The following is a 56,387-nucleotide window of genomic DNA, read 5'->3' as shown; positions in this document are numbered from 1 at the left end:
CACTGGCTGGCGACGCGGATCAGCGGCACACCCGGCTGCAGGGTGAAATCGTGCGCAACTTCAACGAAACGCTTGCCCGGCGCGGCCTTGTCCATCTCGCGCCACAGGTCGTCGGTGACCGCGTTGCCGTAGGCATGCGCGCGCACGTAGCTGCGCACGCCCTCGCGCCAGGCATCGGCGCCCACATAGTCCTCAAACATGGCGATCACCGCCGCGCCCTTGCCGTAGGTGATGCCGTCGAACGCCTGGCTGGCCTGCTCCACCGTCGCCACGTGCTGCACGATCGGGTGGGTGGTGGCATAGGCATCGCGCCCCATCGCGCCGCGGCTGGTCATCGCCGCGCCGACATCGTTGACGTCCCATTCCGGGTGCAGCTTGCGCGTGGTGCGCTCTTCCATCCAGCTGGCGAAACCTTCGTTCAGCCACAGGTCGTCCCACCACGCCATCGTCACCAGGTTGCCGAACCACTGGTGCGCGATCTCGTGCGCAGCGACAGAGAACACGCGCTGCTTGTCCGACACGCCGGACACCGCCGGGTCGAGCAGCAGGGTGTGCTCGAAGGTGAAGATCGCGCCCCAGTTCTCCATCGCGCTGAAGAACTGGCTGCTGCCCGGCGCGGCCACGTTGTCCAGCTTGGGCAGCGGGTACGGCACGCCGAAGTAATCGTTGTACTCGCGCAGCACATCGCGGCTGCCTTCCATCGCGAAGCGCGCCTGCTCCACCTTGCCCTTCTGCGTGATCACGCCGATCTCGGTGCCGTTGTCGTCCTTCATCGCGGCGCGCTCGAAGTCGCCGGCAGCCACGAACAACAGGTAGGTCGACATCTTCGGTGTGGTCTGGAACACCACCTGCTTCAGCCCGTTGCCCAGCGCCCTGCTGCTGGCCACCGGCATGTTGCTCACCGCCATGTCCGCCTCGGGCACGGTGATGGCCAAGTCGAAGGTGGCCTTGAAGCCCGGCTCGTCCCACGAGGGGATGAAGCGCCGCGCGTCGGAATTCTCGAACTGGGTGAACAGCGCGCGGCGGCTGCCGGCCTCGGTCGGGTAGTCCAGCGCGAACAGGCCGTTGGCCTGGGTGTTGATGACGCCGCTGTAGTCGGTGGTCAGCGTGTAGCGCCCGGGCGACAGCGGCTTGTCGAAGCTGAAGCTCGCGGTCTGGTTCTCGGCATCGACACTTACCTTCGCCGGCATCGGCTTGCCGCCGGCGGCAACCAGCATGCTGTTGGCGAAACGCAGGTCCGCGGCCTGCAGCACGATGCTCGAGGTCTGCTCCAGCACCTCCAGATCGATGCTGATCCTGCCGTCGAACGCCATCTTCTCAGCGTGCGGCGTGACCTCGACACGGTAATGGCTGGGCCGTGCGGTACGCGGCAACTGCGTCGTCACCGCCTGCGACTGCGCTGCCGGCGCGGCAGGCGCCTGTCCCTGTGCGAATGCCGGAACGCCCGTGCCGGCCAATGCCAGCGTGACCGCGGTTGCCAGAATACGGCGCATGCATGCTCTCCCTGATTGTCGATGGAATCTCCAGCCATCCATCGTCTGCGTGCAGGCGCCGGCCCGACAGCGCCGGAAGTCATGGTCCGTTCAGCTTTCCGGCGCCCGGCCTTCCTGCCGCGCCGCAATCATCGCCCGGTACTGCCGCGGCGCCATGCCCACTTCGGCCTTGAACTTGCGGGTGAACGCGCTCTGATCGGTGAAGCCACAGGCCTGGCCGATGCTGGCCACGCTGTCCTGCCCGTGCAACAGGTGCAGGGCGATCTGGATGCGCAGGCGCGTGAGCACCTGCTGCGGGGTCATCTGGAACACCTTGCGGAAACTGCGCTCCAGCTTGGACAGCGAGAACCCGGTGATGTCCAGCAGGGTCTGCATGCGCACGTTCTCGGCGTAATGCGTGTTGAGGTACTCCAGCGCCAGCCGCAGCGGCTCGTACTGCGATTCCAGCCCGCCGCGCTGGCCCAGGTCGCGCGAGATGCCGATCAGCCCCACCACCCGGCCGTTCTCCACGATGGGCCGCTTGCAGGTCAGGCACCAGCCCGGCTGGCGGTTGGCGAACAGCTGCAGCTCCATCACATTCTCGATCACCTCGCCGCCCAGCACCCGCGCGTCCTGGGCGACATAGGCCTCGCTCATGCCGGCCGGGTACAGCTCGTCGGCGCGCCGGCCGATCACCTCGCCGCGCGAGCGCACGCCCAGGCGCTGCATCATCGTCATGTTGACGTGGGTGTAGCGGCCATCCACGTCCTTGGCGAAGAACAGCACGCTGGGAATGGCGTCGAACAGGGCTTCGATCTCGGCGGGGTCTATACGCATCAAGCAAGGGTCCGGCAGCGGTGCAGTGGCCGCATTCTAGCCAAGCCCTCCTCCAGCACCGGGCGTGGACAGTCATAACGCGTCGCCAACGGCTGTTTCACCTTCTCCACGCACCGCCCGGCCTATACCTGCAACTCCCACACCCCAAGGGAGCACCGCCATGACCCAGGGCGACAAATCCAGCTACACCGACAAGCAGAAGCGCCAGGCCGAGCACATCGAAAAGAGCGAAAAGGCGCGCGGCGCCAGCACCAGGACCGCCGAGCGCATCGCCTGGGCCACCGTCAACAAGCAGGACGGCGGCGGCAAGAAATCCGGCAGCGGCCGCAAATCGCACGACACCAAACACTGAACGCGCGCATCCGACCGGATTGCGCAACGTCAGGCCGGTTGCGGGCAGGCATCATCGGCGGTCCACCCACCGGACCATGACGATGAGCCAGCCGCCTGTACCCACCGACTACGCCGCCGGCCAGCTGTGGCGCTGCAACGGCCGCGAGCCCGGCGAGAAGCCCACGCTGCTGATCAACCTGGTTGAAACGCACCCGCTGGGTGGGCGCATCTTCCACGTCACCCTGGACGGCCTGCGCGTGCGCCACCCCGGCCTGCCCGGCGGCGTGATGACCCGGCTGGCGCATGCACCGGTGATCGAGCAGACCTTCGAGCGCAGCGGCATGGTGTACGTGGGCCCGCAGGCGCCGGCCGCCGACTACCGCAAGGGCTACGACGAATGGCGGCAGGCCTTCGACGCCGGCCGCGCCGGTTCCTTCGGCGTGAGCGTGCCGACCATCCTGGAAATCGTCGAGCGCCAGCTCAACGGCATTCCGCTGGACCAGCCCTGAGCCATCTACCGCGCAGTGGGTGAAGCCGTGGGCGCCGGTTGCGGCGCCTTGGCGTTCCGGGCGGATTTCCGCAGGCCCTGCACCTGCCTTACCGACGTGATTGGCACTGCCTCGGCGCGTTGCTGCGCCGGCCACCACAGGTAGACGAAGGCGCTGCTGGTGCCCAGCAGCCGTGCCTCGCCGGGTAGCGGTGCGGCATCGCCCAACATGTGCACCCGTACCGGCGTGCCGCGGCCTTTCTCGCGCACCAGTTCACCCTTGGTCTGCACGTAGACCGCCGAGCCCAGCAGCATGAAGCTCGCCACCACCATGCTGACGCCGGTGATGGGATGTATGCCGATGCCATCCCAGGTCATGATCCGCGCCTGCGGGAACGCCATGCGCGCCCACCAGCGGCGGCGGCGCAGGTCGGCGACATACTCCGGATACCGGCGGCGCAGCGCCTCCGGCCAGCTCACCAGCGCCGCCAGCAGCACGCCGATGGCGAAAATCAGCGCATACGCCGGGTCGCGCAGGCCCGCCACCAGGTAATCGCTGGCCTGCAGATAATCGGCGATGCTGATGCCGAACCCATGGTAAAACCACGCGCTCGACCACAACCCCAGGAACGCCACCAGCACATAGGCGGCGGAGAACATCAGCGCCGGCTCGCGGCAGCCGCGCCGCCACAAATTGAGCACCCACGATTCATCGCCCGCGCCCACATCGGGAATCGGCGACCAGTTGATCGGCTCGGCGGGCAGCGCACTGCCCTGCGCATCCCGGTTGTCGTCCTGCTTCCCGTGCGTCATCGCTTCCCCCCCTTTCGCTGCGGCAGCATCGCCGATTGCCTTGCCCGTGGGAAGCGACGTGGGTGGTGGCCACTATGTGACATGGGCCTTCCGTGCCCATGCGGTTACGGGCATGCCGATAGCCCGGCCACCCGCAGCTGCACCGCCCTGCGCCGTGCGTGGCTTCTACCCTCAATGCAGGTAGTCGCCATACGAGAGTTCCGCCACTACCTGCGCCTGATCTTTGGACAACCGCGCCGGCACCGCATATACCGCCCGCGCCTCGTCCACCCGGAAGCGCGCATCGGCGCCTGCCGTCAGCCGCTGCGTTTCCACTTCATCCAGCACCCCGCGCACGGCCACTGCCGCATCGAACACTGCGCGGCCAATGGACGGCAACGTACCGCCCGCCAATCCGCCCGCATCGCTACCCGCCAGCACATCACCATGCGCGGCGAGCGTGCGCACCAGTCCATCCAGCGTGTCGATCTGCGCCAGCGTGACACCGAAGGTGTAGCCCTGTGCCTCGCCCGCAGCATCACGCGCGGGCACGCCCGTCTGCGTCACCCGCCGCGCCGGCCACGACACCTCGTCCAGAACCAGGTCCACCTGGTCGCCCAGCAGTTCCAGGCAGAACGCCACCTCGGCCATGCGCACCTCGCGCGCCGGCTCGCCCACTGCATCCGCCAGCGGCTGCATCAACCGCAGCAGGAACCGGATGTGGTCGCTCAGCCGCACCAGCCGCTGCTGGCTGTCCCCGGGCAGGTAATAGCCCGGCCGCTCATCGTCCAACATGTGCATCGCCATCGTCGCCGCCTCCTTCCATGAAGTGGCCGCCCGCCGCGAACGGCGGACGGGAAGTCGGGAGGCTAGAAACCGCGTGTAGCCGGCGGGCTTATTCCCCTTGCGGGTGTTGTATTCGCCGCCCTCCCGACGCAGGCATCACGTCGGCTTGCACCTGCGAAACATGCAGGCACAAAAAACCCACCGGTTTGTCGGAGGTGGGTACCGCTACACGTGGAGTTTCTAGGCTCCGTAGGGCGAGGATGCTACCGAAGCCCATCGGCGTCAATCGGGTATTACCATGTTCAGAAATTTCTGACAGCAACTCGATGCCATGTCCGACGCACTCCATGAACTCCAGTCCGCCATGCGCCAGTTCGCGCAGGAGCGCGACTGGGAGCAGTTCCGGAGCCCCTCCCCCGGAATCTCGCTACGGCAACCAGTGTCGCGAGCTGATTGGAAACTACAGCCGCACCCCAAGGGCATCGAGCGTCGGCGTGGTCATGGTGCCGGTTGCGCCGATTCCATGCGCCAACTGGAACATGCGAAGCGCGGACCGGGTCTCCGGCGTCAGCGTGCCGTCGATGGCCCCCGGATCGTACCCCTTTGAATACAGAGCAGCCTGGACGCGCATGATGAGCATCTTCAGTTCATCAGCGTCACGGCGTTCGTTGGGCAATGCGGCAGAAGAACTTGGCTGCAGAGAGAGATTGTTGCTTGCAGGGGTTGTCGTCCGTGTTGCTGGCTGGAGGCTCTGGCCGTATGCCGTGCCTCCATTGCTTCTGCTGCCTGGACTGGAAGCTGGCGTGTAGGTCGTGGATGGCGGGGTATAGGTTGCAGGTGGTGGAGTATAAGACCTGTAAGAACTGCCGGACCCGGAAGAGTGTGATCGATGCGAACTGTGCGACCGATGGGAACTGTGGCTGCGATGCCCCGCATAGAGATTGTGCCGACCGGCATTGAGCGGCGTACTTAGGACAGTCGCGTACTTGCCATCGATTTCATAAAGCTTGGAGAGAGCATCCTGCCCCTTCGGAGGTTCGGTACCTAGCGACCCAAGGGTGGCGGCACCGACGATCATGAGTGCATTGGACATGATTAGGCCTCGATAACCGGGGATACGGCGCGACTGGTCCATGCCGGCGTAACCCAAGAGAAGAATCCGCCACAGCGGTTCCTGACGGAGCAACCACTGCATTCGGGAAGATAATCGTTCTTCCATGGAGAGATGCTCTGAGCCGCGTAGGGCCAGAGCGAGCGATCAATCGCGCAGAGCGGCAAGTTGTAAAGAGAAACAGGAATACCGCCGACGGAAAGTGTATCGACAGCTTCTGCCAACGTGTCGGCATAGTCGGTCGGGTCTGCCCACAGTTCCTGATGGTGAGCCTTTGCAAAACCAATCGGTTCGATCCCCATCAGAGCCACATGCTCCACGAATGGCAGATTGCGCCAAATGAATCGGGCAAGTTGCACCAAGCGCTCAAAGGTCGGCCGGACCAGCACCACTCGGATTTCAACGCGCTGCTTGGCAGCCTCCAGTGCATAGAGCCCGCGTAGCGTCTGGGCGAACGCGCCCTCGCTCTGCACGATGTAGTCATGGAGAGCATAGTGATCCCCGTAGAGAGGAATGCCCCAACTCAGGTTGGGGTGTATGCCCGCAAACCTGGCATGCAAGGCGGGATCACGGAGGCGTCCGTTGGAAAGAATGTGTATATGCGTATTTGGCAGCACCTGCGCGCATTTTCTGGCGATCTCCACCAAGCCATTTCCCAGCAGCGTCGGCTCGCCGCCACTGATGGCGAGCGAAGGCTCGCCGATATCAATGAGATCGACCAGGTCCAAGAGATGCCTGATCCGCCAGTCATCTTGAATCTCTCGAGGCGGTTGAGAACACATCAGGCAGTAGCTGTTGCACCGCTCCGTGGCAAACAGGACATTTCCGGTATCCCCCCGCCTGTAGCGAACGGCGACCTTGTTGCGGAAAGGATTGAGTTCAATCACATCCCCGGTCTTGCAAATATCTGGTGGCCCTTCCAGTCGAACAAGAGGGAGGTCATTAGACCAAGCTGCGTCAGCAGGAGGGATCACCGCACCCCATGGCAGCGCCAACAAAGGTTCATCCCCCATTCGAGCCGCTGCATCGCGCAGGTCCAACGCCATTCGTTCCAAAGGCAAGGGCGACCTGGAAAACTCCCCCAAGTCAACGACCTTCAGCAGTGAGGCTCGGGAGATCGCTGAAAGCCGTGCGTTGGTCTCAAGCGGCAGCATCGGAGACCTTGGCTAGTGACGGTTCGGGGGTCGCCCAAGACCTCATCAGGCGCTTGGTCGGATTGTCGGCAACCTCGTATCGTTCCAACAGGAATTCGAACAAGCCCATATTCCGCTTGCAGAAGTCGCTGGTGGGGCGGTGACCTACTGGATCTCCTTGGCGTGCGTAATGTTCGATCGGGTCCGCACCGCACAAGGAAACATAAGCGCAGTCAGAACACGTCGGCAGTGCCTCAGCTACCCCTGCATTCAATAAGTTGGCCATGACAGGAGACGAGAGCCATGTAGACACGGGCTGGGACACGTCTCCCAGCAAAAACCGATCATCTCCCATTGCGGCCAACATTCTTGCTTCATCGGAAGGATAAACCCGGCCATCATGGTCGTAGATGACCGCCCCAAGCCCTGCACCGGAGGGGGAACGCAAATCCACGTAGCCGTGTCCAAAGGACGTAAACAGCTGGGAAAGCAAGAGAGAAGCGTATGACTCCTCCATGGAATAGCCGGCTCGGTTCACCTCGATCAGATGCTCAAACGCACGTCTGTAGAAGGCGAGATAGTCATCCGACGAGTAACCAGTTCGACGAACGTTCCTGTTGGCAAAACCATAAGGGCTCAATGGCCTCAGGGAGATAGAGTGGAACCCCAGCTTTCGGTACTCATCGATGATGGCTTCTGGCACCTCCAGACTACGCTTGGTCAGGGTCGTGAGCGCCGATACACCATCGTCACCCAACCAGCGCCGTCCAAGCTCGATTCCCTTCAAAGTTCGAAGGTAGCTATCGCGACCTGGCCGTGGGCGGTTGGCATTGTGCAGCCATTCCGGCCCATCCAGAGATGTAGATAGTTTGAAGCGATGCTCGGCCAGAAAAGCGAGCTGGGCCTCGGTCAGATCGTGCAACGTGGACGCAAGCACAAAGCGCAGGTTACGCCGGGCCGAACGGTTGCGCTCGAAGATGAGCTTGGTGATCGCGACAACCTGACCGAAGTTGAGCAGAGGTTCCCCGCCCTGAAACTCGATTGTCAGCTCTCGGCTGGGCCACTCGAAGAGACGTTCCACTGCCTGCTCGGCATGCGACGCAGCCATGTCGAACGCGGCAGCCGTCGTTTCCTGTCGGGATACCTGGCAATAGCTGCAGGTATGATGGCAACGCAAGGAAACAACGAAGATATGAAGCGCTGGGCCGCCGAAGATATAGGACTTCCGGCTACGAATCTGGCTCAGAAGTGGCGATAACGTGCTTCGACTATCGGTACTGCTGATTGCCATATGCCTTGCTTGCAGATCTGCAAGCAAAGGGGAATCAAGCTCCAGTTCGTGAGAGATGAACTGCTGCAGGTCATCCATCCCCATAAGCAGCCAATCGCCCGCCATCGAAGAGACAAAGGCGCGATCCGGATCCCATGGCAGGCGCCGGAACCTGAAGGGCAAAAGCCGATAAGGCACGGAAGGACTGAACGCGTGTTGCGGTCTAAACCTAGACATCGGAACCAACTGAAGGCTGTGCTTCTGCAAGCGCCGCGCGAATCAACTCTTGCTGCAGTCCCTGGGTCTCTAGGCGGACCGCGGCTCGCAAGCGCTCATCAAGCAGATCGCGCGCGAAGCGAGATCGCAGGTCGGAAGGAAGTGAAGCACCCCCTTCGTCTGAAAAGACGACGAGCAAGGCGTCACCTTCAATCTGAATTTCTACAACCAATCGGTCTGTATAGCGATGAGCCGCCCGAGCCACTACCTCATCGCTGTATAAGCGACGATCAACGATGTACTGCGAGCGTTCCATTGCCCATCCCCCTTTGGATAGGCGAACTGTGCCTTCAACCATCGTCAGTTACAAGTGGAAAACCTTGGCTATTCTCTGATGAGCTTGCAGTACTCAAGTCTGCAGATATACCTCTGATCACCGACAGCAAGGAGATTGAAGCAGCCTTACTATCGGTGCAATGAACAGCAGAAAGCCCCGCTTCCGCGGGGCCTTCTGGATAAAACCGTATCTCGTCGCCTCTACTTGCCCCACTCATGTACACGGGGGCGGAAGCGAGCGATTAACCCCACGGATCCTGCAACACCATCGTGTGATCCCGGTCCGGGCCGGTGGAGACGATGCTGATCGGGCAGCCGGCCAGTTCTTCCAGCGAGCGCAGGTAGGCGCGGGCGGCCGGCGGCAGGTCGTCCCAATTGGTGATGCCGTGGGTGTTCTCGCTCCAGCCCGGGAATTCCAGGTACACCGGGGTGCACTCTTCCCAGCCCTGCGCGTCCAGCGGGGCGTATTCGGTGCGCTTGCCACGGTATTCGTAGGCGATGCACACCTTGAGCTTTTCCATGCCGTCGAGCACGTCGAGCTTGGTGATGCACAGGCCGGAGATGCCGTTGATGGCCACGGCGCGCTTGAGCGCGACGATGTCCATCCAGCCGCAGCGGCGCGGGCGGCCGGTGGAGGCGCCGTACTCGGCGCCGCGGTCGCGGATGCCCTGGCCGATCTCGTCGTCCAGCTCGGTGGGGAACGGGCCGCCGCCGACGCGGGTGGCGTAGGCCTTGGCGATGCCCAGCACGTAGTCGATGGCGTCGGCGCCCACGCCGGCACCGGCCAGCGCGCCGCCGACGGTGGTGTTGGAGCTGGTGACGTACGGGTAGGTGCCGTGGTCGATGTCCAGCAGCGCGCCCTGCGCGCCTTCGAACAGCACGCGCTTGCCCTGCTTGCGCAGGTCGTGGCAGATGCCGGCCACATCACTCTTCATCGGCTCCACATACTCACCAAACGCCAGCGCTTCGGCGTAGACGGTGTCGAAATCCACCGGCTCCACGCCCAGGTACTTCGTCAGCACGAAGTTGTGGTAGTCCAGCGCGGCGCGCAGCTTTTCGGCCAGCTGTTCCGGGTAGTGCAGATCGGCGATGCGGATGCCGCGGCGCGCCACCTTGTCTTCATACGCCGGACCGATGCCGCGGCCGGTGGTGCCGATGGCCTTGCCGCCGGCGGCCTTCTCGCGCGCCTGGTCCAGGGCGATGTGGTACGGCATGATCAGCGGCGCGGCCGGGGAGATTTTCAGGCGCGAGCGCACTTCCACGCCGGCCGTTTCCAGCTCTTCGATTTCCTTGCGCAGCGCGGCCGGGGAAATCACCACGCCATTGCCGATCAGGCACAGCGCGTCGTCGCGCAGGATGCCGGACGGAATCAGGTGCAGGACGGTCTTCTTGCCGTTGATGACCAGGGTGTGGCCGGCGTTGTGGCCGCCCTGGAAACGCACGACGGCACCGATTTCCTCGGTCAGCAGATCGACGATCTTGCCCTTGCCTTCATCGCCCCACTGGGCGCCGAGAACAACAACTGATTGACCCATGACGGGTGAACTCCTGAGTTGGCTGCGGCCATCGGGGCCGCGGACGGGACCGTGCGGGGCCGGCGGGCCTGCCTGTGTGGCGGCCCCATCGGGGGGCGGCCGGCAAACGTCGGGGGCCTTACACGGAAAAAGCCGAACGGGAGTGCCCCGGCCGGCTTTTCTGGATTATCCGGGTTTTGCCTGACGGCTACCACCCCCGCGGGTTCGGGCCGGGACGAGCGTCCGGCAACGGTTCAGTGGCGCAGCCACCACAGCACGGCCAGGCCGATGGCCAGCATCAGCGCGCCGGACTGGCGCAGGGCCATGGCCGGCAGTTCCAGCAGACGCGCGGCCATGCGCTTCCACGCCAGCGGGGCGGCGAACAGGAACAGGCCTTCGAGGATGGCGACGAGGCAGAGGGCGGAGAGAAGGTCTTGCATGGGGCGCTGCCGATGCCTTCTCCCTTGGAGAGAAGGTGCCCATAGGGCGGATGAGGAAAGAACCCGCGGGACAGGGGGCAAGGAGGGCTTAGCCCCCTGCCCTCACCCCTCTCCGGGGAGAGGGGCTTTGGAAGCCGGAGCCTGGGCTCAGCGGTCGTTCTTGAGGTACTGGAGGAACGGGTCGTTCTTGTCCAGCACGATCACGCCGTTGCCGTCGGCCATGGAGCCGCGGTAGGCCTCCAGGCTGCGGTAGAAGGCGTAGAACGCCGGGTCGGCCGAGCCGGCCTTGCCGTAAATGGCGGCGGCCTGGGCGTCGCCCTCGCCGCGCAGCTGCTGGGCGTCGCGCTCGGCCTCGGCCACCAGCACGGTGCTCTCGCGGTCGGCCTGGGCGCGGATGGTCAGCGACTGTTCCTCGCCTTCGGCGCGCAGCTTGGCCGCTTCCTGCTTGCGCTGGGCGCGCATGCGCTCGTAGACGTCGGTGATCACCTGGCTGTCGGTGGGCAGGTCGATCTGCTTGATGCGCAGGTCGATGATCTGCATGCCCAGGGTCTGCACCGCCTCGTTGATGCCCTTGAGCTGCCCGGCAATCAGTTCCTCGCGGTCGCCGGAGACCAGCTGCCGCAGCGTGCGCGAGTTGATCTGGTTGCGCAGCGAGTCGGTGATGATCGGCGCCAGGCGGGCGTTGGCCACCTTGCCGTCGCCGCCGGTGGCGCGGTAGTAGGCGCGCACGTCGGAGATGTAGCCGATGGCGAAGAAGTCAACGCTCACGTCCTTCTGCTCGGCGGTGAAGTAGCGCGCCGGCGCGGTGTCCAGCACCTGGAAGCGGCGGTCGAACACGCGCACCGTCTCCACCAGCGGCACCTTGAAGTGCAGGCCGGGCTTGATGTCCGAGCGCACCACCTTGCCCAGGTTGAGCACCATGGCGGTCTGGTCTTCGCGCACCACGTAGACCGAGCCGAGCAGGCCCATCAGCAGTACGACCAGCAGGCCGATCACAAGGGAATTCTTCATCGGCCGGCCTCCTCACGGTTTGCCGAGCGCGAACCGGAACGGTCCGCGTTGCGAATGCTGTCGGTGGCGGCCGGCAGCGCCGGTACCGCCATTTCCGGCGTCAGTTGCGGGGCGTTGCCCGTCTTGCCGGCGTCGGCCGGCATCGGCACGTAGATCAGCTGGCGGCCGTCGCCGCCGATGACCTTGCGGTTCTCGGCCAGCACCTGCTGCACGGTTTCCAGCCACAGCCGCTTGCGGGTGACTTCCGGCGCGTTCTTGTACTCGGCCTGCAGCAGGGTGAAGCGGCGCGCGTCGCCTTCGGCGCGGGCGACGATGGCCTGCTTGTAGCCTTCGGCGGTGGTGCGGGCGCGCGAGGCCTGGCCGCGCGCTTCCGGCACGACCTTGGCGGCGTAGGCCTGGGCTTCGTTGATCAGGCGTTCCTTGACCTGCTGGGCGCCGTTGACCTCGTCGAAGGCCGGCTTCACTTCTTCCGGCGGGCGCGCGTCGGGCAGGGTCAGGCCGGTGACCACCAGGCCGGTGCGGTAGGCCTTGAGCGAGGCCTGCAGGCGCTGCTCGGCGGCCACGGCCAGCGGGCCGCGGTTGTTGAGCACGGTGTTGAGGTCGGCGCGGCCGACCTGCTCGCGCACCGCGCTCTGCGCCGACTGCTCCAGCACCTGGTCGGCGTCGATGGTGCCGAACTGGTACAGGCGCGGATCGTCGACGCGGTACTGCACGTTGAGCGAGACATTGACGATGTTCTCGTCGCGGGTGAGCACCGGCACCTGGCTGCTGAAGGTCTTGATCTGGGTGGCGTTGACCTTGACCACCGATTCGATCGGCCACGGCAGCTTGAAGTTCGGGCCCGGCTGCAGGATGCGCGAGAACTGGCCGAAGCGCAGCACCACGCCACGCTGCTGTTCGCCGATCAGCTGGAAGCTGGACAACAGCACCAGCAGCGCCACCGCCAGCAGTACCCAGCGCCAGATGCCGCCGTCGAACAGGTCGCGCAGCGGGCCGGGCAGTCCGCCCCATCCGCCGCCGCCATTGCCGCCGCGCGGCGAGCGCGATCCGCGCCGGTTGTCGGCGGGGCCGCCACTCTCGTTGCCGCCAGGTGTGTTCCAGGCCATGCATGCTCCATCTGTCAGGGCCTGTATGCGGGGCGTTCCCGCAGTGCTGGCCGTGGTCAATCGAATCCGGATTCTACTAGATGGGGCAGACCTGACGTTTCGCAACCGCTATCTTGGTTATTCCCCCGTTCCGCCGCAGGCCGCGCCATGTCCGCCCACGCCCCCTTCACCGCCTTCCGCATCCACAACGACGACGCCGGCTACCGCGGCGGGCTGGAGCAAATCGCGCTGGACCAGCTGAGCCCCGGCGAGGTGGTGGTGCGCGCCCGCTGGTCCTCGGTCAACTACAAGGATGCGCTGGCCGGCACCGGCCAGGGCAAGATCCTGCGCCGCTTCCCGCTGGTGGGCGGCATCGACGTGGCCGGCGAAGTGGTCGCCTCCACCGACCCGGCGTTCCGCGAGGGCGATGCGGTGCTGGCCACCGGCTGCGGCCTGAGCGAGACCCGCGACGGCGGCTACAGCCAGTACGTGCGGCTGGAATCGAAGTGGGCGATCCCGCTGCCGGCGGGGCTGTCGCTGCGCGAGGCGATGGTGCTGGGCACGGCCGGCTTCACCGCGGCGCTGGCGCTGCTGCGCATGAAGGACAACCGGCAGACGCCGGACCATGGCCCGCTGGCGGTGACCGGCGCCACCGGCGGGGTCGGCTCGCTGGCGGTGGACATCTTCAGCCGCGCCGGCTTCGAGGTGCACGCCATCAGCGGCAAGACCGAGGCGAAGGACTACCTGACCACGCTCGGCGCCAGCCAAGTGCTGGGCCGCGACGCGCTGGCCACCACCCGACCGATGGAATCGGCGCGCTTCGGCGGCGGCCTGGACAATGTCGGCGGCGCCATGCTGACCAGCCTGCTGGCGCAGACCGCGCCCTACGGCAACGTCGCCTCGGCCGGCCTGGCCGCCAGCGCGCAGCTGGACATGACGGTGATGCCCTTCATCATCCGCGGCGTCTCGCTGCTGGGCGTGGCCTCGGCCGGCACCGCGCGCGACATCCGCGGGCAGGTCTGGCAGCACCTGGGCGAGGACTGGAAGCCGCGCCACCTGGACACCATCTGCACCCGCGAAGTGGGCCTGGACGGCCTGCCGGAGGTCTTCGCCACCATGCTGGCCGGCGGTTCGTTCGGGCGCACGGTCGTAAGAATCGACTGAATGCGGCGCCGCGCACGGTTCCGCGGCGCGGCGGCGGTTGCTTCGCGCCGCCGGCAAGCCGACACTACGCCGGCGACATCATCTTGGGGAAGAACGTGGCGCGCATTCTGATCGTGGACGATTCGCCGTCGCAGCTGCTCGGCATCCAGCGCATCGTCGAAAAACTGGGGCATGAAACCTTCACCGCCACCGACGGCGCCGCCGGCGTGGAGGCCGCCAAGGCGGTCCTGCCCGACCTGGTGCTGATGGACGTGGTGATGCCCAACCTCAACGGCTTCCAGGCCACGCGCACGCTCAAGCGCGAGGCCAGCACCACGCACATCCCGGTGGTGCTGGTGACCACCAAGGACCAGGACACCGACCGCCTGTGGGGCATGCGCCAGGGCGCCAAGGCCTACATCACCAAGCCGTTCTCGGAGGACGAACTGTCCGAGGTGATCGCGCGGGTGTTCGCCGGCGGCGGCGACCTGCCGGAGGCCTGATACAGCGTAGGAGCGCACCTTGGTGCGCGATGGGCTTTCCCGGTAATGCCCCATCGCGCACCAAGGTGCGCTCCTACCGATTCCGATGCTTCAGATTTTTTCGCCGAACGCCTTGGCCAGTGCGCGGTAGGCCTTCTGCTGGGCCTCGTTGGTCGCCACCGGGGCGATCACTTCCAGTTCCACGATCTGGTCGCCGTCCGGCTTGCCCGGCAGGCCGCGGCCGCGCAGGCGCAGCTTGCGGCCGCTGTCCGAATCGGCCGGCACCTTCAACTCCACCGCGCCGCCCAGGGTTGGCACGCTGATGCTGGTGCCCAGCGCCGCCTGCCAGGGCGTGACCTGCAGGGTGTAGAGGATGTTGCGGCCGTCGACCTCGAACTGCGGGTGCGCGGCGTATTCCACTTCCAGCATCAGGTTGCCGCCGCCGCTGCCCTGCCCGGCCAGGCGGATCACCTGCCCCGGGCGGATGCCCTTGGGCACGCGCACGTCGAGCTGGCGGCCATCGACGTTGATGCGCAGCGTGTCGCCGTTGTAGGCCGCTTCCAGCGGCACCGACAGCTTGGCGCGGGTGTCGCGCATCGGCTGCGGGCCGGCGCTGCCGCCGAAGCCCTCGAAACCGCCGCGCACGCGGCCGCCGCCACGCTGGCGCGCGAACAGGCTCTCGAAGAAATCGCTGAAGCCGCCGCCGGCGCCCGCGCCGCCGAACACCTCCTCGAAGTCGAAGCCCTGGCCGCCGCCGAAATCCGGCGGCGCCTGGAACTCCTCGCCGGGCCGGTAGCCACGCGCGCGCAGCTGGTCGTAGGCCTGGCGCTTGGCCGGGTCGCGCAGCGCCTCGTAGGCCTCGTTGACCGCCTTGAACTTCTCCTCGGCGCCGGCCTCCTTGCTCACGTCCGGGTGGTACTTGCGCGCCAGCCGCCGGTAGGCGGTCTTGATCTCGGCATCGCCGGCCGTGGGCTCCACGCCCAATGTCGCGTAGTAATCCTTGAATTCCATCCAGACACCCTTTCGGAAAGAGTCGGGCCCGCCGCCTTGCGGCGAACGGGCCTATGTGTGCTCGACCGTGGCCGTGGCGCCATTCTAGCGGGCCACGGCGGTGCCGATGTGCGGCGCCTGCGCCGCTGCCGCTCAGGCGGTGCCGCCGCCGGTGGCCACCTGGATGCGGCGCGGTGTGGCCTGGGCGCGCTTGGGGATGCGGATCTCCAGCACGCCGTCGCGGCTGCTGGCGGCGATGCCCTCCGCATCGGCGCTGTCAGGCAGCGCGAAACGGCGCTCGAACGCGCCGTGACGGCGTTCGCTGCGGGAAAAACGCTCGCCCTCCACCGCCGCCGGCGCGGCGCGCTCGCCCTTGATCGACAGCACGCCCTTGTCCATCTGCACCTCGATCGAGGCCGGGTCCACGCCCGGCAGGTCGGCGTGCAGCACGAACTGCGCCTCCTGCTCGCGGATGTCCACGGCCGGCAGCCAGTTGCCCGCGGGCGCGGCGTCGCCGGGCACGTCCAGCAGCGGGGCAAGCAGATGGCGGATGTCGGACTGGGTCGGCCACTGGCGGTAACGTACGATGCTCATCATGTCCTCCTGCAAGGATGCGGGGCGGGCGGCCGGGATGGCGCCTTGGCTCCCATGCCCGTGGAAATGCTGCGTGAAGGCGGCCCTTTCAAGCCGTTGACGCGACCGTCAGCCCCTGCTCACTAAACTTCGATTCAGACTCTGGAGAACCTCATGACCATCCACGTCGGCGACCGCATTCCGGAAGTGACCCTCAAGCGCATCCGCGAAGGCCTGGAGACCATCGACACGCAGGCGCTGTTCGATGGCCGCAAGGTGGTGCTGTTCGCGGTGCCGGGCGCGTTCACCCCGACCTGTTCGGCACGCCACCTGCCCGGTTACGTCGAGCACTTCGAGCAGTTCCGCAGCCGCGGCATCGACGTGTTCTGCATGGCGGTGAACGACCCGTTCGTGATGCAGGCCTGGGCCAAGGCGCAGTCGGTGCCGGACGGCCTGCAGATGCTGTCCGACGGCAACGGCGATTTCACCCGCGCACTGGGGCTGGAGATGGACGCCAGCGGTTCGGGCATGGGCATGCGTTGCCGCCGCTTCGCGCTGTACGTGGACAACGGCACGGTGCGCGGCGTGCATGTCGAGGAACCGGGCACGTTCGAGGTGTCCTCGGCCGAGTACATGCTCGCCCATCTCCCCGAGTAGCGATTTCCTTCCACCCAGGAGCACGCCAGCCATGAGCAAGCAGCCCGCCAGCAAGAAGGCCATGACCGTCCCGGCGACGGTCATCACCGACCGCAAGACCCTGCGCGCCAACGCACGCAAGAGCATCGAGGACGGCGCGATCACGCCGACCTACAGCGCCGACCGCAAGATGGTGATCAAGCTGCTCAACGACGCGCTGGCCACCGAGTGGGTCTGCGTGCTGCGCTACTACCGCCACTACTACATGGCCAAGGGCATGCTCGCCGACGCGGTGAAGGCCGAGTTCCTGGAGCACGCGCAGCAGGAACAGGCGCACGCCGGCATGCTGGCCGAGCGCATCGTGCAGCTGGGCGGCGAGCCGGACTTCAACCCGGACACGCTCACCGCGCGCTCGCATGCCGAGTACAAGGAAGGCGGCAACCTGCGCGACATGGTGCGCGAGAACCTGATCGCCGAGCGCATCGCCATCGACAGCTACCGCGAGATGATCAATTTCGTCGGCGACAAGGACACCACCACCAAGCGCATCCTCGAGCACATCCTGGCGCAGGAAGAGGATCACGCCGACGAGTTCGCCGACATGCTCGACGGCTGGATCGGCGAGTAACCACGCCCGCAGCCGGCTGGATGCTGTCCGTAGGAGCGGCTTCAGCCGCGAAGAGGCTTTCCCCGTAGATCCAATGGGAAAGCCCTTTCGCGGCTGAAGCCGCTCCTACGTTGTGCAGGTTCACGGCGCCACACGGAAGCGGATGCGCGTCCAGGCGCCGTCCGCGGCCAGCGCGGTGAGGCTGTGTTCCCCCGGTTCGTCGAAGTCGCGCACGAAGGTGCGCGCGCCTTCGGTCTGCGCGATCCAGCGCCCGTCCAGCAGCCACTGCACCGTCGCCTCGCTGCCGATCGCGCGCAGTTGCAGGCGCGGTCCGTGAGTGGCGCCGGGCGCGCGCGCCAGCGTGGCGCGGTCGGTGAGCCCGTCGATGTGCAGCATGCCGTCGTTGCCGCGGCCGTCGTCGGGACAGTCCGGCGCCAGCGGCGGCAGGCGCTGCGCCTGCCGCTGCGCCTGCGACAGCCACGGCGAGGCCAGCGCCGGCCAGCGCGCGACCTCGCGCGCCTGCCGCTGCGGGTGGCCCTCGCAGCCGGCCGACAGCCGCTGGCCGCTGCGCGCATCGACCTCGAAACGTACCTGGCCCGACTGCCACAACCGCGCGTCGCGTTCGGCGAAGGTCGGCGGCACGGTGGCGTCCAACGCCAGCGCCTCGAGCCGCCGCTGGCACATGGCCGGCGGCGTATCGGCCGCGGCGATGCCCAGCGGCCAGCACACCGCCACCTCGCCGACGCTGGCCGGCATCGCCGGCGCGGCGCTGTCGCCGGGTTGGCGCGGCAGGCTGTCGATCACCTCGAACATCAGCGGCAGCGCGGTGACCGCGCCATACTGGCCGGGCAGCGGCGTGCCGTCCGGTCGCCCCACCCACACGCCGACCGTGTAGCGGCGCGTGCTGCCGATCGCCCAGGCGTCGCGGTAGCCGTAGCTGGTGCCGGTCTTCCACGCCACCGGCGGGCGGCCCCCGGTGTCGAAGGTGCCCAGGCCGTAGCCGGGGCGCGGATTGGATTGCAGGATGTCGCGCACGATCCACGCCGCGCCCGGCGACACCAGCCGGCGCTCGATCCGCGGATCGTCCGGGGTGTAGCGCACGCGCCCGGCGATGCCCTCGCGGTTGAGCGCGGCGAAGGCGCCGACCAGGTCTTCCAGGCGCGCGCCGGTGCCGCCGAGAATCAGCGCCAGGTTGGGCTGCACCCCGTGCGGGAACCGCAGCTTGATGCCGGCGTTGCCCAGCCGCGCGGCGAAGCGCGACGGGCCGACGCGGTCGAGCAGGTCCACCGCCGGCACGTTGAGCGACAGCCGCAGCGCGGTGGCCGCCCCCACTGGGCCGTTGAACGCGGCATCGAAGTTGCCGGGGCGGTAGCCACCGAAGCTCTGCGGCGCATCCACCAGCAGGCTTTCGGAGTGGATCAGGCCGTCGTCCAGCGCCATGCCGTACAGGAACGGCTTGAGCGTGGACCCGGGCGAACGCCAGGCCTGCACCATGTCCACGTGGCCCAGCCGCGCCTTGTCGCCGAACGCCACCGAGCCGACGTAGGCGCGCGCCTCCAGCGTGGCGTTGTCCATCACCAGCAGCGCGGCGGAGGTGCGCTCGGGCAGCTGCGAGAAGTACGCGGCCACGCGTTCTTCCAGCGTGCGCTGCAGGCCGCTGTCGATCGTGGTCCGGATGTGCGCCGCGCGCGGCTGGCCGCTGCGTAGCCGCTGCGCCAGCAGCGCGGCGTGCAGCGGCTGCTGCAACGAGCGCGCCACCACCGGCTCCACGCGCGCGTCGGCCACGTCCTCGGCCGACCACGCACCCAGCTCGGCCATGCGCGCCAGCACCTTGTCGCGCGCCTGCCGCGCCGCTTCCGGGTGGCGGTCCGGGCGCAGCCGGCTCGGCGACTGCGGCAGCACCGCCAGCAGCGCCGCCTCCGCGTGCGACAGGCGCGCCGCCGGCTTGCCCAGGTAGGCCCAGCTGGCCGCTTCCACGCCTTCGATGGTGCCGCCGTAGGGCGCACGTTCCAGGTACAGATCGAGGATCTGCGCCTTGTCCAGGTGCGCTTCCAGCTGCAGCGCGCGCAGCAGCTGCTTGACTTTGCCCCACGGCGTGCGCGTGTGCGGGTCGAGGATGCGCGCCACCTGCATGGTCAAGGTGGAGCCGCCGGAGACGATGCGGCGCTCGGCCAGCATCTGCCCGCCGGCGCGCAGCAGCGCCCACGGATTGATGCCCGGATGGCGCCAGAACCAGCGGTCCTCGTAGGTCAGCAATGCCTGCAGGTACAGCGGCGACACGGTTTTCGCATCAGCCGGGTAACGCCATACGCCCTGCGTGTCGGCGAAGGCGCGCAGCGGCGTGCCGTCGCCGGCGACGACCAGGGTGCTGGTGTCGCGCGATTTCGGAAGCGGTGGCGGGAAGGCGAGGTCGAGCACCAGCAGCAGCGACAGCATGGCCACCGTGCCCCAGCGCAGCCAGGGCAGGAGGCGGCGGAACAGGCCTAGAACCCTCCTGGATTTCGACTTCGTTTCGGGATTGCTATTGCTTCCGCCCCTCACCCCGACCCCTCTCCCGGCGGGAGAGGGGCTTTGTGCTGCCGGTGTCCGTGATGTACCGCTCGCCATCCGCTGTCCATTCGTTGCAGCGCGGGCGCCTGTCTCGGCAGGCGCCCGCGGTGGCCGTCACGGCTGCACGACGGTGATCGTGGTCGGGCTGGAACGCCCGACGCCGCGCAGCTCGGGGCGGTACATGTCCTCGGCCAGCGGCGGCGGTACGGTGTAGGTGCCCGGGGTGACGGCGCGCACCAGGTAGAACACCCGCGCGGTGCTGCCGCGCGACAGGTTCAACGCGGCCACGTAGCGGTCGTCGCGGAACTCCTCGTGCCTGGCATCGGCCGCACCGGAACGGTCGTTGATCTGGATGCCGTCCACCACCACGTCGGCCCACTGCTTTGCATCGCCGAGGTTGAAGTTCTCGATCTCCAGGCCGGCCGGCAGCAGGTCGGTCAGCAGCGCGTCGGGCATGGCGGTGTTGGCGGTGACGCTCAGCCGCACGATCAAGGCCTCGCCTTCCTTCAGCGGCCGCGGCGTCCACGGCTTGCCGTCGGTGGTGAACCAGGCGCGCTCGATGCCGATCACGCTGTTGTCCGGCGCCGGCGCCTGCCGCGGGATGCCGGCCACTTCCAGGCTGGCGAACATCGGCGCCTGCCCCTGCGGCGAGAAACGTACGCCCTGCGCCAGCTGCGCGGCGTCGAACACACGCGCGAACAGCTTGCGTGCGTCGATGGCCTCGCGCGCCTCGCCCACCGCCAGTTCGCCGGACACCAGCTTCTTCTGGTCGGCCATCAGCGCCTTGCCCAGCCGCGCCAGCGCCACCTGCTCCTGCGTGCTCAGCCACAGCCAGCCGCTGTTGCGGCGCGCGTCCAGTTCGCGGCCCAGGCTGACCGCACGCGCGTCGTACTCGGGCTTGGCCAGGCCGCGCTCGTGCAGCAGCGCGATCATCAACGCATCGTCGCGTAGCGGGCTGCCGTAGTCGCCGAAGTACGCCGGGCGGTCCTTGCCGGCCATGCCGAAGCCGGCGGCGATGGCGGCCTGGCCGCGCTTGCCGTCACCCTGCAGCGACAGCGCCGCGCCCAGGTGCACCAGCGACAGCCCGGTGACGGCCTTGCCGCGCTCGTTGTCGTACAGCGCGCGCAGCGTGCCCAGCGGGGCGCGGTTGACGCGCGCCAGCACGTAGCCCGAATAGGCTTGGTTGGCGAACTTCAACGCGTCGCGGCGGTCCTGGCCGTAGAACTGGTTGCCGCCGCTGAGCAGGTCCTCGCTGATCCGGTTCAACGCCTTCTGCAGCACGTTGTCCGGCACCGCGAAGCCGGCGTCCTTGGCGTCGAGCAGGAATTCGGCGATGTACGGGGTCAGCGCCGGGTTGATGTAGTCGTCGTTGCCCCACATCGAGAAGTTGCCGTTGGCCACCTGCATCGAGGCCAGCCGCCCGAACGCGCCTTCCATGCGCTCGCGGCGCGCCTTCGCGTCCAGGCCGTCGGCGCCGAGCATGGCCGAGGTCGCCTGGTCCAGCAGCAGCGCGGCGTAGCCCTTGCTGGTGGTCTGCTCGGCGCAGCCGTAGGGATAGTTCAACGCCCCCTGCAGCGCCGAGGCGAACGGGATCGGCGGCAACGGGCTGACCAGCATGCGCGCGTTGACCGAACCGGCCATCAGCCCGCCGGCGAAGCCGCTGTCCAGGGTGATGGGCGCCAGCGGGTCGAGCGTGCGGGTCTGCGAGCGCAGCACCTGCGGCCACGCCGCGCGCACCGGCAGGTCGTAGCGGCGGTCGACCTTGAAGCCGTTGCCGTCCACCCGCACCCGCACCTTGGCCACGGTGTAGCCCTCCTGCGCGGCGAGCGGGAAGCTCAGGGTCTGCTTGGCGTCGGCGGCCAGCTGCACCCTGCGCGCCGTTTCGCCGATGGCCAGCGGGCCTTCCCCGTCCACGCGCACCGCGAACTCGCCGGGCTTGCCGGTGAAGTTCTGCACGTCCAGCGTCACCGTGCTGCGGTCGCCCGGTGCCATCACCCGCGGCATGCTGGCCTCGGCCAGGATCGGCGCGCGCACCAGGGTCTCCACGTCGCGGTTGCCGTAACGCTCGTCCGAGTACACCAGCGCCGATACCCGCAGCGTGCCGTTGAAGTCCGGCACCTGCAGGGCGATGCGCGCATTGCCCTTGGCATCGAGCGCGACCGGGCCGGAGAACAGGTCCACGGTCTGTACTCGCGCGGTCGGGCGCCGCGCCTGCGGCAGCGCCTGCAGCGCCATGTCGCCGCCGAACTTGAGCTTGCCGCTGTTGCCCTCGAAGCTCTCGATCACCCGCCCGTAGATGTCGTAGGCGTCCACGCCCAGCCGCCGCTGCGCGAAGAAATGCGCGTTGGCGTCGGGCACCGGGAAGCGGGTGATGTTGAGGATACCCACGTCCACCGCCGAGACGGTGACGTGCGCCGGCTTGCCGGCCAGTTCCGGCGCGCTGACGGTGACCGTCATCGGCTGTTCGGGACGCATCTGCTTCGGCGCCACCAGGCCGACCGCGACGCGGCGGTCGCGGCGGTCCATCGGCACGTGCGCCACGCCCACCGCGCGCGCCGGGGTGATCTTGCTCGGTGCGCTGCCGCCGCGGAACACCAGCGCGGTGACGTAGACGTCGTGCCGCTCCCAGTCCTGGGTGACCGGGATTTCAAACGTGCTGCCCGGCTTGGCGTCGATGTCCTGCACGTAGAGCATGTGGTCGCTTTCGACCATCAGCACGCCACGGCCGGCATGCGGCGGGGTCAGCGTCACCTTCAGCGTGTCGCCGGCCTTGTAACCGGTCTTGTCGAGCGCGAGCTTGACCTTGTCCGGGCGCGCGTCGAGGCCGCGGTTGTCGTCGTTCCAGCTCCAGCCGGCGCGGAACGGATAGCGCGTGGTCAGGCCGGTGGCCGGGTCAAACACGTCCACCCGGTACTCGCCCCACTCCACCGGGAAATCGAACTTCGCCGAGGTCGCGCCGGCATCGACGGTGCGGGTGTCCTTGTTCTCGAAACGGCGGGTGAAGTCGTAGTCCCAGCGGTTGTCGGTGAAGGTCCAGTGGTAGTCGCGCAGTTCGCGCACCAGGGTGACCTTCAGCCCCTTGGCCGGCTGCGGCTTGCCGTCGGCATCCACGCGCATCAGCTCGAAGCGCGCGTTGGCATTGGCGTCGGCGCCATCGGCATCGCTGAACAGCGGGCGCACCGCGACCAGCGCCGGGGCCGGCCACAGCACGCGCTTGAGCGTGCGGGTGACGGTGCGGCCGCCGGTCTCGTAGACGCTGCCGGACACTACCGCCGCCACCGTCGTGCCCTTGCCGACCTCTTCCGGCAGCGCGATGTCCTCGCGCAGCTTGCCGTCCCTGGGCAGGGTGGTGTCGATCACGTCGTTGGCTTCGCGCGGCAGGTCCACGGTCGGGTCGCCGAAGAACCAGCCCGGCATCGATTCGACCGGGTGCTGTTCCACCGCCACCGCCAGCTTGGCGGTGAAGCGGTTGCCGTCGGCCGGCGCGCCGTACAGGTAGGCCGCGTCGGCCTGGAGCTTGAGCGGCTCGCCCGGCTTGAGCGTCTTTTGCGCGCTGTCCAGGTCCAGCTTCATGCGCTCGGGCAGGAACTCCTCGATGCGCAGGGTCATGCCCTGCACCGCTTCCTTGCTGGCCGGGTCGGTACGGAATTCCACCTGCCAGCGGCCGGTCGGCGCTTCGACCGGAATCGCCTGCTCGAAGCTGAAATATCCCTGCGCGCCCGGCTGCAGGCGGGTCTCGCGGAACACCTTGCCGTCGGGCTGCTTCAGGCGCAGGAACACCGGCTGCCCGCCCTTGTCCGGGCCGGCGACCGGCTTGCCGTCGTTGTCGCGCAGCAACGCCGACACGCGCACGGTCTCGCCGGGGCGGTACAGGTCGCGGCCGGACCAGGCGAACACGTCGAACCAGGCGTTCTGGCGCCCGGCCACGGCGAACTCGCTCAGGTCCAGCGCCGGCTGGTTGAACGGCAGCATCGTGGTATCGCCGCCGCTGGAGGCCACCAGCACGTGCGCCGCGTCGAGCGTGTAGTTGAGCAGGGCGTTGCCGTTGGCGTCGGTCTGGCCCTTGAGCACCGTCTCGCCCTTGCCGTCGAGCACGCGCAGCTCGACCTTCTTCGCCGGCGCGCCGGAGGCCAGCGAAGCGGTGTGCACGAACAGCTGCTCCTTGTAGGCGCGGGTGTGCAGGCCGATGTCGCTGACGGTGAAGAAGGCGGTGTCGTACTCGCCCTCGAAGCTGCCGGCGCGCTTCATCACCGCGAAGTACAGGCCGGGTTGCTGCAGTTCCTTGATGTCCTGGATGGGCAGGTAGGTCAGCACCCGCTCGTTGGGCTTGCCGCCGAGCACGAAGCGGTTGACGTAGACCGGGTCGGCCAGCTGCGAGATCGGCGTGTGCTCGCCGTAGTCGCTGTCCAGCTCCCAGCTGCCGCGGCGGCCGCCGCGCTGGTACTGGCTGAAGAAGGTGGGCAGGTTCTTCTCGCCCACGCGCAGGAATTCGACGTCCACTTCCGGCACGTTGACCGACACCACCGGCAGGCCGCGGCTCTCGCGCGCCGGCAGCACGCTGCCCTGCGAGGCGAAGCCGGCGGCCGGCTTCAGTTCGCCGGTGAACACCTGCTGGCGCACCTCCTTGCCCAAGCGGCTGCCGTCGGCGGCCAGCAGGTCGGCCGAGACGATCAGGGTGTAGTCCTTGGCCGCCTCGACGTAGGGATAGCGCAGGGTCTTGCCGTCGTCGGACAGCGACCAACTGCTGTCCTCGGTGCCGACCTTTTCCTCGAAGCGCAGCAGCTTGTCGAAGTCCTGGGTGCCGACCAGCGGCTGGGAGAACTCCACCGCCAGCGACAGGCCGTCGCCGCCCTTCTGGTCGGGCCACACGCGCACCAGCGCGAAGCCCTTGACCTCGTCGCGCTTGGCCTGGATCGCCTCGCCGCTGGCGCCGGGCAGCTGCCCGGTCTCGTTGCGCTTGCAGCCGGCGAGCAGCGCCAGCGTCGCCAGCGCGACCGCGGCCCACCGCATGTGCTTCCACTTCCTGTTGCCCATGGCGTCCTCCTGCAGACGCGGCGAGTATAGCCGCCGCCCGCGTACGCCTTGTGTGCGCGCCGGCACGCCATCGCAGGGCGTGCCGGCAGCGTGGCGACAGGTCAGAACGCGTCGCCCGGCACCCGCACCGCGCCGTCCATCAGCACCCGCGCCGAACGCGACATCACCGCCTTGGTGACGGTCCACTGGCCGTCGACCAAGGCCACCGCCGCGCCCACCCGCAAGGTGCCGGAAGGATGGCCGAAACGCACCGCCTCGCGCGCCCCGCCGCCGGCGGCCAGGTTCACCAGGGTGCCGGGCACGGCCGCGGCGGTGGCGATGGCGACCGAGGCGGTGCCCATCATCGCGTGGTGCAGCTTGCCCATAGACATCGCGCGCACATTGAGGTCGATGTCGGCGGCGGCGATGCGCTTGCCGCTGGAGGCGACGTAGTCCTTCGCCGGCGCCACGAAGGCGACCTTGGGCGTGTGCTGGCGCGTGGCCGCTTCCTCCGGCGCCTTGATCAGGCCCATGCGCAGCGCGCCGGCCACGCGGATGGCTTCCAGCTTCACCAGCGCCGCCTTGTCCTCGTTGATCGCCGGCTGCAGCTCGGTGCCGTCGTAGCCGAGGGCGTCGGCATCGACGAACACGGTGGGAATGCCGGCGGTGATCATCGTCGCCTTGAGCGTACCGACGCCGGGCACCTCCAGGTCGTCGACCAGGTTGCCGGTAGGGAGCATGGAGCCGCCCTCGCCTTCGTCGTCGGAAGGATCGATGAACTCCAGCACGATCTCCGCCGCCGGGAAGGTCACCCCGTCCAGTTCGAAATCGCCGGTTTCCTGCACCTGCCCGTCGCGGACCGGGACGTGCACGGCGATGGTCCTGCCGATGTTGGCCTGCCACACCCGCACCGCCACCGTGCCGTCGCGCGGGATGCGCGCGGCCGGGACGAAGCCGTTGGCGATGGCGAACGGCCCCACCGCGGTGCTGAGGTTGCCGCAGTTGCCCGACCAGTCGACGAAGGCGCTGTCGATGGAGACCTGGCCGTACAGGTAATCGACATCGTGGTCCGGCACCGAGGCCGGGGCGATGATCACGCACTTGCTGGTGCTCGACGTCGCCCCGCCCATGCCGTCGGTGTGCTTGCCGTACGGGTCGGGCGAGCCGATCACGCGCATCAGCAGCGCGTCGCGCGCCGGGCCGGGGACGCGCGCGGTTTCGGGCAGATCGTCGAGGCGGAAGAACACGCCCTTGCTGGTGCCGCCACGCATGTAGGTGGCCGGGATGCGGATCTGCGGGGGAGTTTTCGTGCTCATGTCATTTCCAATGATCGGGGCCCAGGAACGGGATGGAAACCAGGAATACCGGGATCGCCGCCACGCCGACCACCCCGCCCGCCACCTGCAGCGGGTTGAACAGCGGCGCCGCGGTGCGGTTCACTTCCAGCCGCGCCTCGATAGGCGTCGGCAGCCGGCTTTTCTCGATCAGCGCGTAGCTGTCGGGCAGGCGCACCCAGGTGCCGTCGCCCTCGAACAACACGCTGTAATAGCTGCCACCTGCGGACGGGAGGCCGCAGGCCGGGTCGGCCGCCTTCAGGTAGCGGTCCGGCACGCGCGCCGGGTCGTCCAGCGCCGCCACCTCCAGCCGCTGCAGGCCGAAGCGGGCGGCCTGTTCCGGCGCCACGCGGTCGGCGTGCAGCAGCATGCCGTAAGTACCGTGCACGGTTTCGGCCGCGGCGCTGCCCTTGACGTCGATGCGGTAGTTCAGCCGCGCACACGCCACCGCGTCCTTCAGCGGGCTGTCCATCAGCGCGCGGTAGGCGCCGAACGGTGCGGCATCGAACACCGCGCTGCGCGTGGTGCCCAGCAGGTACAGCTTGCCGTCGGTGGATACGAAGGCGCCGTCGACGCGCTCGGTACCGACATGGAACTCCGGCACGCTCATGCAGCCGGTCAGCGACAGCAGCAGACTGGCGGCGGCGAAGCAGGCGATGTGCGATGTTTTTACTTGTTTCATCGTTTCTCCGGCACCGCCAATCGCGGCACCCTGTCGTTGTTTTTCCGATTCATGACGGCGGCTGTCGCGAAGCATCACGATGCCAACGCCATCCGCCGCCGGCGCTCGCCCGCCTGCGCGCCATGCTGCCACCGGAACAGCCACAGGATCGCCAGCTTGGTGCTGCCGCTGACCACCGCCAGCACCAGCAGGGGCCAGCCCAGGCGCAGGCCCATGGCGAAGGCGAAGACCACCGTGGACAGGTCCATCAGCAGGATCAGCTGGCTCATGCGCAGCGACACCGCGCCGGTGTGGCCGTTGCGCAGGATCAGCAGGATCTGGTGCGCATAGCCCTGCGCCAGCAGCACGGTGATGGCCACGATCATCACGCTGGCCACTGCCCTGCCCTCGTCGACGTGCTGCCCGCCGCGGAACAGCCCGGCCAGCGCGCAGGTGAATACCGCCAGCGCCAGCAGCAGGCTGGCGAGCGCGGCGCGGCTGCGCCGGTCGCGCCAGATCTCGGCCAGGATCAGCAGCACCAGCAACGACGCCAGCAGCCGCGGCCAGACGATGAAATGGTTGAACGGCGCGATGCTGTAGCCGTAGACGAAGAAGGACAGGTAGGCCAGGAAGCTGACGGTGAACTGGTTGAGCGACAGCACCGCGGTGGCCCCGTCGCAGGCGTGCACGCGCTGCCGGCGGCGCTGGAGCAGCCGCAACTGCGCCGCCACGCCGGCCAGGCTGAGCAGGATGAAGGCGGTGTTCACCGCTCCGGCGATGTTGAAGAACAGGCTTGCACTCATGGCGTCGCGCGGCGTGTCCCGTGGCTGGCGTCCAACGCGCCGCCCGCGCAGGTACGCGGGCGGCGCCGGATCATGGCCCGGACCTCAGGCCACCCTGCTGCCTTCCAGGAAGTCCTGCGCGAAGCGCTGCAGCACGCCGCCGGCCTCGTAGATGGCCACTTCCTCGTCCGAATCCAGGCGGCAGGTCACCGGCACCTCGACGGTGCCGCCGTCGCGGCGGTGGATGCGCAGGGTCAGGTCGGCGCGCGGGGTGCGCTGCCCGACCACGTCGAAGGTCTCGGTGCCGTCGATGCCCAGCGTGTTGCGGTCGGTGCCCGGCTTGAACTCCAGCGGCAGCACGCCCATGCCGATCAGGTTGGTACGGTGAATCCGCTCGAAGCCCTCGGCGACAATGGCTTCCACGCCGGCCAGGCGCACGCCCTTGGCGGCCCAGTCGCGCGAGCTGCCCTGGCCGTAGTCGGCGCCGGCGATGATGATCAGCGGCTGCTTGCGCTCCATGTAGGTCTCGATCGCCTCCCACATGCGCATGACCTTGCCTTCCGGCTCCACCCGCGCCAGCGAGCCCTGCTTCACGCTGCCGTCGTCGTTGCGCACCATCTCGTTGAACAGCTTCGGGTTGGCGAAGGTGGCGCGCTGCGCGGTGAGGTGGTCGCCGCGATGGGTGGCGTAGGAATTGAAGTCCTCTTCCGGCAGGCCCATCTTCGCCAGGTATTCGCCGGCGGCGCTGGAGCGCAGGATGGCGTTGGATGGCGACAGGTGGTCGGTGGTGATGTTGTCCGGCAGCACCGCCAGCGGGCGCATGCCGGTAAGCGTGCGTTCGCCGGCCAGCGCGCCCTCCCAGTACGGCGGGCGGCGGATGTAGGTGCTCTGCGGCCGCCAGTCATACAGCGGGCTGACCTTGCCGCCATGCTCGACGCGCACGTTGAACATCGGCCCATAGACCTTGCGGAACTGCTCGGGCTTGACGCTGGCGCGCACCACCGCGTCGATCTCGGCATCGCTGGGCCAGATGTCCTTCAGCCGCACATCAATGCCGTCGGCATCCACGCCCAGCACGTCCTTCTCGATGTCGAAGCGCACGGTGCCGGCGATGGCGTAGGCGATGACCAGCGGCGGCGAGGCCAGGAACGCCTGCTTGGCGTACGGGTGGATACGGCCGTCGAAGTTGCGGTTGCCCGACAGCACCGCGGTGGCGTACAGGTCGCGGTCGATGATCTCCTGCTGGATGGCCGGGTCCAGCGCGCCGCTCATGCCATTGCAGGTGGTGCAGGCGAAGGCGACGATGCCGAAGCCCAGCTTCTCCAGCTCCGGCAGCAGGCCGGCTTCCTCCAGGTACAGCTGCACCGCCTTGGAACCGGGCGCCAGCGACGACTTCACCCAGGGCTTGCGCATCAGCCCACGCGCGTTGGCGTTGCGCGCCAGCAGGCCGGCGGCGATCACGTTGCGCGGGTTGGAGGTGTTGGTGCAGCTGGTGATGGCGGCGATGATCACCGCGCCATCGGGCATCAGGCCCTGCGCCTGCTCGCCCTTGCCGCTCTCCAGCTTGGCCTCGTCGGCGATGCCGCGTTCGGCCAGGTCGGACACCGGCAGGCGGCGGTGCGGGTTGCTCGGGCCGGCCATGTTGCGCACGACCGTGGACAGGTCGAACTCCAGCACGCGCTCGTACTGCGCGGTCCGCAATGCATCGGCCCATAGCCCGGTGGTCTTCGCGTAGTTCTCCACCAGCGCCACCTGCGTTTCCTCGCGGCCGGTCAGGCGCAGGTAGTCCAGGGTCTGCTGGTCGATGTAGAACATCGCCGCAGTGGCGCCGTATTCGGGACACATGTTGGAGATGGTGGCGCGGTCGCCGATGGTCAGCGCCGCCGCGCCCTCGCCGAAGAATTCCAGCCAGGCACCAACCACGCGCTCCTTGCGCAGGAATTCGGTCAGGGCCAGCACCACGTCGGTGGCGGTGATGTTGGGCTGCGGCCTGCCGGTCAGCCTGACGCCGACGATGTCCGGCAGACGCATCCACGACGCGCGGCCGAGCATCACGTTCTCCGCTTCCAGCCCGCCGACGCCGATGGCGATCACGCCCAGCGCGTCCACGTGTGGGGTATGCGAATCGGTGCCGACGCAGGTATCCGGGAAGGCAACGCCGCCCTGCTGGTAGATCACCGGCGACATCTTCTCCAGGTTTATCTGGTGCATGATGCCGTTGCCCGGCGGGATCACGTCCACGTTCTCGAAGGCCAGTTTGGTCCAGTCGATGAAGTGGAAACGGTCCTCGTTGCGGCGGTCCTCGATGGCGCGGTTCTTCGCGAACGCCTGCGGATCGTAGCCGCCGCACTCCACCGCCAGCGAGTGGTCGACGATCAACTGCACCGGCACCACCGGGTTGACCTTGGCCGGGTCGCCGCCCTTGTCGGCGATGGCGTCGCGCAGGCCCGCCAGGTCCACCAGCGCGGTCTGGCCGAGGATGTCGTGGCAGACCACGCGCGCCGGGAACCACGGGAAATCCAGATCGCGGCGGCGCTCGACCAGCTGCTTGAGCGAATCGGTGAGCGTGGCCGGGTCGCAGCGGCGCACCAGGTTCTCGGCCAGCACGCGCGAGGTGTACGGCAGCGTGGCGTAGGCGCCGGGGGCGATGGCGTCGACCGCTTCGCGGGCGTCGAAGTAGTCCAGCGCGGTGCCGGGGAGAGGTTTGCGGTGCTGGCTGTTCATGGCTGGCTCGGAAAGCTGGAAATTGGAGATGAAGCGGCAACCCGCTTTTTGCCTCTTCTTCCGGGAGACAGCCCGGCAGGAATGCCGGACTGCACGGCGAAGCCGCCCGAAGGGTGAGGCACAGCGATGTGCCGGATGCAGGTACCCAAAGTGCGGATGAGGGTGCGCGCGAAGCCTCGTGCAATCGAACATCGCCGGGGCTTCGCACCCTACCCTCACCCCAGCCCCCGCTCCGCGCCCCGGCCCTTGCGCTGACGCAAGGGCGTTCGTGGGGCAGCGAACCGAGGGTTCGCAAACTGCCCCTCTCACCCCATCGGGAGAGGGGCTCAAAAGCGCATCAGGCGCGCTGGTCGAGCGGCACGAAGGCCTGGTCTTCCGGACCGGTGTAGTTGGCGCTCGGGCGGATGATCTTGCCGTCGATACGCTGCTCGATGATGTGCGCGCTCCAGCCGGCGGTGCGGGCGATCACGAACAACGGAGTGAACATCGCGGTCGGCACGCCCATCATGTGGTAGCTGACGGCGCTGAACCAGTCCAGGTTCGGGAACATCTTCTTGATGTCCCACATCACCGATTCCAGGCGCTCGGCGATGTCGTACATCTTCATGTTCTGCTGCTCGGCCGACAGCTCGCGCGAGACCTCCTTGATCACCTTGTTGCGCGGATCGGAGACGGTGTAGACCGGGTGGCCGAAGCCGATGACCACTTCCTTGCGCTCCACGCGCGCCTTGATGTCGGCCTCGGCCTCGTCCGGCGTCTCGTAGCGCTTCTGCACCTCGAAGGCGACCTCGTTGGCGCCGCCATGCTTGGGCCCGCGCAGCGCGCCGATGCCGCCGGCGATGGCGCTGTACATGTCGCTACCGGTGCCGGCGATGACGCGGCAGGCGAAGGTGGAGGCGTTGAACTCGTGTTCGGCGTACAGGATCAGCGAGGTGTGCATCGCCTTGATCCACGACTCGCGCGGCGGCTCGCCGTGCAGCAGGTGCAGGAAGTGGCCGCCGATGGAGTCGTCGTCGGTCTCCACGTCGATGACGCGGCCGTTGTGGCTCCAGTGGTACCAGTACAGCAGCATCGAGCCGAGGCAGGCCATCAGCTTGTCGGCGATGTCGCGCGCGCCCGGGTGGTTGTGGTCGTCCTTCTCCGGCGACACGCAGCCCAGCACCGAGACGCCGGTGCGCATCACGTCCATCGGGTGCGCCGACGGCGGCAGTTCCTCCAGCGCGGCCTTGACCGCGGCCGGGATGCCGCGCAGCGACTTCAGCTTGGCCTTGTAGGCGCGCAGCTCGGCAGCGTTAGGCAGCTTGCCGTGCACCAGCAGGTGGGCGATTTCCTCGAATTCGCTGGTGTTGGCCAGGTCCAGGATGTCGTAGCCTCGGTAGTGCAGGTCGTTGCCGCTGCGGCCGACGGTGCACAGCGCGGTGTTGCCGGCGGCGGTGCCGGACAGGGCGACGGATTTCTTGGGCTTGAAGCCGGGCGTGGCGGTGGTCTGTTCTGACATGGTCTTCTGCCTCCGTGGGAAGGATTAGGGTTGTTTCTGCCTGCCGTCGCCGGGCGCCGCGGTGGCGCATTCGAGCAATCGCTGCAGCATTTCTATCTGGCGGTTCTGCTGTTCGACCAGCAACGCCCATTCGTGGGAACGGAGCAGGTCCAGCTTCTCGTGGATCTGCAGCACTTCCAGTTCCGATTTCACGTTGACCTGGTAGTCGTTCTCGGCATGCTTGCGGTCCACTGCTGCCTGCCGGTTCTGGCTCATCATGATGATCGGCGCCTGCACCGCGGCCAGGCACGACAGCACCAGGTTGAGCAGGATGTAGGGATAGGGATCGAACGCCTTGGCCAGCAGGAAGCTGTTGGCCACCATCCACACCACCAGCACCACGCCGAAGCACACGATGAAGGCCCAGCTGCCGCCGATCGCGGCGACGCGGTCGGCGACGCGCTCTCCCAGCGTGCGGGACGCATGCAGTTCGCGCCGCACGTCGCGCGAGACCCGCCCGCCGGAGATGAAGCGTTCGACCACCACCCGTTCTTCCGGGGTCAGTTGTTCCAGCTCGCGTTGCAGCAGGCGCCGCGCGGTGTCGCGGCGGTCGACACGGGTGCTGTGGGAAGAGGTCGTCGCCATGGCGGGAATCAGGTAGCCGCAGGGACGGCCATCATGCGCCCTTCTGCGCGAATACCTTGTCCAGCTGCGCCTCGAACGCGTGGTAGCCGATGCGCTCGTACAGCTCCTCGCGGGTCTGCATGGTCTCCACCACGTTGCGCTGGTGGCCGTCGCGGCGGATCGCCTCGTACACGTTCTCGGCGGCCTTGTTGGCGGCGCGGAACGCCGACAGCGGGAACAGCTGGATGGCAACGCCGGCGGCGGCCAGTTCGTCGCGGCTGAACAGCGGCGTGGCGCCGAACTCGGTGATGTTGGCCAGCACCGGCACCTTCACCGCGTCGGCGAAGCGCCTGTAGGTCGGCAGTTCGTAGGCGGCCTCGGCGAAGATGCCGTCGGCGCCGGCCTCGACGCAGGCGATGGCGCGCTCGATGGCCGCGTCCACGCCTTCCATCTGGATCGCATCGGTACGCGCGATCAGGAAGAACTCCGGATCGGTCCTGGCGTCGGCGGCGGCCTTCACCCGGTCGACCATCTCGCCCTGCGACACGATCTCCTTGCCGGGGCGGTGGCCGCAGCGCTTGGCGCCGACCTGGTCCTCGATATGGCAGGCGGCGGCGCCGGCCTTGATCAGCGACTTCACCGTGCGCGCGATGTTGAACGCGCTCGGGCCGAAGCCGGTATCGATGTCCACCAGCAGCGGCAGGTCGCACACGTCGGTGATGCGGCGCACGTCGATCAGCACGTCTTCCAGGGTGTTGATGCCCAGGTCCGGCAGGCCCAGCGAGCCGGCCGCGACGCCGCCGCCGGACAGGTAGATGGCCCGGTAGCCGGCGCGCTTGGCCAGCAGCGCATGGTTGGCGTTGATCGCGCCGATCACCTGCAGGGGCTTTTCGGCGGCCAGGGCGGCACGGAAGGCGGCGCCGGCGGAGGAAAGGGACATGACGGAACTCCTGGTCTGGCGGCGGCGAGGGCGCCGTTCCGCGATGGCGCACAATCTGGCACCATCCGAATCATTGATCAATCTTGATTCAACCAATCAACATATTGAACGCCATGCCCGATCCCGCCGATCCGGAACTGATCCCCGCCAGCGATGCCTGCGCCCTGCTCGGCATCAGCGCGGCCACGCTCTACGCCTATGTCAGCCGCGGCCAGCTCAGCTCGCGGCCCGGTGCGGACCCGCGCAGCCGCGTCTACCTGCGCGCCGAGGTGGAGCGGCTGGCGCAGCGCAAGCGCGCCGGCCGCGGCGCGGCGCGCGGGGCGGCGCAGAGCCTGGACCGCGGCCTGCCGGTGCTGGAGACGCGGATCTCGCTGATCCGCCCGGACGCGCCCTACTACCGCGGCCGCTCGGCGGTGGCGGCGGCGCAATCCGGCGCCACGCTGGAGGACATCGCGCGGCTGCTGTGGGAATGCGAGGAGCAGGACCCGTTCGCCGCGGCGGCGCCGCCGGCCTGGCCCGAACGCGTGGCGGCGCTGGCGCTGGACACCACGCTGCCGCCGCTGGAACGCACCATGGCCTGCATCCCGCTGCTGGCGCTGGAGCAACGGCAATCGCTCAACGCCGCCGTACCGGTGCGGCGCGAAGTGGCGGCGACGCTGCTGCGGCAGAACGCCGCACTGCTGGTCGGCATCCAGCCCGACGCGCGGCCGGTGCACCGCCTGCTCGCCGACGCGTGGCGGCCCGGCGATGCCGGTTTCGCCGAGCTGGTGCGCTCGGCGCTGGTGCTGTGCGCCGACCACGAACTCAATGTGTCCGCGTTCGCCGCGCGCGTGGTCGCCTCCACCGGCGCGCACCTCCACGCCACCGTCAGTGCCGGACTGGCCGCGCTGTCCGGTCCGCGCCATGGCGGCGCCACCGCGCGCGCGCATGCGCTGCTGCTCGATGCCGAGGCCAGCGGCGCGCCGGCCACCTTCATCGCCGAACGCTGGCGCCGCGGCGACGAGCTGCCCGGCTTCAACCACCTGCTCTATCCCGATGGCGACCCGCGCGGCGCCGAGCTGCTGCGCCAGCTGCGCGGACTGTGCGGCGACCAGCCGCGCATGCGCCACGTCGAAACGGTGCTGGCCGCCACCGCCGAGCACAGCGGCCAGCATGCGAACATCGACGGCCTGCTGGCGGCGATCTGCTACGTGCACGGTTTGCCGGGCGCGCACGCGCTGGTCATGTTCGCCGCCGCGCGCCTGACCGGCTGGCTGGCGCACGCGCTGGAACAGCAGGCGCTGGGCACCCTGATCCGCCCGCGCGCGCGTTACACGGGGCTGGCGCCGGGACGCTGACGCCCCGCGGCGAGGCATGCGTTCCGTTCATGCCTGCCGCAGCTTATTCGCGTTGGTTGCGACGCACCGGCCTGCCTATGCTGCTGCATCCGTAGCCGACAGGCAGATGACAGCGATGCGCCGACATTCCCTCCCGCCCTGCCGCCTTGCAGCGACCGTCCTCGGCCTCGCCCTGCTCGCCGCCTGCCAGCCTGCGCAGCAAGCCGCACCCGGGGCAGCGGCCGTTCCCGCTGCCGTTGCCACACCGGATACGACCGCGGGCCGGGACATACCTGCCTGTCCCGCCAGCGACAACGCCATGGAAGGCTGGAACGACCGCGCGCCGCCGCGCCGCATCTTCGGCAACACGTGGTACGTGGGCACCTGCGGCCTGACCGCGCTGCTGGTCACCTCCGACGCAGGCCACGTCCTCATCGACGGCGCCACCGCGCCGGCCGGCCCGTTGATCGAGGCCAACATCCGCGCCCTGGGCTTCGACCCCCGCGACGTGAAATACCTGCTCAACTCGCACGAGCACTACGACCATGCCGCAGGCTTGGCCTATCTGCAGGACGCGACCGGCGCGCCGCTGCTGGCGCGCGCACCAGCCGTCGACACGCTGCATACCGGCGTCAGCGACCGCAGCGATCCGCAACAGCTGGAATTCAAGGAAGGCTTTCCCCCCGTGCCGGTCGTGAAAACCATCGACGATGGCGACACCGTGCAGGTCGGCGCGCTGGTCCTCACCGCACACGCCACGCCCGGCCACACCGCCGGCGGCACCAGCTGGACCTGGCGTTCCTGCGAAGGCACGCGCTGCCTGGGCATGGCCTACACCGACAGCGTGAGCGCCCTGTCGGACAGGCAGTACCGCTACGGCGAGCATCCGGCGATGGTGGCCGCCTTCCGTCGCGGCCTGGACACCATCGCCGCCCTGCCCTGCGACATCCACATCACCCCGCACCCGCGGGCCAGCGACCTGTTCGCGCGCCTGCAGGGCACGGACGGCAAGTCCCTGGTCGACCCGACCGCGTGCAGGCGCTATGCGGAAACAGGCCGGGCCAACCTCGAGACGAGGCTCGGCGCCGAGCGCGACGGCTCGAAACCCTGATACCGGAGCACCGACCACGGGGGGACACCATGCGCGGAAGCATCATCGCCCTCATCGCGCTCGTGCTGCCGCTCGCCGGCACGGCAGCGCCCGCGGCTACCTGGCAGGCTTCACCGGGCCACGTGCAGGCCGACCTGGCCCGGCGTCGTGCCCGACGCACTTGCCGACCCCGAGCCTGAAACCATCGGCCCACCTCCGGGAAACCGTGCTGGCCGCGGGCGAACAACAAACCTCAGCCCACCGACGATGACCGTGCATGCGGCCCAAGGGGCGGAACACGGGTACGGCGATGTTCGCCTTTCCCGGCGACGGCCATCGCATGCTTGCGATGGACCGGTAAAGCACCGGAATAGTGGATGGTCGCTGGCGTATTACGTCGCGTTCGCCAACGCGCGCATACCGGCCGCAATGCACCGCTACGCCCAGAGCGGACATGCGTCAGGCATTCGGCATACCTGCACGCCGATCACGCGGTGGCCGGTACGGGTGGAGGCCTGGCTCGGGACCCTCGTCATCCTCGAAGGCAGCCGGCGAATCCGGCGTGTCCCGCGCGGCGCCTTACCTGCCCGCCCAGCGCTGAATGATGGCCGCGATCGCCTGCACACCGTCGGTCAGGGCTGCCGGCCCCGGCTGCAGGATCAGCGGCGACTTGATCTCGTGCAGTTCGCCGTCTTGCACCGCGCGTATCGCCGCCCAGCCCGGCCGCGCGGCCACGCGCTCGGGGCGGAATTTCTTGCCGCACCACGAGCCGATGATGATGTCCGGATCGCGCGCGATCACCGGGTCGCCATCGGCGAGGATGCGCGCCCTGGCCAGCGGCTCGCGCGACAGTTCCGGGAACACGTCGATGCCGCCGGCGATCTCCACCAGCTCGGCGCCCCACTGGATGCCGGTGATGATCGGCTCGTCCCACTCCTCCACGTATACGCGCGGCCGCCGCGGCAGGCGCGCGGCCTGGGCGGCGATGGCGTCCAGCCCGCGCTGCAGTTCGTCGGCATAGGCATCGGCGCGCGCGGCCACGCCGACCAGCGCGCCGAGCCGGCGGATGTAGTCGAGGATGCCGGCGACGCTGCGGTGGTTGGCGATCCACACTTCCACGCCGCGGCGGATCAGTTCGGCGGCGATGTCGGCCTGGATGTCGGAAAAACCGATCGCCAGGTCGGGCTTGAGACTGAGGATTTCCTCCACCTTGGCGCTGGTGAAGGCGCTGACCTTGGGTTTGTCGCGGCGCGCCTGCGGCGGGCGCACGGTGAAGCCGCTGATGCCGACAATGCGGTCCTGCTCGCCCAGCGCGTACAGGGTCTCGGTCGGTTCCTCGGTGAGGCAGACGATGCGGCGCGGTCCGCTCATGACACGGCGAACTCCACCGCATCGATGAACACCGCCGGGCTGTTCCAGGGGTGGTGCGCGGCGATGCCGTCGTCGAGCAGGCGCTGCAGCCGCTCGCGGTCGCCGGGCACCTCGCGCGGGATGCAGAACTCCAGCCGCACCGTGGGCTCGCTCACCAGCCCGCCGGCCTGCCCGACGGCGCTGGCAGTGCCGGGCAGCGCGCGCAACTGCTCACGCCCCGCGGCCGATTCCCACATGCCGTGCGCGTAGCCGCCGGCCGCCAGGTCGTCCACCGCGAGGATGCAGCGCTTGAGCGTCTCCAGCTGCGCCGGCGGCACGAACACGGTGACGCGGTAGACCGGATGCAGGTGCAGCGTGCTCACGGATACAGCAGCCGCTTGCTCCAGGTACCGGCCGCGTCGGCCTCGTAGCACCAGCGTTCGTGCAGGCGGAAGGTCGCGCCGTACCAGAACTCGATGCGCTGCGGCACCACGCGGATGCCGCTCCAGCCGTCCGGGCGCGGCACGTCGCGGCCTTCGAAGCGCGTCTCGAAATTGCGCAGGCGTTCCTCGAACTCCTCGCGCGACCCCAGCGTCTGCGACTGCATCGACGCCCACGCGCCGATCTGGCTCATGCGCGGGCGCGAGGCGAAATAGGCGTCGGCCTCGGCCGCGGATACCAGCTGCGCGTCGCCGTCGACCCGCACCTGGATGCCGGCCCCGCGCAGGCTGCGCCACAGCAGCAGCAGCGCCGCCTGGCGGTTGGCATGCAGTTCGCGGCCCTTGCGGCTGTCCAGGTGGGTGTAGAACACGAAGCCGCGCTCGTCGAAGGCCTTGAGCAGCACGGTGCGCGCCGATGGCCGGCCATCGACGTCGGCGGTGGCCACGGTCATCGCGCTGGGTTCGATTTCATTGCTGGCCTTGGCCTCCTCGAACAACTCGGCGAAGGTCGAAAGCGCTTCTGCGTACAGATCGGTCATGGCTCCACTTCGGACGGCACGGGTTTGGGCTATTGTGGCGCCATGTCGTCCGTTCCGCACCGCTTCTCCGCACGCCGTTTCCCGCAGGCGCTCGCCGCGCAGGCACTGGACGAAGCGCTCGCCACCGGCCAGGCCGTGCCGGTCCTTGCGATCAGCGGCCTGCAGGGCAGCGGCAAGTCCACCCTCGCCGCGCAGGTGGTGGAACTGGCGCGCACGCGCGGCCTGCACGCGGCGGCGCTGTCGATCGACGATGTCTATCTGACCCGCGCGCAGCGCCAGCGCCTGGCCGACCGCGTCCATCCGCTGCTCGCCACGCGCGGCCCGCCGGGCACGCACGACCTGCCGCTGGCCCTGGCGACGCTGGACGCGGCGCGTTCCGGGCAACCGTTCGCGCTGCCGCGCTTCGACAAGCTCGCCGACGAGCGCGTGCCCGAAGCGCAGTGGGAACGGATCGACGGACTGGAGCTGCTGGTGTTCGAGGGCTGGTTCCTCGGTACGCCCGCCGAAGAAGAAGACGCCCTGCGCGAGCCCCTCAACGCGCTGGAACGCGACGCCGATCCGGAAGGCATCTGGCGCCGCTGGTGCAACCGGGCGCTGGCCGAGGGCTATCCGGCGCTGTGGCGGCGCTGCGACCGGCTGTGGTTCCTGCAGCCGCCAGGCTTCTCGGTGGTGCCGCACTGGCGCTGGCAGCAGGAACAGGGGCTGCAGCAGGCCGCGCCGGGGCGCACCGGCATGAACCGCGCCCAGGTCGAGCGTTTCGTGCAGTTCTACGAGCGGGTCAGCCGGCAGGCGCTGCGCGCCTTGCCCGGCCTTGCCGACCGCTGCATCGCACTGGATGCGCAACGGCGGCCATTGCCATGACAGCGGCGCTGCCGCCGGTTTTTCCACGTCATGCATGCGTGTTGGCGCCACACCGCGCCCCTGCCGCCCCCGCCCACTAACAGGAAGCCGTTGCCGGCCTCACCGACTGCGGATTTCCTGCAGCGCCTCGTTGATCTTGAACAGCACGATCATGATTTCGCAGTAGATGCGCGCCACCAGCATGCCCAGCAGGACCACGAAGGGCGAGACCACCAGCATGCCGAAGCCGGCCCAGCCGTTGTAACGGAACATGCCGAAGGCGGTGACCATCGTGCTCAATCCGCCCAGTACGGCTGCGGCCAGCAACAGCCAGTAGATGAAAGTGATGATCTTCGGCGTGATCATCGATTCGAAAAAAAGCCATTGGCGCGTGTTCATGGTGACATCCCCGGTGATCGTTGCGGCGTTCAGGGCTTCTTGCACAGCGTGCCGAACAGCATGCCCCCGTCGATGCAGCCCTTGTCGTCGATGCGGAAGGCCTGCGTCTGCCCGCCCTTGCCGCCGGTGATGTAGACCTTGCCGTCCTTTACCTCGTACCGGCCCACCATCACGTTGCCCATCAGTTCCAGTTCCACTTCGCCGCCGCCCTTGAAGGTCATGATGGGAACCCAGGTGCCGCCGACGAAATGCCCGTACTCGCCGGAGAGCCCACCGCCGCACGCGGCCAACAACAGGACCAGCAGACAGACGGCGGCAGTTCTCGCAGTGCTTGCAATCTTCATCGGGATGCTCCGTTGGGATAGAGGAATCAGGGCTGCGTGGGACGGGCGTGCTGCTCGAGCGCCCGCGCCACGTCGACCAGGCCGTGGCGCACGGCCAGATCGCGCAGGGTCACCTGGCGTCCGTCCCATGCCAGGGGCGCGTTGACGTCGGCGCCAGCCGCCGTCAGCTGCGGCAGCATCCCGGCGACGAAATCGCCGGCGATGGCGTAGCGGTTGGGTTCGTCCAGGAACACCCAATGCACCGCCTGCGTGCCGCCGGGACCGGGGCCGTCGGCGCGCGCGCCGGCGGCCAGAGCCGCCTTGGCCAGATCGGCGCGGCGCGACTTCAGCGCCAATACCAGGGGCGTCCAGCCCTCGGCGTCGGCGGCGTTGATGTCCGCGCCGGCCTTGACCAGCCGTTCCAGCGCGTCCACGCGCGCCTGCTGCGCCTCGGCGACGCCGCGTCCGAAGACATCGCCCCGGTCGTCGAAGGAACCGATGTCCAGCAGGTGGTGCAGCGCGTTGCGGCCCTTGAGGTCGCTGACGTCCGCCTTCGCGCCCTTGTCCAGCAGCGCCTGCAGATCGGCCGGCAGGCAGCGGCCGTTCATGCTGTCCTGGCGGTCGCGGAATTTTTGCGCGCAGCGCAGCAGCCGAGTGGCGCCGCCGCTGTCGGCCTGGTTGATGTCGGCGCCTTTTTCCAGCAGCAGCGGCAGCAGCGTGGCATCGGCCACGATGACCGGGTAGGTCCAGCTGTACACCGGGTACCGGTAGTTGCCGACGACCGGGCCGCCGTCGTAGCTGGTCGGTAGCGCGTCGGCCGGCTTCACCCCGCCTTCGTCGAGATAGAAAGCCAGCTTGCGCGCGTCGGCGCGGGGCGGCAGCAGCGCACCGGCGTAGGCGGCAACCAGCTCCACCGGCACGAAGCCACCCGGCCCATAGTGCAGGCGGCTGCTGGTGTCGCCGTGCTGCTCCAGCCACATGCCGGTCTTGTTGCCGTCGGCGGCGTAGCTGCCGGCCTCCACCAGCCTGCCGTCCTCGGCCCAGGCTTCGTGGCGGCCGACCGGCTTGTCGTCGGCGTATTCGCCGCGGCTGGCTGGCTTGCCGCTGGCGTACCACGCCTCCTGCAGGCCCTGCCGCTTGCCACCACGGTAGCGCGCATGCTCCACCCGCGTGCCTTCCGGGGTCCATGCCTGCTTGTCGCCGTCCAGCGCATCGGCCTTCCACGACGCCTGCTCGACCAGTTTGCCTTCCGGCGTCCACTTCTTCTGTTCGCCGTCCCGCCTGCCTTCGGCGTCGAACGTCGCCTCGCTCACCAGCTTGCCGGTTTCGCAGTTCCATTCCCTCGCCAGCCGCCGCTCGCCGCCGCTGTATTCGGTCAGCGACCTGCGCTCGCCGTTCTCGCACCAGCTTTCGGAATCGCCGGTGTGGCGCATGCCGTCCTTTTCGTTCCAGGCCACCTTTTCGCGGCTGCGCGGCCTGCCGTTGTCGTAGAACCATTCCTCCACGCCGTGCCGGCGCCCCTCGCGCATCTGCGCACGGAACACCACCTGCTCGCCCCTGCGCCCCACCACCACCCCGGAAAACGGCTCGCCATCCACCAGATAGGGGCGGTCGGCCATGTGCGATGTGTTGATCCGGTAAACCTCGTCGCTGACCCCGCCGTTGAGCGGCAGGGTGATCTGATGCTCCTTGGCGCAGGCGCACAGCAGCGACGCCAGGGCGACGGCGACGAGGGCTCTTGCAGCGTTCATGCGTGGATCTCTTCACAGTGCCGGGATGGGCCGATGCTGGCTGCCGGCGGCGATCCAAGTCCTCATGCAACCTTCAAGAAACCTTCAAGGCGTTCGTCACGGCCTGCGCGTCGCCTTTCAAATCAATCGCTTGCATTACAAGCAATCGGCACGATGGCTCGCGTCGGACATGACACGGGCCGCGGGACATGGCTGTCCGCGGCCGAGGCAAGGGTTCCAGGAGAGCGTGCACGAGGCCGCGCTGGCGGAGCCGCGGGACTCCGGGCGATGGCCTGCCTCCAGGAAGACGGATGCCCGCAGACAGCGGAGCGTCGCAGCACGCCACACGTGGCGACGGCCCGCGGCACGTCGCCCTCGATCCCGTGCCGGGTGCCTACCTCGCCGCCGTTCCCGCTCTGGCGGGCGCCCGCTCCAGCACGGCACCGAACGCCACCGCGGCCGGATTGTCGTGGCCGAAATCCGCGCGCAGGCCGGCCTGCGCCTGTCGCAGGTGCGCGATGCCGGCTTCGCGCTGGCCGCACGCCAGTTCCACGTTCCCCAGGTTGCCGGTTTCGATCAGCGTGGCCTGCATGTCGTCACCGAAGCGCCGGGCCATGCGCTCGCGCACGTCGCGGGCCAGCGGCAGCGCCTGGGGACAATCGCCCAGCGCGGCATGGATGCCGGCCAGGGAGGAATGCTGGGTCAAGGTGAGGTAGTCGTCGGTACCGAGGAATTTCGCGCTTTCCTCCGCGGCCGCCTGCGCCAGCGGCAACGCCTCGGCATGCCGCCCCAGGTCGTGCAGCGCGTTGGCCGCGGCCGCCTGCAGCAGCGCGGCGCTGACCGTGCCGATGCGCCCGGGGGCGAGCAGCGGATCGGCCTGCGCGGCCCGCAGCCAGTCGAGCGATTCCTGCGGCCGGCCGGAATGCCGCTGCGCATCGGCCAGGTCGGCGCGGATCAGCGCCGCCAGCACCGCGTCGTCCGGTGCGATCGCGCGTTGCAGGCGGTCGGCGCGGCGCAGCGCCTGTAACGCCGGCGCGGCCTGCAGCCGGTTCAGGTGGTAGATGCCGCGCTCCAGCGCCGACTTCAGCGCCAGCCCGTTGTCCGCATGCAGGCGCTCGCCGGCCAGCCGGTCGGTTTCGTCCAGCAGCGTGCGGGCTTCGGCGAAGGCCGGTGCGGTCTTGGTGTAGGACAGCGTACGCACCAGCGCGTAGCGGGTTTCCAGTGTTGTTTCATGGTCCTGGCCGAAGGCCTGCGCGTAGTCGCGCACCGCCGCGCGGTATTCGGCCGCGCCGCGCGCCGGCTCTCCCAGCAGCCGCCAGGACCGGCCCAGCAAGGCATGGATGCGGCCGCGCACCTGCGGATCGTCCGGCAACTGGCCGTTGCCGGGAGCCGACACGTATTCCAGCATTTCGCGGATGGTCGGGTCGTGGCTGTAGCCGCTGGTACCGGTGCTGAGCGTGCCCAGCGCACGATCGAAAAACCGCATCGACGCTTCGGCCCGGGCGGCCTGCTGCTGGGCGCTGTGCCGTTGCTGCTCGCTGTGCCACCACAGCAGGCTGCTGCCGGCCGCGCCCAGCGCCAACACCACCATCGCCGTAACCAGCCACGGCCGCCGCGCCCGGCTGCGCTCCAGCGTACGGCGCAGCGCGTCGGCGGCGCGCTCGTCGGCGGCGCGGCGCTCGCGCTCGGCATGGCGCCGCGGCAGGCCGCGCAGGCGTTCGGCCAGTTCCGACGCGCTGCCGATGCGCCGCGCCGGATCGACGTCGGTAGCCTGGGCGATGTCCTCCCGCAGCAGCGCGTCATCGATATCGCGCTCCCAACCCGGGGCCAGCGGGCGCTGCAGGTCCCCGGCCAGCCACTGGTACAGCATCACGCCCAAGGCGTGCACGTCGCTGCGCACGCTGGGCGGCTGCCCGGCGATCAGTTCCGGCGCCAGATAGAGCGGCGTGCCCGAACTGTCGCTGTCCTCCACCGTCAGGCCCAGGCCGGTAATGCCCAGTTCCGCCAGGCGCTCCGGTTGCAACAGGCGGCTGTTGCCGAAATCGCCCAGCTTCATCTGCCAGCCATCGCCGTAGACGGCCGCCAGCACATTGGACGGCTTGATGTCCCGGTGCAGCACGCCCACGGCATGCGCGGCGGCCACCACGTCCACGATCTGCAGGAACAGATCGATCCGCGCCTGCCGTCCCAGCGCCGCCAACCGCCCCTGCCCGGCCCATTCCGGCAACGGCTGGCCGCCGTACTCGCATTCGAGGAAGAACGGCGGCCGTTCGAAATTCCAGTCCAGCACGCGCACCAGATCGGCGCGCTCGCCCAGGCTGTCGCGCAATACGCGCGCCAGCGTGGCTTCGCGCTTGAGCGAGGAAAGGTGGTCGCCGTCGAGGGCGAACTTGAATACCCGCGGCTCGCGGCTGCGCGGCTGCCGCGCCAGCCAGACCTCGTGGCCGCGCGTGCGCCCCAGTCGCCGTTCCAGAACCAGGCTGGCGCGCCCCGGCACAGGCTGGCCGGCCTCCAACCGCAAGGTGCCGGCGGATTGCTGGCCCACCGCCATTTTTTCCAGCGCGCCGTCAAAGTCGAAACGGTAGCCCACCCGCGGCACGGTGGTGACGCCGCCATCCGCCGCCTCCAGCGCCCTGCGCAATTTCCCCACCGCGGTGGACAGCACATGATCCACCGTCGGCCGTCCGGCCCAGACCTGCTCGAACAATTCCTGCTTGGTCACCACCTCCCCGACGTGGCGCAGCAGCAGCGAAAGCACTTCCAGCGGCCGGTTCTCCATCTCCACCACCAGCCCGGCCACGCACAGCTCGCGACGCGCTTCGTCGTACTCGACGGCGCCGAAGCGCCAGCGGAAAAGCGGACCGTTCATGTACGGCAGGCGATGACCGGCGTAGGCAGAGACTGGCCAATCATCGCGAAGTTGGCCTCCGAAGGGAAACCCGCCGGCCAATCATGCCGCCGTTGCGGCACGGCATGACGCCGAGCGGACAACGGACACGGCGCACACGGCGCACCGGTATGCGCGGGTGGGCAGGACCGCGCTCCGCACCGCTGCGATGCCGCGCCCCCCTTGCCCTTGGAGGCGGCAACAACGCCGCCGTGGAATCAGGGCGCGGCCTGGAGCAGCCGCGGTGCTCGTCGCGCATGCCCCGCCGAAAGCGCGCGGGGCATGCCCTGCATCTACTCCACCAGGAACGTCACCCGCAGGTTGACCCGCCACTCGGTGATGTTGCCGTCGCCGTCGGTGACCACCTTGGTTTCGTTGATCCAGGCGCCCTGGATGCCCTTGACCGTCTCGGCGACCTTCTTCAGGCCGCTGCGCACCGCGTCCTCGACGCTGGCGCCGGACGACGCGCTGACTTCGATGATCTTCGCCACTGCCATGACCGCCTCCATTGGTTGCGCCACGAACCACTCGTGGCGGGGTCGAGCTTGGCTGCTACCGTGTTAAGGCACCGACACGAGGTGCTAGCATCGGCCCGCAATGAACCCCGCCCCCAACGTCATCCTGGTCGGCCCCATGGGCGCCGGCAAAACCTGCATCGGACGCCGCCTGGCCGAGCGTTTCGGGCTGGAATTCGTCGATGCCGACCAGGCCATCGTCGAGGAGGTGGGTTCGGCGATTCCGGCCATCTTCGAGAACGTCGGCGAAGCCGGCTTCCGCGCGCACGAGAAACGCGTGCTGGCCAGGCTGCTGGAAACCGGCGGCCAGCTGGTCTCCACCGGCGGCGGCGCGGTGCTGGACGCCGACAACCGGCACCGGATCCGGCAGTGCGGCTTCGTGGTGTGGCTGCGCGTGGGCGTGGCTGCGCAGCTGCAGCGGCTGCAGCGCGACAAGAGCCGTCCGCTGCTGCAGCGCGAGGACCGCGAGCAGGCCCTGCACGCCATGGCCGCGCTGCGCGACCCGCTGTACGCCGAGGTCGCCGACCTGGTCATCGACACCGATCCCTATTCGCCCGCCGAAGCCACCGCGCAGCTGGTCGTGCGCCTGGCCGCGCAGTGGCAGAACCCGGACTTCCCCGCATGAGCAACGCCCCCCGCACCGTCGCCGTCGGCGGCGGTTCGCCCTACCTGATCCACATCGGCCCCGGCCTGCTCGGCGACGGCGGCCTGCTGGCCGGCGCCGTCCGCGGCCGCCACGTGCTGCTGGTCAGCGACGACACCGTCGCGCCGCTGTACCTGGCCGGCGTGCGCGCCGCCCTGCAGGACGCGCGCCCGGACCTGAAGATCGGCCAGCACGTGATTCCCGCTGGCGAGGCGTCCAAGACCCTGCACCACTTCGGCGGCGCGATCGACGCGCTGGCCGCGCTCGGCGCCACCCGCGACGCCTGCGTGCTGGCGCTCGGCGGCGGCGTGGTCGGCGACCTGGCCGGCTTCGCCGCGGCCTGCTGGATGCGCGGCGTGGACTGCGTGCAGCTGCCCACCACCCTGCTGTCGATGGTGGATTCCTCGGTCGGCGGCAAGACCGCAGTGGACATCGCCCAGGGCAAGAACCTGGTCGGCGCGTTCCATCCGCCGCGCGCGGTGATCGCCGACACCGCCGCGCTGCGCACCCTACCCACGCGCGAGCTGCGCGCCGGCCTGGCCGAGGTGATCAAGTACGGCTGCATCCGCGATCCGCTTTTCTTCCGGTGGCTGCAGGCCGAACGCGGGGCGCTGCTGGCCGGCGACGACGCCGCGCTGGCGCAGGCCATCGCCCGCAGCTGCGAGCACAAGGCCGAGATCGTCGAGCGCGACCCGCTGGAAAAGGGCGAGCGCGCCCTGCTCAACCTCGGCCACACCTTCGGCCACGCCATCGAGACCGCGCAGGGCTACGGCGCGCCGGGCAACGACAACCTCAACCACGGCGAAGCGGTGGCGGTGGGCATGGTGCTGGCGGCACGGCTGTCGGCGGCGCTGGGCATGGCCGATGCCGCCGACACCGACACCCTGCGCGAGCTGCTGCTGGCCTATGGCCTGCCGGTGGCGATTCCTGCCGGGCTGGACCCCGAGGCGCTGCTCGCGCACATGCGCCTGGACAAGAAGAACATCGCCGGGCGCCTGCGCCTGGTGTTGTGGCGCGGCATCGGCAAGGCCGAAGTGGTGCCGGACGTGGACGAGGCGGCGGTGCTGGTGGTACTGCGCGCGCAGCCATAGGCCGGGCTCGGCCCACAGGAATTTTCAACGCCCGGTCGCGACCGGCCGCGCCCTGCGGGGCGTGCCCGGCTACAATCGCCACCATGCGCGTCTACCTGCAGCAGCCGCCCAGCGGCAACGAATCCCCCCGCTACGTACAGCTTTCGCTGGCGCCCGACCTGCTCGGCGGCTGGGAGCTGCTGCGCGAGACCGGGCAGACCGGCGGCCGCGCGCAGCTGCGACGCGAGTTGTTCCTGCAGCAGGACGAGGCCCGCCACGCCTTCGAGAAGGCGCGCGACGCGCAGATCAAGCGCGGTTTCCAGGTGGTGTTCGCCAGCGGCGAGCCGCACCCCTGACCGGCCCCGGCGCGCTGCGCGCCGCCCCGGCCCAACGGCCACGTTCCAAGGAGTTTCCCGTGACCAGCCCCTTACGCAACGACCGCTTCCTGCGCGCCCTGCGCCGCGAGCCGGTGGACTGCACGCCCGTCTGGCTGATGCGCCAGGCCGGCCGCTACCTGCCGGAATACCGCGCCACCCGCGCCCGCGCCGGCAGCTTCCTGGGCATGGCCAAGCACCCGGAGGTCGCCTGCGAGGTGACGCTGCAGCCGCTCGAGCGTTTCGACCTGGACGCGGCCATCCTGTTCTCCGACATCCTCACCGTGCCCGATGCGATGGGCCTGGGCCTGTACTTCGCCGAGGGCGAGGGCCCGAAGTTCCACCACCCGGTGCGCGACGCCGCGGCCATCGCCCGGCTGGCGGTACCGGACATGGAGACCGAGCTGGGCTACGTGATGGACGCGGTGCGGCTGATCCGCCGCGAACTGGACGGCAAGGTGCCGCTGATCGGTTTCTCCGGCAGCCCGTGGACGCTGGCCTGCTACATGGTCGAAGGCGGCGGCAGCAAGGACTACGCGCGCATCAAGGCGATGGCGCTGAACGAACCCAAGGCCTTGCACCAGCTGCTGACGGTGGTGACCGACGCGGTCGTCGCCTACCTGGCGGCGCAGCGCGCGGCCGGCGCGCAGGCGCTGCAGGTGTTCGACACCTGGGGCGGCGTGCTGTCCCCGGCGATGTACCGCGAGTTCTCGCTGCCCTACCTGGCGCGCATCGCGCGCGAACTGGAACGCGGGCAAGGCGCGCAGCGCACGCCGCTGATCCTGTTCGGCAAGGGCACCGGCCAGTACGTGGCCGAGCTGGCCGCCACCGGCGCCGAAGGCGTGGGCGTGGACTGGACCATTTCGCTGGAGGACGCCGCGCGCGCGACCGCCGGCAAGGTGGCACTGCAGGGCAACCTCGACCCGACCACGCTGTACGGCTCGCCCGAGGCCATCGCCCGCGAGGCCGGCAAGGTGCTGGACAGCTACGCCGCCGGCAACGGCGGTTCACGCGAGGGCCACGTCTTCAACCTCGGCCATGGCATGTCGCCGGACATGAATCCCGAGCACGTGGCCGTGCTGGTGGACGCGGTGCACCGCCTCAGCCGCCGCTGAGCGTGCGCCCGGGCGCGGCCAGGCCCGTCCGGTCTCGCCTAATGGGCTGCCTTGCCGCCATCCGCGCCGGCGGCGTGCGCGGCACCTGCACGCGCGAGCGCGGACAATGCCGCCTCCGCCCCGGCCACGAGAGCGCCTGATGTCCCTGCCCCCTTCCAGCGCCCTGCCCGCCGGCGATCCGCACAGGCCGTTGCTGTGGCTGGTGTCGCTGGCGATCTTCATGCAGATGCTGGACTCGACCATCGTCAACACCGCGTTGCCGGCGATGGCGCGCAGCCTGGGCGAGAGCCCGCTGCAGATGCAGTCGGTGGTGTTCAGCTACGCGCTGGCGGTGGCCAGTTTCATCCCGGCCTCGGGCTGGATCGCCGACCGCTTCGGCACGCGCCGCACCTTCCTGGCCGCGATCGTGCTGTTCACCCTCGGCTCGCTGGCCTGCGCGCTGTCGCCGACGCTGCACTGGCTGGTGGCCGCGCGCGTGCTGCAGGGCATCGGCGGCGCCATGCTGCTGCCGGTGGGGCGGCTGGCGGTGATGCGCTCGGTACCGCGCGACCGGTTCCTGGCGGCGATGAGCTTCATCGCGATCCCGGCGCTGGTCGGCCCGCTGCTGGGCCCGACGCTCGGCGGCTGGCTGGTGCAGGCCGCGTCGTGGCACTGGATCTTCCTGATCAACCTGCCGATCGGGCTGGCCGGCCTGCTCGCCGCGCTGCGCATCATGCCCGACCACTACGGCCAGGAGCGGCACCACTTCGACCTGGCCGGCTACCTGATGCTGGCCTTCGGCATGGTCGCGCTGTCGCTGGCGCTGGACGGCGCCTCCGGCTTCGGCCCGGCGCACGCGCTGGTGCTGCTGCTGGCGGTGATCGGCATCGCCGCGCTGGCCGGCTACTGGCTGCATGCGGCCGGACGCCACGACGCGCTGTTCCCGCTGACGCTGTTCCAGGTCGCCAGTTTCCGCATCGGCATCCTCGGCAACCTGTTCTCGCGCATCGGCAGCGGCGCCATGCCGCTGCTGATCCCGCTGCTGCTGCAGGTGGGCCTGGGCATGAGCCCGATGGCCGCCGGCATGATGATGATCCCGGTGGCGCTGGCCGGCATGGCCGCCAAGCGCGCGGCGGTGACGCTGGTGGAACGCTTCGGCTACCGCCGCATCCTGATGATCAACACCGTCCTGGTCGGGCTGACGATGGCCAGCTTCATGTTTGTCACCGCGCAGCAGCCGCTGTGGCTGCGGCTGGTGCAACTGGCACTGTTCGGCGCGTTCAACTCGATGCAGTTCACGGTGATGAACACCGTCACCCTGCGCGACCTGGACGTCGGCCAGGCCAGCAGCGGCAACAGCCTGCTGTCGATGGTGATGATGCTGGCCACCGGCTTCGGCGCGGCCACCGCCGGCAGCCTGCTGTCGGCCTTCGGCACCCATCTCACCGGCCATGGCGCCAGCGCGGCCCTGCACGCCACCTTCGTCTGCGTCGGCGCGATCACACTCAGCTCGACCTTGGTGTTCTGGCAGCTGCCGGAAAACCGCCCGCATCCGCGGGCGGTCGAGGAAGTGGTGGAGTAGTCAGCCCGGGTCCGGCCGCGGCGGTACGCCATCGGCCGTCGCCGGGCGCCACGCCGCGGCGATCGCCGCCACCAGCATCTCGCCGGTCACCGGCTTGCGCAGGAAACCGTCGAAACCGGCCGCGCGCGCCTGCTGTTCGGCGGCGGCATCGGCGCGGGCGGTCACCGCCACCAGCGGGAAGGCGTGGCCCTGGCCGCGCAGCTGGATGGCCAGGGCGAGGCCGTCGAGCGCCGGCAGGTCCAGGTCGAGCAGGCCGATGTCGAAGGGCCGCGCGGCCACTTCGCCCAGCGCCGCCAGCCCGTGCAGCGCATGCACGACCTGGTGGCCGCGGGCGCGCAGCAGGCCGGCGATGACGTCGGCCACGGTGGGGTCGTCCTCGACCAGCAGGATGCGCAGGCTGCCTCCAGGACCGTCGCCCGGCGGCCTGGCCTGTCCGCCCTGCCCGTCCTGCAGCGGCGTCCACGGCAGCGGCAGCTCTACGATGAAACGCGCGCCCGCGCCCAGCCGGCTGTCGATGCGGATGCGGCCGCCCATCGCGCCCGCCAGTTCCTGGCAGATCGCCAGTCCCAGCCCGCTGCCGCCGTAGCGCGAGGCGGTCTGCGGGCCTTCGGCCTGCTCGAAGCGGCGGAACAGCCGCGCCTGCTGTTCGGCGGTGATGCCCGGGCCGGTATCGCTGACCTCCAGGCGGATGCCGGCGCCGTCCGGCAGCAGTTCCACGCCCAGTCCCACCTGGCCGTGCTCGGTGAACTTGACCGCATTGCCGAGCAGGTTCATCAGGATCTGGCGCAGGCGCATCACGTCGCCGGTCACCACGACCGGCACCGGCAGGCGCGGTTCCTGCACGAACCGCAGGCCGCGCTTGCGCACCACCGGCGCGATCAGCGCGGCGACCTCGTCCAGCAGCGGCGCCAGCTCGAACGGCTGGCTGTCCAGCTCCAGGCGGCCGGCCTCGATGCGCGCCAGGTCGAGGGAGTCGTTCACCAAGTGCAGCAGGTGGGTACCGGCCTGCTGGATCGAATTGGCGTAGCGGCGCTGGGTGGCGTCCAGCGGCGTGTCCAGCAGCAGTTCGGTCATGCCGAGCACGCCGGTCATCGGCGTGCGCACCTCGTGCCCGAGCGTGGCCAGGAACCGGGTCTTGGCCGAGGAAGCCTGTTCGGCCAGTTCGCGCCGCTGTTCGGCCAGCTGCCATTCGCTGCGCCGCTGCATGCGCGCGCGGTAGGCCATCACCGCGATGCCCAGCGCCAGGATCGCCGCCAGGGCATAGGCGGCCATCGCCCAGCCGCTGCGCCACCATGGCGGTGCGACCTCGATCCGCAGGTCGGGCGCGGCGATCCAGCCGCCGCCGGGCACCGCGCCCTGGATCTGCAGGGTGTAGCTGCCCGGCGACAGGCGCGGGAACACGCGCTCGCCGTTGGCGCCGGCGTTCACCCAGTCCGGGTCGTAGCCGGCCAGCCGGAACCGGTACAGGTTGTTGGTGGAGTCGGCGAAGGCCAGCAGGCGCGCGACGACGTGCAGGTCGCGGTCGCCGTCCTTGATGCGCAGGGACGGCTGCGCCGAAAGATCGTGTTCCTGGTCGCCGCGGTGCACGCTGATCCGCTCGATCACCAGCGGCGGCCGCCGCGCCAGCGCCCTGACCTGCGCCGGATCGAACAGCACCACGCCGTCGGGCGTGCCGCCGGCCACCTGGCCGCTGCGCGCCCGCACCAGGCCGCGGCGCCGGAACTCCTGCCCCGGCAGCCCGTCGTGCACGCCATACAGGCGCACCGAACGCCGCGCCGGATCGACCCGGATCAGGCCGCGCGCGCTGCCCGCCCAGATCACGCCGTTGGCGTCGACCACCAGCGCGCCGGCGGCCAGCATGGGGAATCCCTGTTCGGCGCCGATGCCGTCCTCCCGCAGCAGGCGCCCGCCGTCCCAGCGGTAGCGCTCCAGTCCGCCGAGCACGGCGACCCACACCCTGTCGCCGGTGCCGGCATCGAAGGCATAGGCATGCGCCTGTGGACCGCCCTGCACCGGCGCGAAGGCGCCGGCATCGGGCTGCCACGCGGCCAGGCCGGCGGCGCCGGACAGCCACAGCCGGTCGCCGGGGCCGCATTGCATGTCCTGCAGCGCGGTCTGCGGGAAACCGCGCTGGCCCGGTGCCAGGTGCAGCGTCACCCGTCCCTCCGCGTCGCGCTGCTGGATGCCGCCGTCCTCGGAATAGATCCAGATCCGGCCGCCGTCGCAGATCCGCACGATGTCGCCGTCGCCGACCATCGCCGCATCCGCCGCGTCGTCATGGCGCCAGCGGCGCACCGCGCCGTCGCGCGGGTCGTAGCGCACCAGCGTATCCAGGCTGCCGATCCACACGCGTCCCTGCGCATCCTCGGCCACCGACTGCGGCCAGTGGATGCCGTCGACCGGCTGCAGGTGGTGCTCCACCGCGCCGCTGGCCGGATCGAACCGGTCCAGTGCGCCGCGCGTGCCGACCACCCAGATGCCGCCGGAGGCCGACGCCGCCATCGCCAGCGCATACGGGTTGCGCAGCGAGGCCGGATCGTCCAGGTGCCGGGTCAGCACCGAGAACTGCCGCCAGTTCGGCGACAGGTGCCACAGCCCGGCGTTGGTGCTGGCAAACCACAGGCCGCCGTCGCGGTCCTCGTAGGCGGTGCTCCAGTTGGGCTTGACCAGCCCACGCTCCTGCGCGCTGTACAGGGGCACGTTGCTCACCGCCGCGCCGTCGCGGCTGCGCCCCAGCCCCTGCAGCGTATCGAGCCAGTAATTGCCGTCGCTCGCGTACTGCAGCACGTTGAGCACGGCGCCGGGCGCGGCGCCGGGCCATTCCTTGCGCTCGAAGCGGCCATCGCGGTGGCGCACGACACCCCCGCCGTTGGTCGCGATCCACAGCCGCTGGCCGCCATCGACCTTCAAGCCGTTGATGCGTGGCGAGGGCAATGCCGCCTCGCCCTCGCGCGCGAAGCCGGTGCCGGTCCAGCGCGCCAGGCCGCCCTTGCTTCCCACCCACAGCACGCCGTCGGCGGTCACCGCCAGGTAGGCGATCGAGGCCGAAGGCAGGCTGTCGTGCTGGCCGGCCACCGGCATGAAGCGCTGGATCGTGCCGTCGGCGGCCAGCCGGTGCAGGCCCGCGGTCGGGGTGCCGAACCAGACGCTGCCATCGGGCGTGGAGGCCACGCTCCACACGGTGTTGCTGCCGATCTGCGGGTAGGTCGCGCTGTCGAAGAAACGGAAACTGCGGCGGTCGGCCGACAGCATGCCCAGGCCGGCGTTCTGCGTGCCGAACCACAGCCGGTTGCCCGCATCCACGTGCAGGCTCCAGATCAGGTTGTCGCGCAGCCCGTCCTCGGCACGCCAGATGCGGTAGTTGCGCCCGTCGAAGCGCGCCAGCCCGTCGTGGCTAGCCAGCCACAGGTAGCCGAGCCGGTCCTCGGCGAAGGCGTTGATGTTGGCCGAGGGCAGGCCGTCGGCCACGCCCAGCCGGCGCGGCTGCGGCGTGACCGGCACCTCGGCCGCGGCCGGCGCCGCCAGGCCGGACAGCAGCAACAGGCACAGCAGCCACGACCGCCAGCCCTTCACGGCGCACCGCGCCGGCGCCGGGGAACAAGGCCGCCGCACGACAGGGGCATGCCGCGTTGGCGGCGCGGCCACGCAGGCCGGCGCGCGTGCGTTCGTTTCATGCCTGTCCCCGTCTTCCATCCATCGCCCACCGCTGTCCGTATCCCCGAGGAAAATACCATCCGGCGCCGATGCGATCGTGCCAACGCCCGTACGGCGACACGCGCCATGCGCGCGCGCAGCCGCGCCGCGGCAAGTCGCCGCGGACGGCTTTCGCCATCGCCTGCCGGCGGCCGACAGGATTCCCACCATGAAGGCGGTAAAGAAGAACCGCCTGGAGCGGTTTTGACATCGCCCGTCGATGGCCCCCAGGGTCCCTGCCAGGGATGGCGGGAACAAAAAAACGCCTGGAGCGGTTTTCGCCATCGCCTGTCGATGGCCCGCAGGGTTCCCGCCAGGGATGGCGGGAACAATCCATTGCACGGCACGACAACAATCCCTGCCGGGCATGTGCCTAGAATCCCCCCAACGTTTCCGGAGCCGGACCTTGCCACGTTTCCTCGCCCTGCTGTTCGCCTGCCTGCTGCCGCTGTCGGCATCCGCCGCCGACCGCTACCGGCTGGACCCGGTGCATACGCGGGTGCTGTTCGCGGTGGAGCACGCCGGCTTCTCGCAGGCGCTGGGCACGGTGTCCGGCAGCGAAGGCGTGCTGGAGTTCGACCCGGACGACTGGCGCAGCGCCCGTCTGGACGTGGTCATCCCCATCGCCCGGCTCGACCTGGGCGACGACAGGTGGAACCAGGCTACGCTGGCACGCAACCTGCTCGACGGCCAGCGCCACCCGCAGGCCCGCTTCGTCTCCACCGGCGTCGAACCGCTGGAGGCCGGGCATGCCCGCGTGCACGGCCTGCTGACCCTGCGCGGCGTCAGCCGCGAGGTGGTGCTCGACGTGCGCCTCAACGCGCTCAGGCGCCACCCGCTGCCGCCGTTCCGCCGCACCGCCGGCTTCTCCGCCACCGCCACCCTGCAGCGTTCGGACTTCGGCATCGACGCGTGGCGGTCGGTGATCGGCGACCGCGTGGAGCTGCGCATCGAGGCCGAGGCGGTACGCGACGACAACGCCGGGACACCGGAAACAGGCAACGGCGCCGACGCGCCCGATACCAATAACGACGCCGAAGCCGCGGCCGACGCCGCCCTCGATCTTCCCCCGCAACCGGAAACCCATCCATGAGCCTGAAGAACACGCCCGAACGCTGGGGCAGCGTCAGCCAGACCCTGCACTGGCTGATCGCCCTGCTGATCCTCGCCCTGGGCATCGTCGGACTGACCATGGGCGAACTGCCGAAGACGCCGAAGTATTTCTGGGTCTATACCGCGCACAAGTCGCTGGGCATCAGCGTGCTGGCGCTGGTGGCGCTGCGCCTGGCATGGCGGCTCTACGCCGGCGCGCCGCGGCCGGTGCCCGGCACGCCGGGCTGGCAGGAGCGCATCGCCTCGGCCACGCACTGGCTGCTGTACGTACTGATGTTCGCCATCCCGCTGTCGGGCTGGCTGTACGACTCGGCCAGCGGGCTGCGCCCGTTCAAGCTGTTCGGCCTGTTGGAGATGCCCAAGCTGGTCGCTCCCAGCGAACAGGCCGCGCAGTTCTCGCACGGCCTGCACGAATGGGGCTTCTGGCTGTTGATCCTGGCGGTGCTGGGCCATGCCGGCGCCGCCTTCTACCATCACCTCCAGCAGCGCGATGCCACGCTCGTCCGCATGCTGCCGCAGGGCTGGCTCGATACCCCACAGAAGGAATCCGCATGAACATCAAGCTCACCACCCCGGCCGCGGTCGCGGCCGCCCTGGCCGGCATGCTGGCCGCGACCCCGGCCATGGCCGCGGACTACGAACAGGCGCCCGGTTCGATCCTGGTCTTCGCCACCAAGTACGACGGCGAAGTGTTCACCGGCACCTTCCCCGGTTTCCAGACGCAGCTGAGCTTCGACCCGGCCGATCCGGCCGCCGGCAAGCTCGACGTCACCATTCCGCTGGCCGGCGCGCGCAGCGGCAACAGCGACCGCGACTCGACCCTGCAGGGCAAGGATTTCTTCAACGTCGCCCAGTTCGCGCAGGCGCGCTACACCGCCAACGGCTTCCGCGCCCTGGGCGAGAACCGCTACGCGGCCGACGGCACGCTGCAGCTGCGCGGCGTCAGCAAGCCGGTCACCCTCACCTTCACCTGGACGCCCGGCGCGCAGCCGGTGCTGACCGGCAAGGCGACGGTGAAGCGCCTGGACTTCGGCATCGGCGGCGGCGACTGGGCCGACACCAAGACCATTCCCGACGACACCGCGATCAGCACCAAGGTCGTGCTGCGCGCCAGGTAAGTTCCTCCGCCCCCGGCGCGGCGATCAGCCGGGGGCGACGGCCGGGATGTCGAAGCAGCCGCGTTGGCCGTCGGCATCGCTCAGACAGCCGCGGTGCCGGCGGTCCTGCGTCCCGCCGGGGCGCACGGCCAGGCCGAACACGCCGCCATCGCGCATCAGCAGTACCGCCTCCCATACCGTGTCCGTGCCGCCGGCCTGCAAGGGCTGTCGTTCCGCCGCCTCCGGCGCCTGCAACGGCATGATGGCCGCATCGCGCAGCATGCGGCGCAGGTTGCGCATGTCCAGCGCGGCCGGGGCGCTGGTGACCGCCTTCAGCAGCACCAGGCGCTCGATGTCTTCCACCGCCACCACCTGCGCCACCGTCCGCCCCTGCCATGCGAAACCCGACGCACGCGCCGGCAGCGCCTTGGCCAGGTCCACGTCCGCCGCGCCGGCGTTGGCCGCCGCCATGCCCAGCGCGGCGAGCAGCGGCGACCAGGCGCGGACGCTCATCGCAGCCACCCGCGCAGGCCGTGCGCGTCGAAAGGCCAATCCAGTTCGGCGCCGTTCGCGCTGTCGCGCAGTACCGGCACGCGCGTGCCGTAGCGCGCTTCCAGCGCCTCGTCCCCGTCGATGAACACGCTGTCGAACTCGGGTGCGCGCGCCTGCGCCAGCACCGCCAGCGCCTGGTCGCACAGATGGCAGTCGTCGCGCTGGTACAGAATCAAGCCCATTCCCCACACCCCATGCCGGTCCGATGCTGCGCTGCGGGCAGGGCCGGCAGCGGCGAACCCGTAGAATAACGGCCCTCTCCAAGCAGTACGCACAACGCATGTCCGTCAGCACGTTCGACCTGTTCAAGATCGGCATCGGCCCGAGTTCGTCGCACACCGTGGGCCCGATGCGCGCGGCCGAGCGGTTCGTCCACCGCTG

Annotated in this window: 52 protein-coding genes (1 of these 52 running past the window's edge); 18 read left to right on the top strand and 34 right to left on the bottom strand. The window is 69.3% G+C overall.

The features are described 5' to 3' along the window. Both CQ393_RS11395 and CQ393_RS11390 read right to left on the bottom strand, forming a co-directional pair. Positions 1–1,493, bottom strand: partial view of a M1 family metallopeptidase gene (locus CQ393_RS11395; RefSeq protein ID WP_153191668.1) — the 5' portion only. Its footprint begins 1,171 nt before the window's first position; the window shows 1,493 of its 2,664 coding nt (coding positions 1–1,493); its start codon is at positions 1,491–1,493; its stop codon lies beyond the left edge, outside the window. A gap of 90 nt (positions 1,494–1,583) precedes the next feature. Continuing rightward, positions 1,584–2,312: an AraC family transcriptional regulator gene (locus CQ393_RS11390; RefSeq protein WP_228114482.1), complete on the bottom strand. Its 729-nt coding sequence runs from the start codon at positions 2,310–2,312 to the stop codon at positions 1,584–1,586. Between the two features lie 157 nt (positions 2,313–2,469). On the opposite strand from CQ393_RS11390, the gene CQ393_RS11385 reads away from it, so the two are divergent. Both CQ393_RS11385 and CQ393_RS11380 read left to right on the top strand, forming a co-directional pair. Next, on the top strand, positions 2,470–2,661 hold the full coding sequence (locus tag CQ393_RS11385; RefSeq protein WP_153191666.1) for a hypothetical protein: 192 nt from the start codon (positions 2,470–2,472) through the stop codon (positions 2,659–2,661). 82 nt (positions 2,662–2,743) lie between these two features. Then, positions 2,744–3,151, top strand: coding sequence for a hypothetical protein (locus CQ393_RS11380; RefSeq protein ID WP_306767959.1), 408 nt, complete (start codon positions 2,744–2,746; stop codon positions 3,149–3,151). Positions 3,152–3,156: 5 nt separating this feature from the next. On the opposite strand, the gene CQ393_RS11375 is transcribed toward CQ393_RS11380, so the two are convergent. From CQ393_RS11375 to hflK, 10 genes are all read right to left on the bottom strand, one after another. Continuing rightward, positions 3,157–3,942 (bottom strand): hypothetical protein, encoded by a 786-nt coding sequence (locus CQ393_RS11375; RefSeq protein WP_153191664.1) that lies wholly within the window; start codon positions 3,940–3,942, stop codon positions 3,157–3,159. Positions 3,943–4,113: 171 nt separating this feature from the next. Beyond that, positions 4,114–4,728 carry a hypothetical protein gene (locus CQ393_RS11370; protein ID WP_194269656.1) on the bottom strand — a complete coding sequence of 205 codons (615 nt, stop codon included), beginning with the start codon at positions 4,726–4,728 and terminating at the stop codon, positions 4,114–4,116. A 439-nt stretch (positions 4,729–5,167) separates the two neighbouring features. Next, a complete protein-coding gene (hxsA, locus tag CQ393_RS11360) occupies positions 5,168–5,800 on the bottom strand; it encodes a His-Xaa-Ser repeat protein HxsA (protein ID WP_194269655.1) in 633 nt (210 codons plus the stop codon). A gap of 2 nt (positions 5,801–5,802) precedes the next feature. Beyond that, the gene (gene hxsC, locus CQ393_RS11355) at positions 5,803–6,972 is read right to left on the bottom strand and encodes a His-Xaa-Ser system radical SAM maturase HxsC (protein WP_153191662.1); all 1,170 of its coding nucleotides are present in this window, start codon (positions 6,970–6,972) and stop codon (positions 5,803–5,805) included. Further along, positions 6,959–8,458 (bottom strand): His-Xaa-Ser system radical SAM maturase HxsB, encoded by a 1,500-nt coding sequence (gene hxsB / locus CQ393_RS11350; protein WP_153191719.1) that lies wholly within the window; start codon positions 8,456–8,458, stop codon positions 6,959–6,961. Before hxsB ends, hxsC begins: the two co-directional genes overlap by 14 nt. After that, positions 8,451–8,753 carry a His-Xaa-Ser system protein HxsD gene (gene hxsD, locus CQ393_RS11345; protein WP_153191661.1) on the bottom strand — a complete coding sequence of 101 codons (303 nt, stop codon included), beginning with the start codon at positions 8,751–8,753 and terminating at the stop codon, positions 8,451–8,453. The genes hxsB and hxsD overlap by 8 nt, the downstream gene beginning before the upstream one ends. Positions 8,754–9,015: 262 nt before the next feature. Beyond that, the gene (locus CQ393_RS11340; protein ID WP_153191660.1) at positions 9,016–10,308 is read right to left on the bottom strand and encodes an adenylosuccinate synthase; all 1,293 of its coding nucleotides are present in this window, start codon (positions 10,306–10,308) and stop codon (positions 9,016–9,018) included. 233 nt (positions 10,309–10,541) lie between these two features. Next, complete coding sequence (locus CQ393_RS11335; RefSeq protein ID WP_153191659.1) at positions 10,542–10,727, bottom strand: DUF2065 family protein; 186 nt, start codon at positions 10,725–10,727, stop codon at positions 10,542–10,544. A 147-nt stretch (positions 10,728–10,874) separates the two neighbouring features. Next, on the bottom strand, positions 10,875–11,738 hold the full coding sequence (locus CQ393_RS11330; protein ID WP_153191658.1) for a protease modulator HflC: 864 nt from the start codon (positions 11,736–11,738) through the stop codon (positions 10,875–10,877). After that, entirely contained in the window at positions 11,735–12,844 is a 1,110-nt protein-coding gene (gene hflK / locus CQ393_RS11325) for an FtsH protease activity modulator HflK (protein WP_153191657.1), read from the bottom strand. Before hflK ends, CQ393_RS11330 begins: the two co-directional genes overlap by 4 nt. A 147-nt stretch (positions 12,845–12,991) precedes the next feature. Between hflK and CQ393_RS11320 the strand changes: the two genes are divergently transcribed. Together CQ393_RS11320 and pilH are read left to right on the top strand one after the other, a co-directional pair. Then, entirely contained in the window at positions 12,992–13,987 is a 996-nt protein-coding gene (locus tag CQ393_RS11320) for a YhdH/YhfP family quinone oxidoreductase (RefSeq protein WP_153191656.1), read from the top strand. A 95-nt stretch (positions 13,988–14,082) separates the two neighbouring features. After that, positions 14,083–14,469, top strand: coding sequence for a twitching motility response regulator PilH (gene pilH, locus CQ393_RS11315; protein ID WP_343199942.1), 387 nt, complete (start codon positions 14,083–14,085; stop codon positions 14,467–14,469). A 90-nt stretch (positions 14,470–14,559) separates the two neighbouring features. On the opposite strand, the gene CQ393_RS11310 is transcribed toward pilH, so the two are convergent. After that, positions 14,560–15,459 carry a DnaJ C-terminal domain-containing protein gene (locus CQ393_RS11310; protein ID WP_153191654.1) on the bottom strand — a complete coding sequence of 300 codons (900 nt, stop codon included), beginning with the start codon at positions 15,457–15,459 and terminating at the stop codon, positions 14,560–14,562. A 132-nt stretch (positions 15,460–15,591) separates the two neighbouring features. Then, on the bottom strand, positions 15,592–16,032 hold the full coding sequence (locus CQ393_RS11305) for an Hsp20/alpha crystallin family protein (RefSeq protein WP_153191653.1): 441 nt from the start codon (positions 16,030–16,032) through the stop codon (positions 15,592–15,594). Between the two features lie 153 nt (positions 16,033–16,185). On the opposite strand from CQ393_RS11305, the gene CQ393_RS11300 reads away from it, so the two are divergent. Then, positions 16,186–16,668, top strand: a complete 483-nt coding sequence (locus CQ393_RS11300; protein WP_153191652.1) for a peroxiredoxin — start codon at positions 16,186–16,188, stop codon at positions 16,666–16,668. 31 nt (positions 16,669–16,699) lie between these two features. Continuing rightward, positions 16,700–17,275 carry a ferritin-like domain-containing protein gene (locus CQ393_RS11295; RefSeq protein ID WP_153191651.1) on the top strand — a complete coding sequence of 192 codons (576 nt, stop codon included), beginning with the start codon at positions 16,700–16,702 and terminating at the stop codon, positions 17,273–17,275. 120 nt (positions 17,276–17,395) lie between these two features. On the opposite strand, the gene pbpC is transcribed toward CQ393_RS11295, so the two are convergent. The 9 genes from pbpC to prpB form a co-directional block, all read right to left on the bottom strand. After that, complete coding sequence (pbpC, locus tag CQ393_RS11290; RefSeq protein WP_153191650.1) at positions 17,396–19,861, bottom strand: penicillin-binding protein 1C; 2,466 nt, start codon at positions 19,859–19,861, stop codon at positions 17,396–17,398. A 57-nt stretch (positions 19,862–19,918) separates the two neighbouring features. Next, positions 19,919–24,814, bottom strand: a complete 4,896-nt coding sequence (locus tag CQ393_RS11285; protein ID WP_228114486.1) for an alpha-2-macroglobulin — start codon at positions 24,812–24,814, stop codon at positions 19,919–19,921. Positions 24,815–24,939: 125 nt separating this feature from the next. Continuing rightward, a complete protein-coding gene (prpF, locus tag CQ393_RS11280; protein ID WP_153191648.1) occupies positions 24,940–26,133 on the bottom strand; it encodes a 2-methylaconitate cis-trans isomerase PrpF in 1,194 nt (397 codons plus the stop codon). Between the two features lies 1 nt (position 26,134). Next, positions 26,135–26,833, bottom strand: coding sequence for a hypothetical protein (locus CQ393_RS11275; protein ID WP_153191647.1), 699 nt, complete (start codon positions 26,831–26,833; stop codon positions 26,135–26,137). A gap of 74 nt (positions 26,834–26,907) precedes the next feature. After that, the gene (locus CQ393_RS11270) at positions 26,908–27,615 is read right to left on the bottom strand and encodes a hypothetical protein (protein ID WP_228114481.1); all 708 of its coding nucleotides are present in this window, start codon (positions 27,613–27,615) and stop codon (positions 26,908–26,910) included. A gap of 84 nt (positions 27,616–27,699) precedes the next feature. Beyond that, on the bottom strand, positions 27,700–30,318 hold the full coding sequence (acnD, locus tag CQ393_RS11265; protein WP_153191646.1) for a Fe/S-dependent 2-methylisocitrate dehydratase AcnD: 2,619 nt from the start codon (positions 30,316–30,318) through the stop codon (positions 27,700–27,702). 337 nt (positions 30,319–30,655) lie between these two features. Further along, entirely contained in the window at positions 30,656–31,816 is a 1,161-nt protein-coding gene (gene prpC / locus CQ393_RS11260; protein WP_153191645.1) for a 2-methylcitrate synthase, read from the bottom strand. 24 nt (positions 31,817–31,840) lie between these two features. Then, the gene (locus CQ393_RS11255; RefSeq protein ID WP_153191644.1) at positions 31,841–32,440 is read right to left on the bottom strand and encodes a DUF1003 domain-containing protein; all 600 of its coding nucleotides are present in this window, start codon (positions 32,438–32,440) and stop codon (positions 31,841–31,843) included. A gap of 31 nt (positions 32,441–32,471) precedes the next feature. Further along, positions 32,472–33,359 carry a methylisocitrate lyase gene (prpB, locus tag CQ393_RS11250; protein ID WP_153191643.1) on the bottom strand — a complete coding sequence of 296 codons (888 nt, stop codon included), beginning with the start codon at positions 33,357–33,359 and terminating at the stop codon, positions 32,472–32,474. 113 nt (positions 33,360–33,472) lie between these two features. Here prpB and CQ393_RS11245 point away from each other — a divergent pair, with 113 nt between their 5' ends. Then, positions 33,473–34,696, top strand: coding sequence for a citrate synthase family protein (locus CQ393_RS11245; RefSeq protein ID WP_153191642.1), 1,224 nt, complete (start codon positions 33,473–33,475; stop codon positions 34,694–34,696). 298 nt (positions 34,697–34,994) lie between these two features. Then, positions 34,995–35,786 carry a subclass B3 metallo-beta-lactamase gene (gene bla, locus CQ393_RS11240; RefSeq protein ID WP_194269654.1) on the top strand — a complete coding sequence of 264 codons (792 nt, stop codon included), beginning with the start codon at positions 34,995–34,997 and terminating at the stop codon, positions 35,784–35,786. A 558-nt stretch (positions 35,787–36,344) separates the two neighbouring features. Here bla and CQ393_RS11235 read toward each other — a convergent pair. From CQ393_RS11235 to pdxH, 3 genes are read right to left on the bottom strand one after another with little or no spacing between them, the layout of a single operon-like run. Then, positions 36,345–37,136: a cobalamin-binding protein gene (locus tag CQ393_RS11235; RefSeq protein ID WP_153191640.1), complete on the bottom strand. Its 792-nt coding sequence runs from the start codon at positions 37,134–37,136 to the stop codon at positions 36,345–36,347. Further along, positions 37,133–37,498: a hypothetical protein gene (locus tag CQ393_RS11230; protein WP_343199941.1), complete on the bottom strand. Its 366-nt coding sequence runs from the start codon at positions 37,496–37,498 to the stop codon at positions 37,133–37,135. The genes CQ393_RS11235 and CQ393_RS11230 overlap by 4 nt, the downstream gene beginning before the upstream one ends. After that, entirely contained in the window at positions 37,495–38,094 is a 600-nt protein-coding gene (gene pdxH, locus CQ393_RS11225; RefSeq protein ID WP_153191639.1) for a pyridoxamine 5'-phosphate oxidase, read from the bottom strand. The genes CQ393_RS11230 and pdxH overlap by 4 nt, the downstream gene beginning before the upstream one ends. Positions 38,095–38,136: 42 nt before the next feature. Between pdxH and CQ393_RS11220 the strand changes: the two genes are divergently transcribed. After that, entirely contained in the window at positions 38,137–38,955 is an 819-nt protein-coding gene (locus tag CQ393_RS11220; RefSeq protein WP_153191638.1) for a kinase, read from the top strand. 99 nt (positions 38,956–39,054) lie between these two features. Here the strand turns inward: CQ393_RS11220 and CQ393_RS11215 are convergent, their stop codons facing one another. The 5 genes from CQ393_RS11215 to CQ393_RS11195 all read right to left on the bottom strand — a co-directional run bounded on the left by CQ393_RS11215 (position 39,055) and on the right by CQ393_RS11195 (position 44,770). Continuing rightward, positions 39,055–39,333 carry a DUF4282 domain-containing protein gene (locus tag CQ393_RS11215; protein ID WP_153191637.1) on the bottom strand — a complete coding sequence of 93 codons (279 nt, stop codon included), beginning with the start codon at positions 39,331–39,333 and terminating at the stop codon, positions 39,055–39,057. A gap of 29 nt (positions 39,334–39,362) precedes the next feature. Next, on the bottom strand, positions 39,363–39,677 hold the full coding sequence (locus CQ393_RS11210; RefSeq protein ID WP_153191636.1) for a hypothetical protein: 315 nt from the start codon (positions 39,675–39,677) through the stop codon (positions 39,363–39,365). A gap of 26 nt (positions 39,678–39,703) precedes the next feature. Continuing rightward, positions 39,704–41,407, bottom strand: coding sequence for an ankyrin repeat domain-containing protein (locus CQ393_RS11205; RefSeq protein WP_153191635.1), 1,704 nt, complete (start codon positions 41,405–41,407; stop codon positions 39,704–39,706). 373 nt (positions 41,408–41,780) lie between these two features. Beyond that, on the bottom strand, positions 41,781–44,255 hold the full coding sequence (locus CQ393_RS11200; protein WP_153191634.1) for a winged helix-turn-helix domain-containing protein: 2,475 nt from the start codon (positions 44,253–44,255) through the stop codon (positions 41,781–41,783). Between the two features lie 311 nt (positions 44,256–44,566). Next, positions 44,567–44,770 carry a dodecin family protein gene (locus CQ393_RS11195; protein WP_153191633.1) on the bottom strand — a complete coding sequence of 68 codons (204 nt, stop codon included), beginning with the start codon at positions 44,768–44,770 and terminating at the stop codon, positions 44,567–44,569. Between the two features lie 100 nt (positions 44,771–44,870). On the opposite strand from CQ393_RS11195, the gene CQ393_RS11190 reads away from it, so the two are divergent. From CQ393_RS11190 to mdtD, 5 genes are all read left to right on the top strand, one after another. Then, positions 44,871–45,413 (top strand): shikimate kinase, encoded by a 543-nt coding sequence (locus CQ393_RS11190; protein WP_153191632.1) that lies wholly within the window; start codon positions 44,871–44,873, stop codon positions 45,411–45,413. Next, complete coding sequence (gene aroB / locus CQ393_RS11185) at positions 45,410–46,522, top strand: 3-dehydroquinate synthase (protein ID WP_153191631.1); 1,113 nt, start codon at positions 45,410–45,412, stop codon at positions 46,520–46,522. The genes CQ393_RS11190 and aroB overlap by 4 nt, the downstream gene beginning before the upstream one ends. Before the next feature lie 83 nt (positions 46,523–46,605). Next, on the top strand, positions 46,606–46,857 hold the full coding sequence (locus CQ393_RS11180) for a WGR domain-containing protein (RefSeq protein WP_153191716.1): 252 nt from the start codon (positions 46,606–46,608) through the stop codon (positions 46,855–46,857). Positions 46,858–46,916: 59 nt separating this feature from the next. Further along, a complete protein-coding gene (gene hemE, locus CQ393_RS11175; protein WP_343199940.1) occupies positions 46,917–47,990 on the top strand; it encodes a uroporphyrinogen decarboxylase in 1,074 nt (357 codons plus the stop codon). Between the two features lie 139 nt (positions 47,991–48,129). Further along, a complete protein-coding gene (gene mdtD, locus CQ393_RS11170) occupies positions 48,130–49,551 on the top strand; it encodes a multidrug transporter subunit MdtD (protein WP_153191630.1) in 1,422 nt (473 codons plus the stop codon). Here mdtD and CQ393_RS11165 read toward each other — a convergent pair whose 3' ends face one another. Beyond that, a complete protein-coding gene (locus CQ393_RS11165; RefSeq protein WP_343199939.1) occupies positions 49,552–53,124 on the bottom strand; it encodes an ATP-binding protein in 3,573 nt (1,190 codons plus the stop codon). Between the two features lie 526 nt (positions 53,125–53,650). Between CQ393_RS11165 and CQ393_RS11160 the strand changes: the two genes are divergently transcribed. From CQ393_RS11160 to CQ393_RS11150, 3 genes are read left to right on the top strand one after another with little or no spacing between them, the layout of a single operon-like run. Beyond that, positions 53,651–54,337 carry a YceI family protein gene (locus tag CQ393_RS11160; protein WP_228114479.1) on the top strand — a complete coding sequence of 229 codons (687 nt, stop codon included), beginning with the start codon at positions 53,651–53,653 and terminating at the stop codon, positions 54,335–54,337. After that, a complete protein-coding gene (locus tag CQ393_RS11155) occupies positions 54,334–54,912 on the top strand; it encodes a cytochrome b (RefSeq protein ID WP_153191627.1) in 579 nt (192 codons plus the stop codon). The genes CQ393_RS11160 and CQ393_RS11155 overlap by 4 nt, the downstream gene beginning before the upstream one ends. Beyond that, positions 54,909–55,475 (top strand): YceI family protein, encoded by a 567-nt coding sequence (locus CQ393_RS11150; protein ID WP_153191626.1) that lies wholly within the window; start codon positions 54,909–54,911, stop codon positions 55,473–55,475. The genes CQ393_RS11155 and CQ393_RS11150 overlap by 4 nt, the downstream gene beginning before the upstream one ends. Positions 55,476–55,499: 24 nt before the next feature. Here the strand turns inward: CQ393_RS11150 and CQ393_RS11145 are convergent, their stop codons facing one another. Together CQ393_RS11145 and CQ393_RS11140 are read right to left on the bottom strand one after the other, a co-directional pair. After that, positions 55,500–55,967, bottom strand: coding sequence for a hypothetical protein (locus CQ393_RS11145; protein WP_153191625.1), 468 nt, complete (start codon positions 55,965–55,967; stop codon positions 55,500–55,502). After that, a complete protein-coding gene (locus tag CQ393_RS11140; RefSeq protein ID WP_153191624.1) occupies positions 55,964–56,188 on the bottom strand; it encodes a glutaredoxin family protein in 225 nt (74 codons plus the stop codon). Before CQ393_RS11140 ends, CQ393_RS11145 begins: the two co-directional genes overlap by 4 nt. Before the next feature lie 98 nt (positions 56,189–56,286). Between CQ393_RS11140 and CQ393_RS11135 the strand changes: the two genes are divergently transcribed. Next, on the top strand, positions 56,287–56,387 hold a 101-nt coding region (locus CQ393_RS11135; RefSeq protein ID WP_153191612.1), incomplete at its 3' end, for a serine dehydratase beta chain.

The sequence above is a fragment of the Stenotrophomonas sp. MYb238 genome, from assembly GCF_009496535.1.
Classification (GTDB): Bacteria; Pseudomonadota; Gammaproteobacteria; order Xanthomonadales; family Xanthomonadaceae; genus Stenotrophomonas.
This window is presented reverse-complemented; position numbering and strand designations above follow the sequence as displayed.

Bases quoted from the DNA above. Each gene is read 5' to 3' on its own strand.
- CQ393_RS11195 (WP_153191633.1), bottom strand. From the start codon at position 44,770: ATGGCAGTGGCGAAGATCATCGAAGTCAGCGCGTCGTCCGGCGCCAGC.
- prpB (WP_153191643.1), bottom strand. From the start codon at position 33,359: ATGTCCCTTTCCTCCGCCGGCGCCGCCTTCCGTGCCGCCCTGGCCGCC.
- CQ393_RS11375 (WP_153191664.1), bottom strand. From the start codon at position 3,942: ATGACGCACGGGAAGCAGGACGACAACCGGGATGCGCAGGGCAGTGCG.
- aroB (WP_153191631.1), top strand. From the start codon at position 45,410: ATGAGCAACGCCCCCCGCACCGTCGCCGTCGGCGGCGGTTCGCCCTAC.
- CQ393_RS11330 (WP_153191658.1), bottom strand. From the start codon at position 11,738: ATGAAGAATTCCCTTGTGATCGGCCTGCTGGTCGTACTGCTGATGGGC.
- hxsA (WP_194269655.1), bottom strand. From the start codon at position 5,800: ATGTCCAATGCACTCATGATCGTCGGTGCCGCCACCCTTGGGTCGCTA.
- CQ393_RS11295 (WP_153191651.1), top strand. From the start codon at position 16,700: ATGAGCAAGCAGCCCGCCAGCAAGAAGGCCATGACCGTCCCGGCGACG.
- CQ393_RS11255 (WP_153191644.1), bottom strand. From the start codon at position 32,440: ATGGCGACGACCTCTTCCCACAGCACCCGTGTCGACCGCCGCGACACC.
- CQ393_RS11235 (WP_153191640.1), bottom strand. From the start codon at position 37,136: ATGAGCGGACCGCGCCGCATCGTCTGCCTCACCGAGGAACCGACCGAG.
- CQ393_RS11200 (WP_153191634.1), bottom strand. From the start codon at position 44,255: ATGAACGGTCCGCTTTTCCGCTGGCGCTTCGGCGCCGTCGAGTACGAC.
- pbpC (WP_153191650.1), bottom strand. From the start codon at position 19,861: ATGGCGAGCGGTACATCACGGACACCGGCAGCACAAAGCCCCTCTCCC.
- CQ393_RS11205 (WP_153191635.1), bottom strand. From the start codon at position 41,407: ATGAACGCTGCAAGAGCCCTCGTCGCCGTCGCCCTGGCGTCGCTGCTG.
- CQ393_RS11245 (WP_153191642.1), top strand. From the start codon at position 33,473: ATGCCCGATCCCGCCGATCCGGAACTGATCCCCGCCAGCGATGCCTGC.
- CQ393_RS11370 (WP_194269656.1), bottom strand. From the start codon at position 4,728: ATGGCGATGCACATGTTGGACGATGAGCGGCCGGGCTATTACCTGCCC.
- CQ393_RS11310 (WP_153191654.1), bottom strand. From the start codon at position 15,459: ATGGAATTCAAGGATTACTACGCGACATTGGGCGTGGAGCCCACGGCC.
- CQ393_RS11190 (WP_153191632.1), top strand. From the start codon at position 44,871: ATGAACCCCGCCCCCAACGTCATCCTGGTCGGCCCCATGGGCGCCGGC.
- hflK (WP_153191657.1), bottom strand. From the start codon at position 12,844: ATGGCCTGGAACACACCTGGCGGCAACGAGAGTGGCGGCCCCGCCGAC.
- CQ393_RS11145 (WP_153191625.1), bottom strand. From the start codon at position 55,967: ATGAGCGTCCGCGCCTGGTCGCCGCTGCTCGCCGCGCTGGGCATGGCG.
- CQ393_RS11140 (WP_153191624.1), bottom strand. From the start codon at position 56,188: ATGGGCTTGATTCTGTACCAGCGCGACGACTGCCATCTGTGCGACCAG.
- CQ393_RS11220 (WP_153191638.1), top strand. From the start codon at position 38,137: ATGTCGTCCGTTCCGCACCGCTTCTCCGCACGCCGTTTCCCGCAGGCG.
- CQ393_RS11275 (WP_153191647.1), bottom strand. From the start codon at position 26,833: ATGAAACAAGTAAAAACATCGCACATCGCCTGCTTCGCCGCCGCCAGT.
- CQ393_RS11150 (WP_153191626.1), top strand. From the start codon at position 54,909: ATGAACATCAAGCTCACCACCCCGGCCGCGGTCGCGGCCGCCCTGGCC.
- hxsC (WP_153191662.1), bottom strand. From the start codon at position 6,972: ATGCTGCCGCTTGAGACCAACGCACGGCTTTCAGCGATCTCCCGAGCC.
- CQ393_RS11270 (WP_228114481.1), bottom strand. From the start codon at position 27,615: ATGAGTGCAAGCCTGTTCTTCAACATCGCCGGAGCGGTGAACACCGCC.
- CQ393_RS11335 (WP_153191659.1), bottom strand. From the start codon at position 10,727: ATGCAAGACCTTCTCTCCGCCCTCTGCCTCGTCGCCATCCTCGAAGGC.
- hxsD (WP_153191661.1), bottom strand. From the start codon at position 8,753: ATGGAACGCTCGCAGTACATCGTTGATCGTCGCTTATACAGCGATGAG.
- CQ393_RS11320 (WP_153191656.1), top strand. From the start codon at position 12,992: ATGTCCGCCCACGCCCCCTTCACCGCCTTCCGCATCCACAACGACGAC.
- CQ393_RS11300 (WP_153191652.1), top strand. From the start codon at position 16,186: ATGACCATCCACGTCGGCGACCGCATTCCGGAAGTGACCCTCAAGCGC.
- mdtD (WP_153191630.1), top strand. From the start codon at position 48,130: ATGTCCCTGCCCCCTTCCAGCGCCCTGCCCGCCGGCGATCCGCACAGG.
- CQ393_RS11215 (WP_153191637.1), bottom strand. From the start codon at position 39,333: ATGAACACGCGCCAATGGCTTTTTTTCGAATCGATGATCACGCCGAAG.
- CQ393_RS11285 (WP_228114486.1), bottom strand. From the start codon at position 24,814: ATGCGGTGGGCCGCGGTCGCGCTGGCGACGCTGGCGCTGCTCGCCGGC.
- acnD (WP_153191646.1), bottom strand. From the start codon at position 30,318: ATGAACAGCCAGCACCGCAAACCTCTCCCCGGCACCGCGCTGGACTAC.
- hxsB (WP_153191719.1), bottom strand. From the start codon at position 8,458: ATGTCTAGGTTTAGACCGCAACACGCGTTCAGTCCTTCCGTGCCTTAT.
- CQ393_RS11305 (WP_153191653.1), bottom strand. From the start codon at position 16,032: ATGAGCATCGTACGTTACCGCCAGTGGCCGACCCAGTCCGACATCCGC.
- CQ393_RS11210 (WP_153191636.1), bottom strand. From the start codon at position 39,677: ATGAAGATTGCAAGCACTGCGAGAACTGCCGCCGTCTGTCTGCTGGTC.
- pdxH (WP_153191639.1), bottom strand. From the start codon at position 38,094: ATGACCGATCTGTACGCAGAAGCGCTTTCGACCTTCGCCGAGTTGTTC.
- CQ393_RS11180 (WP_153191716.1), top strand. From the start codon at position 46,606: ATGCGCGTCTACCTGCAGCAGCCGCCCAGCGGCAACGAATCCCCCCGC.
- prpF (WP_153191648.1), bottom strand. From the start codon at position 26,133: ATGAGCACGAAAACTCCCCCGCAGATCCGCATCCCGGCCACCTACATG.
- bla (WP_194269654.1), top strand. From the start codon at position 34,995: ATGGAAGGCTGGAACGACCGCGCGCCGCCGCGCCGCATCTTCGGCAAC.
- CQ393_RS11340 (WP_153191660.1), bottom strand. From the start codon at position 10,308: ATGGGTCAATCAGTTGTTGTTCTCGGCGCCCAGTGGGGCGATGAAGGC.
- prpC (WP_153191645.1), bottom strand. From the start codon at position 31,816: ATGTCAGAACAGACCACCGCCACGCCCGGCTTCAAGCCCAAGAAATCC.
- CQ393_RS11155 (WP_153191627.1), top strand. From the start codon at position 54,334: ATGAGCCTGAAGAACACGCCCGAACGCTGGGGCAGCGTCAGCCAGACC.
- CQ393_RS11385 (WP_153191666.1), top strand. From the start codon at position 2,470: ATGACCCAGGGCGACAAATCCAGCTACACCGACAAGCAGAAGCGCCAG.
- CQ393_RS11380 (WP_306767959.1), top strand. From the start codon at position 2,744: ATGAGCCAGCCGCCTGTACCCACCGACTACGCCGCCGGCCAGCTGTGG.